Origin of the sequence: Actinoplanes flavus (assembly GCF_017592555.1) — a bacterium.
GTDB classification, from domain to species: domain Bacteria; phylum Actinomycetota; class Actinomycetes; order Mycobacteriales; family Micromonosporaceae; genus Actinoplanes; species Actinoplanes flavus.
Window position 1 is genome coordinate 82,825 of the sequence record NZ_JAGFNS010000021.1, and the last position, 57,160, is coordinate 139,984.

General features: G+C 71.5%; 33 protein-coding genes and 2 pseudogenes (1 of these 35 cut by a window edge). 12 read left to right on the forward strand and 23 right to left on the reverse strand.

Features of this window, described 5'->3' with window-relative positions; translation table 11 throughout:
• From J5X75_RS28590 to J5X75_RS45625, 5 genes and pseudogenes are all read right to left on the reverse strand, one after another.
• Positions 1 to 1,213, reverse strand: the 5' portion of a protein-coding gene (locus tag J5X75_RS28590; RefSeq protein WP_208470616.1) for a carbamoyltransferase family protein. 572 nt of this gene lie to the left of the window's left edge; the window shows 1,213 of its 1,785 coding nt (coding positions 1-1,213); the start codon lies at positions 1,211 to 1,213; its stop codon lies off the left edge, out of view.
• Between the two features lies 1 nt (position 1,214).
• Positions 1,215 to 5,249: a non-ribosomal peptide synthetase gene (locus J5X75_RS46575; RefSeq protein ID WP_443607338.1), complete on the reverse strand. Its 4,035-nt coding sequence runs from the start codon at positions 5,247 to 5,249 to the stop codon at positions 1,215 to 1,217.
• A gap of 36 nt (positions 5,250 to 5,285) precedes the next feature.
• A pseudogene (locus tag J5X75_RS46580) lies at positions 5,286 to 6,776 on the reverse strand (amino acid adenylation domain-containing protein); the annotation flags it as partial.
• Positions 6,756 to 17,579 (reverse strand): annotated as a pseudogene (locus J5X75_RS28595) (amino acid adenylation domain-containing protein); the annotation flags it as partial. The pseudogenes J5X75_RS46580 and J5X75_RS28595, both read right to left, overlap by 21 nt.
• An 8-nt stretch (positions 17,580 to 17,587) precedes the next feature.
• Entirely contained in the window at positions 17,588 to 24,100 is a 6,513-nt protein-coding gene (locus tag J5X75_RS45625) for a non-ribosomal peptide synthetase (RefSeq protein ID WP_208470618.1), read from the reverse strand.
• Positions 24,101 to 24,325: 225 nt separating this feature from the next.
• Here J5X75_RS45625 and J5X75_RS28605 point away from each other — a divergent pair, with 225 nt between their 5' ends.
• Positions 24,326 to 24,994: an LmbU family transcriptional regulator gene (locus J5X75_RS28605; RefSeq protein WP_208470619.1), complete on the forward strand. Its 669-nt coding sequence runs from the start codon at positions 24,326 to 24,328 to the stop codon at positions 24,992 to 24,994.
• Here J5X75_RS28605 and J5X75_RS28610 read toward each other — a convergent pair.
• The 13 genes from J5X75_RS28610 to J5X75_RS28665 form a co-directional block, all read right to left on the reverse strand.
• A complete protein-coding gene (locus J5X75_RS28610) occupies positions 24,945 to 25,664 on the reverse strand; it encodes a thioesterase II family protein (RefSeq protein ID WP_208470620.1) in 720 nt (239 codons plus the stop codon). The two genes, J5X75_RS28605 and J5X75_RS28610, sit on opposite strands and share 50 nt — an antisense overlap.
• Complete coding sequence (locus J5X75_RS28615) at positions 25,661 to 25,873, reverse strand: acyl carrier protein (protein ID WP_208470621.1); 213 nt, start codon at positions 25,871 to 25,873, stop codon at positions 25,661 to 25,663. Before J5X75_RS28615 ends, J5X75_RS28610 begins: the two co-directional genes overlap by 4 nt.
• Positions 25,866 to 27,452 (reverse strand): amino acid adenylation domain-containing protein, encoded by a 1,587-nt coding sequence (locus J5X75_RS28620; protein ID WP_208470622.1) that lies wholly within the window; start codon positions 27,450 to 27,452, stop codon positions 25,866 to 25,868. The genes J5X75_RS28615 and J5X75_RS28620 overlap by 8 nt, the downstream gene beginning before the upstream one ends.
• A gap of 177 nt (positions 27,453 to 27,629) precedes the next feature.
• On the reverse strand, positions 27,630 to 28,802 hold the full coding sequence (locus J5X75_RS28625; protein WP_208470623.1) for a ferritin-like domain-containing protein: 1,173 nt from the start codon (positions 28,800 to 28,802) through the stop codon (positions 27,630 to 27,632).
• A complete protein-coding gene (locus tag J5X75_RS28630; RefSeq protein WP_208470624.1) occupies positions 28,799 to 29,653 on the reverse strand; it encodes a phosphate/phosphite/phosphonate ABC transporter substrate-binding protein in 855 nt (284 codons plus the stop codon). Before J5X75_RS28630 ends, J5X75_RS28625 begins: the two co-directional genes overlap by 4 nt.
• Positions 29,650 to 29,967: an acyl-CoA dehydrogenase family protein gene (locus J5X75_RS28635; protein ID WP_208470625.1), complete on the reverse strand. Its 318-nt coding sequence runs from the start codon at positions 29,965 to 29,967 to the stop codon at positions 29,650 to 29,652. Before J5X75_RS28635 ends, J5X75_RS28630 begins: the two co-directional genes overlap by 4 nt.
• Before the next feature lie 14 nt (positions 29,968 to 29,981).
• Entirely contained in the window at positions 29,982 to 31,361 is a 1,380-nt protein-coding gene (gene tnpB, locus J5X75_RS28640; RefSeq protein WP_208470626.1) for an IS607 family element RNA-guided endonuclease TnpB, read from the reverse strand.
• Entirely contained in the window at positions 31,358 to 31,936 is a 579-nt protein-coding gene (locus tag J5X75_RS28645; protein ID WP_208470627.1) for an IS607 family transposase, read from the reverse strand. Before J5X75_RS28645 ends, tnpB begins: the two co-directional genes overlap by 4 nt.
• Positions 31,937 to 32,227: 291 nt before the next feature.
• Positions 32,228 to 32,755: a hypothetical protein gene (locus tag J5X75_RS28650; RefSeq protein ID WP_208470628.1), complete on the reverse strand. Its 528-nt coding sequence runs from the start codon at positions 32,753 to 32,755 to the stop codon at positions 32,228 to 32,230.
• Between the two features lie 78 nt (positions 32,756 to 32,833).
• Positions 32,834 to 32,956: a hypothetical protein gene (locus J5X75_RS45630; protein WP_274383678.1), complete on the reverse strand. Its 123-nt coding sequence runs from the start codon at positions 32,954 to 32,956 to the stop codon at positions 32,834 to 32,836.
• Positions 32,957 to 33,245: 289 nt separating this feature from the next.
• Positions 33,246 to 33,821, reverse strand: a complete 576-nt coding sequence (locus J5X75_RS28655) for a hypothetical protein (protein WP_208470629.1) — start codon at positions 33,819 to 33,821, stop codon at positions 33,246 to 33,248.
• On the reverse strand, positions 33,788 to 34,339 hold the full coding sequence (locus J5X75_RS28660) for a MauE/DoxX family redox-associated membrane protein (RefSeq protein ID WP_208470630.1): 552 nt from the start codon (positions 34,337 to 34,339) through the stop codon (positions 33,788 to 33,790). The genes J5X75_RS28655 and J5X75_RS28660 overlap by 34 nt, the downstream gene beginning before the upstream one ends.
• A gap of 1 nt (position 34,340) precedes the next feature.
• Positions 34,341 to 34,697 carry a hypothetical protein gene (locus tag J5X75_RS28665; RefSeq protein WP_208470631.1) on the reverse strand — a complete coding sequence of 119 codons (357 nt, stop codon included), beginning with the start codon at positions 34,695 to 34,697 and terminating at the stop codon, positions 34,341 to 34,343.
• Positions 34,698 to 35,707: 1,010 nt separating this feature from the next.
• On the opposite strand from J5X75_RS28665, the gene J5X75_RS28670 reads away from it, so the two are divergent.
• Complete coding sequence (locus J5X75_RS28670; protein WP_238489640.1) at positions 35,708 to 36,715, forward strand: SelB domain-containing protein; 1,008 nt, start codon at positions 35,708 to 35,710, stop codon at positions 36,713 to 36,715.
• Positions 36,716 to 36,755: 40 nt separating this feature from the next.
• Here J5X75_RS28670 and J5X75_RS28675 read toward each other — a convergent pair whose 3' ends face one another.
• The 5 genes from J5X75_RS28675 to J5X75_RS28695 all read right to left on the reverse strand — a co-directional run bounded on the left by J5X75_RS28675 (position 36,756) and on the right by J5X75_RS28695 (position 40,224).
• A complete protein-coding gene (locus tag J5X75_RS28675; protein WP_307798318.1) occupies positions 36,756 to 37,175 on the reverse strand; it encodes a S26 family signal peptidase in 420 nt (139 codons plus the stop codon).
• A gap of 108 nt (positions 37,176 to 37,283) precedes the next feature.
• The gene (locus J5X75_RS28680) at positions 37,284 to 37,478 is read right to left on the reverse strand and encodes a hypothetical protein (RefSeq protein ID WP_208470634.1); all 195 of its coding nucleotides are present in this window, start codon (positions 37,476 to 37,478) and stop codon (positions 37,284 to 37,286) included.
• Positions 37,479 to 37,574: 96 nt separating this feature from the next.
• Positions 37,575 to 37,793, reverse strand: coding sequence for a hypothetical protein (locus J5X75_RS28685; RefSeq protein ID WP_208470635.1), 219 nt, complete (start codon positions 37,791 to 37,793; stop codon positions 37,575 to 37,577).
• A gap of 44 nt (positions 37,794 to 37,837) precedes the next feature.
• Positions 37,838 to 39,706: an ABC transporter ATP-binding protein gene (locus J5X75_RS28690; RefSeq protein ID WP_208470636.1), complete on the reverse strand. Its 1,869-nt coding sequence runs from the start codon at positions 39,704 to 39,706 to the stop codon at positions 37,838 to 37,840.
• Positions 39,703 to 40,224, reverse strand: a complete 522-nt coding sequence (locus J5X75_RS28695; protein WP_208470637.1) for a TlpA family protein disulfide reductase — start codon at positions 40,222 to 40,224, stop codon at positions 39,703 to 39,705. The genes J5X75_RS28690 and J5X75_RS28695 overlap by 4 nt, the downstream gene beginning before the upstream one ends.
• A gap of 769 nt (positions 40,225 to 40,993) precedes the next feature.
• Between J5X75_RS28695 and J5X75_RS28700 the strand changes: the two genes are divergently transcribed.
• The 10 genes from J5X75_RS28700 to J5X75_RS28745 all read left to right on the forward strand — a co-directional run.
• Positions 40,994 to 43,249: a vWA domain-containing protein gene (locus J5X75_RS28700; RefSeq protein WP_208470638.1), complete on the forward strand. Its 2,256-nt coding sequence runs from the start codon at positions 40,994 to 40,996 to the stop codon at positions 43,247 to 43,249.
• A 15-nt stretch (positions 43,250 to 43,264) separates the two neighbouring features.
• Positions 43,265 to 46,429 carry a tubulin-like doman-containing protein gene (locus J5X75_RS28705; protein ID WP_208470639.1) on the forward strand — a complete coding sequence of 1,055 codons (3,165 nt, stop codon included), beginning with the start codon at positions 43,265 to 43,267 and terminating at the stop codon, positions 46,427 to 46,429.
• Entirely contained in the window at positions 46,426 to 48,669 is a 2,244-nt protein-coding gene (locus J5X75_RS28710) for a hypothetical protein (protein ID WP_208470640.1), read from the forward strand. The genes J5X75_RS28705 and J5X75_RS28710 overlap by 4 nt, the downstream gene beginning before the upstream one ends.
• Positions 48,669 to 50,594, forward strand: a complete 1,926-nt coding sequence (locus J5X75_RS28715; RefSeq protein ID WP_208470641.1) for a TRAFAC clade GTPase domain-containing protein — start codon at positions 48,669 to 48,671, stop codon at positions 50,592 to 50,594. Before J5X75_RS28710 ends, J5X75_RS28715 begins: the two co-directional genes overlap by 1 nt.
• Positions 50,594 to 51,472: a hypothetical protein gene (locus J5X75_RS28720; protein WP_208470642.1), complete on the forward strand. Its 879-nt coding sequence runs from the start codon at positions 50,594 to 50,596 to the stop codon at positions 51,470 to 51,472. Before J5X75_RS28715 ends, J5X75_RS28720 begins: the two co-directional genes overlap by 1 nt.
• Positions 51,469 to 52,656, forward strand: a complete 1,188-nt coding sequence (locus J5X75_RS28725; protein WP_208470643.1) for a hypothetical protein — start codon at positions 51,469 to 51,471, stop codon at positions 52,654 to 52,656. Before J5X75_RS28720 ends, J5X75_RS28725 begins: the two co-directional genes overlap by 4 nt.
• Positions 52,657 to 52,745: 89 nt before the next feature.
• Positions 52,746 to 53,090 carry a hypothetical protein gene (locus tag J5X75_RS28730; protein WP_208470644.1) on the forward strand — a complete coding sequence of 115 codons (345 nt, stop codon included), beginning with the start codon at positions 52,746 to 52,748 and terminating at the stop codon, positions 53,088 to 53,090.
• Between the two features lie 8 nt (positions 53,091 to 53,098).
• On the forward strand, positions 53,099 to 54,742 hold the full coding sequence (locus J5X75_RS28735; RefSeq protein ID WP_238489642.1) for an alpha/beta hydrolase: 1,644 nt from the start codon (positions 53,099 to 53,101) through the stop codon (positions 54,740 to 54,742).
• A gap of 5 nt (positions 54,743 to 54,747) precedes the next feature.
• Positions 54,748 to 55,215 (forward strand): hypothetical protein, encoded by a 468-nt coding sequence (locus J5X75_RS28740; protein WP_208470645.1) that lies wholly within the window; start codon positions 54,748 to 54,750, stop codon positions 55,213 to 55,215.
• A gap of 305 nt (positions 55,216 to 55,520) precedes the next feature.
• The coding region (locus J5X75_RS28745; RefSeq protein ID WP_208470646.1) for a sensor histidine kinase at positions 55,521 to 57,160 on the forward strand (1,640 nt) is incomplete at its 3' end.

Sequence of the window (57,160 nt, forward strand, 5' to 3'; positions counted from 1 at the left end):
GCAGCGCCTCGCCGGGAAGACGGCTCACCCGGTGCCCGGGCCCGAGCGTGGCCAGCGCCGCCTCGATCTCGGTCTCGCCGAACTCCTCACCCCAGAAGGGCATTCCCATCGCTTTCGGTACGGCGGGAACGTGGCCGCGTAACACGTGCAGGGCCGCGCCGAGGGCGGTTCCGTCGTCGCCCGAGGCGGGCTGGACGAAGATCCGGTCGAACCGGCCGCTGCGCGCGATGAGGCCGTTGGCGGTGCAGTTGAGGGCGACGCCGCCGGCCATGCAGAGATCGCGGTACGTCCCCCCGGCGGCCGCGGCGTCCAGGACGAACAGCAGGCTCTGCTCCAGCGACCGTTGCAGGACGGCGGCGACGTCCATGTGCCGCCGCGTGATCGGGGCGTCGGGATGGCGGGCCGGGCCGAACAGCTCTTCGAGGCGGCGGATCGCCCCGCGGTGGGTCTCCCGCTCGTCCGGGGTCTTGTCGCAGGCCAGCAGCGGCACGCTCAGGCCTCCGCCCGGGCGGAGGACGACCAGCCCGGCGTCCGGGAAGGAGCCCGGGTCGCCGTACGGGGCGAGCCCCATCACCTTGTACTCGTCCATGCCCGGCAGGAACCCGAGGTACTGGGTGACGACGCTGTAGAGGATGCCGAGCGAACTCGCGACGGGATAGGTGCGCAGCGTCTCCAGTCGGCCGTCGTGCCCGCTGAACAGGGAGGTCGACTCCGATTCGCCCATCCCGTCGGCGACCAGCACCAGCGCGTCACGGAAGCCGCTCAGGTGGTAGGTGCTCGCGGCGTGCGCCGTGTGGTGCGGGACGCGAACGAGTTTGCGTTCCCAGTCCTGGTCCGGGTAATGGGACCGCAGCACGTCCAGCTGGACCTCTTCGCTGTACGCCTCCCCGTACCACCGCCGCAGGTACCCGTCGAGTTCGAAGGCCGCGGAGTGCTGATAGCGGAAGCCGTGGGCGACGAGATCGACGTCGTCCAGGGTGGCGCCGGCCATCCGCAGGCAGGCGGCGACGGCGTCGGCCGGGAACGCGCCCGTCCCCTTGACGCCGTCGTGCCGTTCCTGCGCCGAGGCGGCGATCACGCCGTTCTCGTCGACCAGGGCGGCGGCCGAGTCGAGGCCCTGCACCAGACGCTGCTCACGCCGGTCGAGGTCGGGCATCATCCGTTTCTTGAGTGCGGCGGTCCGGTCGAGACCGCTGATTCCGAGGACCAGCACGTCACTCTCCTGTCTGTGCGGTGGACCCGCGGACGGCGTCGGCGATCGCCGTCACCCATGGACGGCGCAGCAGTTGGAAGTGGTCGCCACCGGCGTGGGTGACCGTGAGCGTTCCGGTCAGCTCGCGCCACGCCGCGGCCATGAGATCGCGGCCCTCGCCGCGGCCGAGGACGAGCTCGGCGGGGCCGGCGAACACGCCCGGCCGGTGGGCCGCGAGCCCGGTGAGCATGTCGCGCCAGAAGGTGATGAGCGCGGCGGTGGTGGGCCCGTCCAGTTCGGCGACGGCGGCCGGGTCGACGCCGAGCGCCGCGAACAGGCGGCCCGCGTCGGCCGACCCCAGCAGTGGCGCCGGCCCATGGTCGGCGACCTCGCGGCGGAGCGCGTCGAGGGTGGCGATGTCGGCGCGGTACGCCGCGGCGTCGTCCACCTCATCGGATCGCGGATCGGAGTCGATCAGGACCAGCCGGTGGGTGCGGATCCCACGGTCGGCGAGCGCGCGGGCCACCTCGTGGGCGAGGACACCACCGACGGACCAGCCGGCGATCACCGGCTCCCGGTCGCCGAGGGCCGATGCCAGCTCGCCGGCGTAGCGCCGGGCCAGTCCGGCGATGTCGGACGCACCGGAATCCTCGCCGAGGTGCCCCTGGAGGCCGTACGCCTCGACGTCGTCGCGTACCTCGCTCAGCAGATCCAGATAGCTGAACAGGGTGCCGCCGATGGGGTGGACGAGGACGAGGGGCCGCGCGCCCCGGACTCCGCCGAGGGACACCACGACCGAGCGGTCGGGCGACAGCGTCGCGATCCGTTCGGCCTGTTCGGCGACGGTGGGGGCGGTGTAAAGGTGCGCCAGCGGGATCTCCGCCCCGAACTCCGCGCTCAGCCGCATGGTGAGCCGGATGGCGAGCAGCGAGTGCCCACCAAGAGCGAAGAAGTCATCGTGTACGCCGACGCGGTCCACACCGAGCACGCTCTGCCAGACGGCGGCGATCCGCTGCTCGGTCTCCGTCCGCGGAGCCACCATCTCTCGGCGGGACAGCTCGTCCGGCTCGGCCAACGCCCGCCGGTCGAGTTTGCCACCGACCGTCATCGGCAACGCCTCAACCGCAACCAGCACCGCCGGAACCGCCACCGCCGGCAGCCGAGCCGCCAGATACTCCCGATCCGGCGCCGCCGCACCGTCAACCAGCACCAGATGCCCCACCAACTGCTGCCGGTGAACGCTGACCGCTGCCGCGACCACCGCCGGATGGCCCCGCAGGACCGCCTCGACCTCCTCCAGCTCGACCCGCTGCCCGAGGATCTTCACTTGCAGGTCCCGGCGGCCGAGGAACTCGATCTGGCCGTCCGCTGTGTAGCGGCCCAGATCACCGGTCCGATACAAGCGGCCACCCGGCTCACCGAACGGATCCGGCACGAACACCGCCGCCGTCGCCCCCGGCCTTCGCACGTAACCCCGGCCGACACCGGGGCCACCGACCACGATCTCCCCCACCGAACCCGGCGGCACCAAATCAAGCGACTCATCCACCAAATACAGCCGGGCACTGCCGTACGGCCGGCCCAACACCGGCGACGGGTGTGCGGCGATGTCGGCCATAACCACTTCAACCGTCGTCTCAGCGGGCCCATAGGTGTTGTAGGCGGTCAGCCCCGGGCGGGATCGGAGGGCCTGCCACAGGTCGGGCGGGCACGCCTCACCACCGACCGCGATCACCCGCGGCGGATACGGGGCGTCCAACAGCCCCGCCTCCACCATCAACTGCACCTGCGACGTCGTCGCATCGATGACCTGAACCGCCCGCTGCGGATCCTGCGCCCACGCCACCAGATGCCGCGGATCACGACCCGGCGCCACCACCAGCGTGTGACCACCCAGCAACGGCAACACCTGGGCGAGGAAAAAGTCCGAAATGAACGCCGACGACCCGGCCAGAACCCTGGCATGCTCCAGGCCACCGAAACGGGACAGCAACATCCGCACAGCGAAGTGGGCCAGGCCGCCGTGCTCGACCATCACACCCTTCGGCCGCCCGGTCGAACCCGACGTGAACATCACGTACGCCAGATCCCGCGCCCCCACCCGCGGAAGAACCCCCTCGCCATCACCGTCGGGCGTCACCGACGGCCAGGCGCACGGCTCCCGCGACACGACCACGACCGGCTCCGCGTCTTCCACCATCGCGGCCAACCGCATCGACGGCAGATCCGGGTCCAACGGCAGGAACGCACCACCCGCCTTCCACACCGCCCACACCCCTACGACCGCGTCCACACCCGGCCGCAGATGCAGACCCACCACGTCACCACGACCGACACCGGCCGACACCAGACACCGCGCCAACGCATCACTGCGCGCGTCAAGCTCAGCGAACGTCAAACACTCCCCGTCCGCCTCCACCGCAACCAGGTCCGGCCGCTGTTCGGCGCGCTCCCGGAGCAGCTCGTGCACGGGGGCGGCGAAGGCCGGAACCTCCGCATCGCCGGTCCACCCGGCGATCCGCGCTCGTTCCGGGCCGTTCGCGGCCAGAAGGCCGGACACCGATCCGCCGACCCCCGCCAGCAGATCCTCGAACGACTCCAGCAGACCGTCGGTGCGGATCCCGGCACCGAACTCCAGCGTCAGGTGGAGCCCTTCGGTCGTGCGGGTGGCGCTCAGGGACAGGTCGAAATGGCTGTCCCTGCCCTCGATCGGCAGGTCGCGCACGGTGAGCCCGGCGGGCGGCGGGCCGCCGGTCCGGGATGCGCCGGCGGTGACGGCGAACATGGTGCGGAACAGCGGGTTGACGCCGTCGGCGCGGTCGGGCGCGACAGCGCGGACCACATGCTCGAAAGGCGTCTCCTGGTGAGCGAACGCCGCCAGGACCACCGACCGGACCCGCCGCAGATGCGCCAGGAAATCGTCGGCCGGATCGACCGTCACCCGCAGCGCCAGGGTGTTGACGAAGAAGCCCACCACCGGCGCCAGATCGGGATGGGTACGCCCGGACACCGGGACGCCGACCGTGAGGTCCCGCTCACCGGAGCTGCGGGCGATCAGCAGGCAGTACACCGCCAGGAACGCCATGAACTCCGTCGCGCCCGCTTCGGCGCGAGCCTGGTCGAGCCCGTGCAGCCGGTCGGCCGGAACGAGGCGGGTGCTCTCGCCGGGGGCGGCCGCGCGGTCGGCGTTCCGGTCCGGCCAGGCCGAGGTGGGCGCGCCGTCGAGCGTGTGGCGCCAGAAGGCGAGGTCCTGGTCGGCGCGGCTCGCCACCAGGTCGCGGTGCCAGGCCGCGTAGTCGGCGTAGCGGACCGCCGTCGGCGGCAGCTCGGCGTCACCGCCCGTGCGGTACAGCTCCCACAGTTCGCGCTCGACGATGTCCATCGACCATTCGTCGACGGCGATGTGGTGTGCGACGAACAGCACCACGTGCCGGTCCGGCGCCGTACGCCAGACGTCGACCCGCAGCATCGGCCCGGTGGTGAGGTCGAACGGCTCCCGGGCCGCCCGCTCGACGAGCCCCATCAGCTCCGTCTCCCCGGTGTCGTGCACCGTCAGGCCGGTCCGGCCCGCGACGCCGATCCGCTGCACGACCCGGCCGTCCGTGTCGAGGTGCAACGTGGTGCGGAGGGCGTCGTGGCGGGCAACGAGGGCGTCCACCGCCGAGCCCAGCGCCGCCACGTCGAGTTCCCCGTGGATCTCGTAGGCCCACGGGACGTTGTAGGCGGGGTTGTCCGGGTCGAGTTGCCAGAGGAACCACTGCCGCTCTTGCGCGTGCGAGGCGATCCCGGCCTGCTCGGCCCGGGGGATGCGCTCCAGGGTGCCGCTGTGCCGGTCGACCAGTTCGGCCTGCGCCGCCACCGTCGGCCGGGCGAACACCTCGTGCAACGCGACCTCGGCACCCAACTCCGCGCTGACCCGCATGGTGAGCCGAACAGCCAGCAGCGAGTGCCCACCAAGAGCGAAGAAATCATCGTGTACGCCGACCCGCTCCACACCCAGCACGCTCTGCCAGACGGCGGCGATCCGCTGCTCGGTCTCCGTCCGCGGAGCCACCATCTCTCGGCGGGACAGCTCGTCCGGCTCGGCCAACGCCCGCCGGTCGAGCTTGCCACCGACCGTCATCGGCAACGCCTCAACCGCAACCAACACCGCCGGAACCGCCACCGCCGGCAGCCGAGCCGCCAGATACTCCCGATCCGGCGCCGCCGCACCGTCAACCAGCACCAGATGCCCCACCAACTGCTGCCGGTGAACGCTGACCGCTGCCGCGACCACCGCCGGATGGCCACGCAGGACCGCCTCGACCTCCTCCAGCTCGACCCGCTGACCCAGGATCTTCACCTGAAGGTCCCGACGGCCCAGGAACTCGATCTGACCGTCCGCTGTGTACCGGCCCAAATCACCGGTCCGATACAAGCGACCACCCGGCGCACCGAACGGATCCGGCACGAACACCGCCGCCGTCGCCCCCGGCCGCCGCACATAACCACGACCGACACCCGGGCCACCGACCACGATCTCCCCCACCGAACCCGGCGGCACCAGATCAAGCGACTCGTCGACCAGATACAACCGGGCACTGCCGTAGGGGCGGCCCAGCACGGGAGACGGGTGCGCGGCGATGTCGGCGCACGTCGTGTCGACCGTCGTCTCGGCCGGGCCGTAGATGTTGTGGGCCGCCACGCCGGGACGCGATCGTAGGGCCTGCCACAGGTCCGGCGGGCACGCCTCGCCGGCCGGCTCGATCAGCCGGGGCGGGTACGGAGCGTCCAGCAGTCCCGCCTCCAGCAGCAGCTGGACCTGCGAGGTGGTGGTGCAGACGACGTCCACCGCCCGCTGCGGATCCCGCGCCCGTTCCACCAGTCCACGGGGGTCGCGGCCCTCCAGTCCGGAGAGCACGAGCAGCCGGTGGCCGCCCAGCAGCGGCAGGGTCTGCTCCAGGAAGAAGTCGGAGATGAACGCCGACGTGCCGGTGACGACCCGGGCGTGTTCGCCGGCCCCGGCTCTGCGCAGCCTCGGCAGCAGCTGGCGTTCGGCGAAGGTGGCGAGACCGCCGTGTTCCAGCATCACGCCCTTGGGCCGGCCGGTCGAGCCGGAGGTGAACATCACCGCGGCCAGATCCCGCGCGCCCACCGTGGGGAGGACGGCGTCGGCATCGCCGTCGGGTGTGACCGACGGCCAGGCGCACGGCTCCCGCGAGACCACCACGACGGGTTGCGCGTCCTGCACCATCGCGGCCAGCCGCATCGACGGCAGATCCGGGTCCAGCGGCAGGAACGCGCCACCCGCCTTCCACACCGCCCACACCGCCACCACCGCGTCCACACCCGGCCGCAGATGCAGACCCACCACGTCACCACGACCGACACCGGCCGACACCAGACACCGCGCCAGCGCCTCACTGCGCGCATCGAACGCGGCGAACGTCAAACACTCCCCGTCCGACTCCACCGCGACCAGGTCCGGCCAGCGTTCGGCGCGTTCCCGGAGCAGCTCGTGTACGGGAACGCCAACCGCCGGAACCTCCGCGTCACCGGTCCACGCGGCGATCCGCTCCCGCTCCGAGCCGCTCGCGCGCAGCAGCTCCGACACCACCACCTGAGGTGACCCGCCGACCGCCGCGAGCAGATCCACGAACGACCCCAGCAGGTCCTCGGCCTCGCCCGCCTCGAGGATCGCGGTGCTGAACTCCACTGTCAGGTGCAGCCCCTCGGCCGTACGCGCGGTTCCCATCAACAGGTCGAAGTGGTTGCCGCCGCCCGCGATCGGCAGGTCGCCGAGGGTCAGCCCGGCGGCGGCGAGCTCAGCCGGACGGTCGCCGGTCCCGGCATCCGGGGCGAAGGAGAAGAGCGTGCGGAACAGCGGGTTGACACCGTCGGCGCGGTCGGGCGCGACCGCGCGGACCACATGCTCGAAAGGCGTCTCCTGGTGGGCGAACGCCGCCAGCACCGCCGACCGGACCCGCCGCAGATGCGCCAGGAAATCGTCGGCCGGATCGACCGTCACCCGCAACGCCAGGGTGTTGACGAAGAAGCCCACCACCGGCGCCAGATCGGGATGGGTACGCCCGGACACCGGGACGCCGACCGTGAGGTCCCGCTCACCGGAGCTGCGGGCGATCAGGAGGCAGTACACCGCCAGGTAGAGCATGAACTCCGTGGCGCCCGCCTGCGCGCGGATCCGGTCCAGCGCTCGCAAGCGTTCCGCCGGCACGATCCGGGCACGCTCGTCGGCCTCGCCGGAGCCGGAGGAGGGCTGGGGCCAGGACGACGTGGCGCCGTCCAGCGCCTCCCGCCAGTACGCGAGATCCTCGTCCGCCCGGCTCTCCACCAGGTCCCGATGCCAGGCCGCGTAGTCGGCGTAGCGGACCGCCGTCGGCGGCAGCTCGCCGTCGCCGCCTGACCGGTACAGCTCCCACAACTGCCGCTCGAGTACGCCGATCGACCACTCGTCGACGGCGATGTGGTGTGCGACGAACAGCACGACGTGCCGGTCCGGCGCCGTACGCCAGACGTTCACCCGCAGCATCGGCCCGGTGGTGAGGTCGAACGGCTGCCGGGCCGCCCGCTCGACGAGCCCCGGCACCTCCGCCTCGCCGGCCACCGAGAACGCCATCACGCCCGGCTCGACGGCGTCCAGCCTCGGCACCACGCGCCCCTCCGCGTCGAGATGCAGGGTCGTACGCAGCGACTCGTGGCGCTCAAAGAGGGTATCCACCGACCTGCCGAACACCGTCAGGTCCAGCTCGCCGCGTACCTCGTAGCCCCAGGGAACGTTGTAGGTCGGGTTGTCCGGGTCGAGTTGCCAGAGGAACCACTGCCGTTCCTGCGCGTGCGAGGCGATCCCGGCCTGCTCGGCCCGGGGGATCCGCTCCAGGGTGCCGCTGTGCCGGTCGACCAGTTCCGCCTGCGCCGCCACCGTCGGCCGGGCGAACACCTCGTGCAACGCGACCTCGGCACCCAACTCCGCGCTGACCCGCATGGTGAGCCGAACAGCCAGCAGCGAGTGCCCACCAAGAGCGAAGAAATCATCGTGTACGCCGACCCGCTCCACACCCAGCACGCTCTGCCAGACGGCCGCGATCCGCTGCTCGGCCTCCGTCCGCGGAGCCACCACCTCTCGCGGGGACAGCTCCGGTGGCTCGGCCAGTGCCCGCCGGTCGAGTTTGCCGCCGACCGTCATCGGCAACGCCTCGACCGCCACCAGCACCGCCGGAACCGCCACCGCCGGCAGCCGAGCCGCCAGATAGTCCCGATCCGGCATCACCGCATCGTCAGCCAGCACGAGGTGCCCCACCAGTTGCTGCCGGTGAACGCTGACCGCTGCCGCGACCACCGCCGGATGGCCCCGCAGGACCGCCTCGACCTCCTCCAACTCGACCCGCTGCCCGAGAATCTTCACCTGAAGGTCCCGACGGCCGAGGAACTCGATCTGACCGTCCGCTGTGTACCGGCCCAGATCACCGGTCCGATACAAGCGACCACCCGGCGCACCGAACGGATCCGGCACGAACACCACCGCCGTCGCCCCCGGCCGCCGCACATAACCACGACCGACACCCGGGCCACCGACCACGATCTCCCCCACCGAACCCGGCGGCACCAGATCAAGCGACTCGTCCACCAGATACAGGCGGGCGCCGCCGTACGGCCGGCCCAACACCGGCGACGGGTGTGCGGCGATGTCCGCCATAGCCACTTCGACCGTCGTCTCCGCAGGCCCATACGTGTTGTAGGCCGCCACGCCAGGACGCGATCGCAGAACCTGCCACAGATCCGGCGGGCACGCCTCACCACCGACCGCGATCACCCGCGGCGGATGCGGGGCGTCCAACAGCCCCGCCTCCACCATCAACTGCACCTGCGACGTCGTCGCATCGATGACCTGAACCGCCCGCTGCGGATCCTGCGCCCACGCCACCAGATGCCGCGGATCACGACCCGGCGCCACCACCAGCGTGTGACCACCCAGCAACGGCAACACCTGGGCGAGGAAAAAGTCGGAGATGAACGCCGACGACCCGGCCAGAACCCTGGCATGCTCCAGGCCGCCGATGCGGGACGGCAGCATGTGTACGGCGAGATGGGCGAGACCGCCGTGCTCGACCATCACGCCTTTCGGCCGCCCCGTCGAGCCGGACGTGAACATCACATACGCCAGATCCCGCGCCCCCACCGTGGGAAGAACCGCGTCTGCGTCCTCGTCAGGCGACACCGACGGCCACGGACACGACTCCCGCGACACGACCACGACCGGCTCCGCGTCTTGCACCATCGCGGCCAACCGCATCGACGGCAGATCCGGGTCCAACGGCAGAAACGCACCACCCGCCTTCCACACCGCCCACACACCTACGACCGCATCCACACCCGGCCGCAGATGCAGACCCACCACGCCACCACGACCGACACCCGCCGACACCAGACACCGCGCCAACGCATCACTGCGCGCATCAAGCTCAGCGAACGTCAAACACTCCCCGTCCGACTCCACCGCAACCAGATCCGGCCACCGCTCAGCGCGCTCCCGGAGCAGCTCGTGTACGGGGGCGGTGGCCTCGTACACGTCGGTTCCCTGCCATGCGGTGAGCAGGCGTCCCTGTTCGGCGTCGAGCAGGGACGACGCCCGGTGGTGGGCCTCGCCGTTGCGTGCCATCGCGTCGAGGGCCCGCAGATGGAGGTCGCGAAGCTGTCCGATCTGGCCGTCGGTGAGGTCCCGGAGGGAGTAGCCGATCTCCAGGAGGAGCCCGCCGGTGTCGAGGTCGTGGCTGACGGTCACGTCCAGCGGGAAGTTGGTGCGCGCCACGCCGGGCTGCACCTCGGTCCCGTCCCGGTCGAGGGTGCCGTCGACGGTGAGCCGCGCGATGCGGTGGAAGTTGTTGTAGGTGAAGTTGGTCTCGACCAGTGGCGCGTCGCCGCCGTACTCGCGCTGGAGCAGGGCCATCGGGTAGCGGCGGCGGGACAGCAGGTCACGCTCGGCGCGCAGGACGCCGCGTACGAGATCCTGCCAACTGCCCTCCGGCAGCCGTACCCGCAAAGGCACCGTGTTGAGGAAGAGCCCACGTGCCTCGGCGCCGTCGGGTTCCTCCAGGCGGCCGTTGGCCGTCATACCGATGAGGACGTCGGTCGAGCCGGTGATCAGGCCGATCACCTTGAGGTGGGCGGCGAGCACGACCGTCTTGAGGGGCACTCCGGCGCGACGGGCGAACGTCTCCAGCGCCGCCAGCTGCTCGGCGGAGATCGGGGTGGTCAGGGTTGCGTGGCCGGCAGCCTCGTCGCGGTCGTGTCGTTCGTCCGGGCGTACCGCGAGGTCGGGGCCGCCGGACCAGCGGGGTATCCGCCCGCCGGGGGCCGTGGCGAGGCGGTCGCGCCAGAACGCCGCGATCTCCGGCGAGCTGACGGCCGCCCGTTCGGCGGCGACGAAGTCCCGGTAGAGCGAGCGGAGGGGTTCGATGGCCGGCTGGTCACCGGCGAGCAGCCGGCGGTACAGGTCGGTGATCTCCGAGATGGTGGAGACCATGCTCCAGCCGTCCAGGATGGCGTGGTGTTCGGTGATGGTCCACTGGAACGCGTGGTCGGACAGCACGTGCACGGCCATCCGGAACAGCGGCGCCGCGGACAGGTCGAACCGTGCGTGCCGCTGGTCGCGGAGATGGTCGCGCAGCGGGGCGCCGGAGCCGCCACGGAGGTCGACGACGGTGAGGGGCACCTCGACGGCGCTGTGCACCAACTGCATCGGCTCGCTGAACCCGGCCAGGTCGAACGAGGTACGCAGCACCGGGTGCCGGGCCACCACACGGTCGACCGCCTCCCGGAAGCACGCCTCGTCGAAGCGGCCGGCTAGGCGCAGCGTCTCGACGTTGTGATAGGGGTTGCGTGCCGGGTCGCGCTCCATCTCGAAGACCATGCCGACCTGTAGCTGTGCCATCGGATAGGCGTCGTCCAGCCCGGCCGGAAGCAGCGCACGGTCGTCCGGGTGGACCAGGGAGAACGGCTGGGTCGGCGGCGCCTCGTGGCGTGTGGTCGGGTCCAGGGCCGCGGCCTGCCCGGCCAGCGTCGGTGTGTCGAGAACCTGCTGGAGTTCCAGGGTGAGGCCGGCGTCCCGGGCCCGGCCGACGATCTGGATACTGCGGATGGAGTCGCCGCCGAGGGCGAAGAAGTCGTCGTGCCGGCCCACCCGGTCGACGCCCAGCACCTGGCGCCAGATGCCGGCCAGGATCTCCTCGACGTCGCCGCTGGGCGGTTCGTACCGCTGCTCCAGCGACGGCCGGCCGGTGCCCGGCTCCGGAAGCGCACGCCGGTCGACCTTGCCCTGGGGTGTCAGCGGAAGCGTGCCGAGGGTGACGAAATGGCGCGGGATCATGTAGTCCGGCAGTCCCCGGCCGAGCCATGCTCGCAGTTCGCCGGCGGTCGGCGCGCCCGGCCCGGCCGGGTCCGGCACGAGGTGGGCGACCAGCTCGGTGCGGCCCTCCGGATCGGCGTGCGGGACGACGGCGGCCTCGAGGATCCGGGGGTGGGTGGCGAGCGCGTTCTCGATCTCACCGGTCTCGATCCGGTATCCGCGGATCTTGACCTGGGTGTCGGCCCGCCCGAGGTATTCCAGGCTGCCCCGCGGGTTCCATCGGGCCAGGTCGCCGCTGCGGTACAGGCGCGTGCCGGGGGTTGCGGACAGGTGGTCGGGCACGAACCGTTCGGCGGTCAGCGCCGGGCGGCCGAGGTAGCCGCGGGCCAGTCCGGCGCCGGAGACGTGCAGCTCGCCGGTGACGCCGATCGGGCAGGGTACGCCGTCGCGGTCCAGCACGTGCGCGCCGAGGTCCGGCAGGGGCCGTCCGATCCGGCTGACGGTCCCTTCGACGTGGCCGGCGTCGAGTTCCAGGTACGTGACGTGGACGGTGGTCTCGGTGATGCCGTACATGTTCACCAGCAGCGGGGACGCGTAGCCGTGCCGGGACGCCCAGCGGCGCACCGACGGCCGGTGCAGGGCCTCGCCGCCGAACACCACCGCCCGCAGCGCGAGGTCGCCTCCGGTCCGCTCGTCGACGGTCTCGAACTGGCGGAACGCGGACGGCGTCTGGCTGAGGATGGTCACCTGCTCGTCGCGGACGAGCCGGTGGAACGCGTCGGCGTCGCGGCTCACGGCGTACGGCACCACCACGACGCGGCCGCCGGTGGTGAGCGCGCCCCACAGTTCCCACACCGAGAAGTCGAACGCGAAGCTGTGGAACAGCGACCACACGTCGCCGGGGCCGAACGGCAGGTGTTCGCGTACGCCGTGGATGAGCCGAACCACGTTGCGGTGGGTCACGGTCGTCCCCTTCGGGCGGCCGGTCGACCCGGACGTGAAGATCACGTAGCAGCCGCCGTCCGGATCGACCGCGGGGAGGGCGGGGTCGCCGGGTTCGGTCGTGTCGTCGCCCAGGTCGACCTGTGCCCAGGGGCCGTCCGGCACCCGGGAGGCGGTGGCGGCGTGCACCACGACCAGCGGCGCCGCGACGTCGCGCAACATGAACTCGATCCGCTCGGCCGGGAACGCCGTGTCCAGGGGCACGTACACCCCACCGGCCCGCAACACGGCCAGGCAGGCCACCACGGTCTCCCAGGACCGCTCCACGCAGACGCCGACGCACACCTCGGGGCCGACGCCGAGGCGGCGCAGCCGTCGCGCCAGACGGCCGGCGCGTTCGTCCAGCTCCCGGTACGTCAGGACGGTCTCGCCGCCGGTCAGCGCCACCGCGTCGGGCCGGGCCCGGGTCGCGGCCGCCACCAGCTCGTGCACGGTCGTCGCGCCCGGGACGGGCAGCCCCGGCCGCGACCACGCCGAGACCTGCCGGGCCTCCCGTCCGGAGGCGACAGCGACGGTGGTGTGCCGTGACGACGGGCCGGCGGTCATCGCCCGGAGGCAGCGCACGTGATAGTCGCGCAGCAGCGTCACCTGGTCGCCGGTGAGCTTGCGGGTGTCGTATTCGAGTTCGAGGCGCAGCCCGGCGGCCCCGGCTTCCCGGCTCACCGAGACGAGCAGCGGCAGGCTGGTGCGGGAGGAGCCGGACGGGCCCTGGCCGGCGGCGTCGATGCGCCATCCGCCGGTGCCGTCGGCCAGGCGCCCGAAGCGGTGGAAGTCGTTGTAGACGAAGCCCGCCTCGAACAGCGAGGTGCGGCCGAGTTCCCGTTGCAGCGCCGCCATCGGGTAGCGGCGGTGCGGCATGACCTCGTGCTCGGCGTCGAGGACGGCTCGGGCCAGGTCCCGCCAGCTTCCGTCCGGGAGGGTGACGCGCAGCGGCAGGGTGTTGAGGAACAGGCCGCACACCTCGGCGCCGTCCGCCTCCTCCAGGCGCCCGTGCGAGGAGAGGCCGATCGTGACGTCCCGGCCGCCGGTGACCGCGGCGACCACGCGCAGGTGGGCGGCGAGGACCGCGGTCTTGACCGGGACGCCCGCCCGGCGCGCGAACTGTTCGATGTCGGCCCGCAGGTCGTCGCCGAGCGGGGTGACGAGTGAGCCGTGTCCCAGGGTCTCGTCCCGGTCGTGGCGTTCACCGGGCAGTGTGTCGCCCAGCGGCTGGTGTGCGCCGGCCGACCAGCGGGGCAGCGGGCTCCCGTCGCTGCCGGCGAGGCGGTCGCGCCAGAAGTCGCGGGTGGCCGGGGTGCGCAGCGCCTCGCGTTCGGCCGCGATGAAGTCCCGGTAGAGCGATCGCGGCGGGGTGTCGCCCGGGTCGCGCCCGGCGAGAAGCTCCTCGTGGAGGGTGGTGATCTCGGAGAGTGTGGAGGTCAGGCTCCAGCCGTCGAGGATGGCGTGGTGTTCGGTGACCGTCCACTGGAAGGTGGTGCCGGACAGCAGGTGGACGGCCATCCGGCACAGCGGGGCCGCGGTCAGGTCCAGTGGGGCGCCGCGCTGCACACGGAGGTGCTCGTCGATGACGGCCCGCTGCCGGTCCGCCGGCTCGCCGCGCAGGTCGTGGACGGTGAACGGGATCTCGGCGGTGGGGTGCACCAGTTGCAGGGGCTCGCTGAAGCGGCTCAGAGCGAAGGAGGTCCGCAGGACGGGGTGCCGGGCGGTCACCCGGGCGAGCGCCGCGCGGAAGCACGCCTCGTCGAACGGCCCGGTCAGCCGCATGGTGTGAACGTTGTGGTAGGGGCTGCGGCCGGGGTCGCGCTCCATCTCGTACACCATGCCGGTCTGCAGGTCCGACATCGGGTACGCGTCCTCCAGGCCGTCCGGCAGCAGTTCGCGGTCGTCCTCGGTGACGAGTGAGAAGGCGGTGGACCGGGTTTCCGTCGTGCTCTGCCCCAGGGCGGCCGCGAAGCCGGCCGGCGTCGGATCGGCCAGCAGGGCCGCCATGCCGGCGGTCAGTCCCGCCTCCCGGACCAGTCCCAGGACCTGGATGCTGCGGATGGAGTCGCCGCCGAGGGCGAAGAAGTCGTCGTGCCGGCCGACCCGGTCGACACGCAGCACCCGGCACCAGATCTCGGCCAGCAGCTCCTCGACCGGGCCCTGCGGCGCCACGTACTCCTGCCCCGCATCCGCCCGCACCAGCTCCGGATCCGGCAACGCACGGCGGTCCACCTTCGCCCGCGGCGTCAACGGCAGAGCGTCCAGGAAGACGAACAAACGCGGAACCATGTACGCCGGAAGCCGTCCGCCCAGCCAGGACCGCACCTCACCCGACGACAGGCCTTCGCCGTCCGCCACCAGGTAGGCCACCAGGTCCCCGCGTGCGGCGACCACCACGCATTCGCGTACGTCCGGGTGCCCGCGCAGGGCGGCTTCGACCTCGCCCAGTTCGACCCGGTAGCCGCGCACCTTGACCATGTGGTCGGTCCGGCCCAGGAACTCCACCAGCCCGTCCACCGACCACCGGCCCCGGTCCCCGGTCCGGTAGAGACGCTCCCCGGCCCGGAACGGGTGCGGCAGGAATCGCTCGGCGGTCATCGCCGGTTCGAGGTATCCGCGCGCCAGGCAGGGGCCCGACACGTACAGCTCGCCCGGAGTCCCCACCGGAACCGGCATGCCGGCCTCGTCGAGAACCCACACCTGGGTGTTGACCAACGGCACTCCCAGGGGCAGGGCACCCGCCGGCACCGAGCCACGCCGGAACACCCCGCACACCGAGAACGTCGTCGTCTCCGTCGGCCCCCAGCAGTTGACCACCTCCAGATCCGGGCAACGCTCCAGAATCCGCGCCACGTGACCCGGCGACACCGTCTCGCTGCCGGTCAGGAAACGGCGCAGACCGTCGAACATCCCCGGCTCGTGGTCGACCAGCAACGCGAACAACGACGCCGTCGCGTGCAGCACGGTCACGTCGAAGCGGGCGACCCATGCGGTGATCTCGGCCGGCCCGAACCGCACCGCCGGCGGCAGCGCCAGCCGCCCGCCGCCGGCGAGCGGCGCCCACACCTCGAAGGTGGACACGTCGAACGAGGCGGGGGCGATCTGGAGCAGGGTGTCGCCGGCCGGCACCGTCATGATGTCGCCGCTGTGCAGCAGTTCGCTGACGTTGCGGTGCCGGGTCACCACGCCTTTCGGCTGCCCGGTCGAACCGGAGGTGAAGATCATGTAGCAGCCGTCGTCCGGGCCGGCGCCGCCGGGCAGGTCGTCGGCGTCGCCGTCGGTCCACAGCTTCTCGTCGGCGGTGAGCCGCTGCCAGGGGCCGTCGGGAACGGGGTCGCCCGCGGTGAGGACGAGCGGCGCCCCGGCTCGCGTGAGCATGGATCGCAGGCGGTCGGCCGGGAGGTCGGGGTCGAGCGGCACGTACATGCCGCCGGCTTTGAGCACGGCCAGCCAGCTGGTCACCATCGCGACCGACCGGCGGACGCCGACGCCGACCGCGGTGTCGGCGCGGACGCCGAGGGCCCGCAGCCGCCGGGCCATCCGGTTGGCCCTCGCGTTCAGCTCGCCGTACGTCAGCGTCCCGGTCTCCGTCACGAGGGCCACCGCGTCCGGCGCCTGCGCGGCACGTCTCTCCACGAGCCGGTGTACGGGGTCGGGCGGCACGTCGGCGGTCCGCGCGTTCCAGGACTCCAGCAGTGCCCGCTCGCCGTCGCCGAGCAGGGGCACCCATCGGTGGTCGGCGGCCGGATCCGCCGTCATCGCGGTCATCACGCGTACGTAGTGGTCGCGCAGGACGGTGATCTGCGCGGCCGGGAACGCGCGTGCGTCGTACTCCATCTCCAGGATCACGCCACCGGTCTCCGGTTCCCGGCCGAAGGCGACGACGAGGGCGAAGTGCGTACGGGAGACGTCGGTGAGGTCTTCCCCGTCGCCGGCCGCGGTGGCGGGGATCTGCTGGAAGTCGGTGTAGACGAAGTTGGTCTCGACCAGCTGCGTGCCGCCCAGCTCCCGCTGGAGCGCGGCCATCGGGTAACGCTGGTGCGGCAGCAGTGCGCTCTCCGCGTCGAAGACCGCCCCGATCAGGTCCCGCCAGGCGCCGCCCGGCAGCTTCAGCCGGAACGGCACGGTGTTGACGAAGAGGCCGCACACGTCGGCGCCGTCCTCCTCCTCCAGCCGGCCGTTGGCGGTGAGGCCCGCGACGACGTCGGCGGAGCCGGTGACCAGGCTCATCACCTTCATGTGCGCGGCCAGCAGCACCGACTTGAGCGGCACCCGGCAGCGGCGGGCCAGGTCCCGTAGCCGGGGTGCCAGTTCGGCCGGCAGTGGACTGATCAGCGAGCCGGGGCGGTGGCGTTCTCCCCGGACCGTCTCGGCGGCCGGCCTGGCGGGGCGGTCGTCCGGCCAGCGTGGCAGGCGGCTGTCGGGCGGCTCGTCCAGCCGTTCGTGCCAGAACTCGCGGCTCTCCGCCGATTCCAGGGTCTCCCGCTCGGCGGCGATGAAGTCGCGGTAGGTGGAGCGCAGCGGTGCGGCCTGCGGCTCCCGCCCGGCGAGCAGCCGCCGGTAGCCGTCGGTGATCTCGGCGACGACCGAGGCCAGGCTCCAGCCGTCGAGGATGGCGTGGTGCTCGGTGAGGGTCCACTGGAAGGCGTCGGCGGCCAGCACGTGCACGCCCATCCGGCACAGGGGCGCCGTCGCCGGGTCCAGTGGCGTCCGCCGTTCGCCGTCCAGGTAGGAGGTGAGCGCCGCCCGGGTCGTGTGCTCGTCGGCCGTCCGCAGGTCCGCCACCGTGATCGGGACCTCGGCCGCGTCGTACACCAGCTGCATCGGCTCGCTGAACCCCACGAGCGCGAACGAGGTGCGCAGGATCGGGTGGCGGGCCACGGCATGTGCCACCGCCCGCCGGAACCGATGTTCGTCGAATCGTTCGGGGATCCGGAGGGTGTGGACGTTGTGGTAGGGCAGCCGTTCCGGGTCGCGCTCCATCTCGTAGACCATGCCGATCTGGAGCGCCGACATCGGGTAGGCGTCCTCGATCCCGCCGGCCGCCTGCCGGCGCTGCATCACCTCCGTCACCGCGCGTCCCCGGCCGACCCGCGCGCGGACAACCGCTCGCGGTCGCAGTCGGAGAGGAGGTCGAACGCCGACGTCTTCGCCCGTTTCGGGACGGACCCGCGCGGCTGGACGACCTCGGCGAGGCTCGCCACGGTGGGATGCCGATGAAGATCCTGCAAACCGACGGTGAGCCCGTTGGCGCGGGCATGCCCCACCACCTGGATGTTGCGGATGGAGTCGCCGCCGAGGGCGAAGAAGTCGTCGTTCCGGCCGACCCGGTCGACACGCAGCACCCGGCACCAGATCTCGGCCAGCAGCTCCTCGACCGGGCCTTCGGGCGCCACGTACTCCTGCCCCGCGTCCGCCCGCACCAGCTCCGGATCCGGCAACGCGCGGCGGTCGACCTTCGCTCGCGGCGTCAACGGCAGAGCGTCCAGGAAGACGAACAAGCGGGGAACCATGTACGCCGGAAGCCGCCCGCCCAGCCAGGACCGCACCTCACCCGACGACAGGCCTTCGCCGTCCGCCACCAGGTAGCCGACCAGGTCCACCCCGGCCGCCCCGTCCGGCCGGGTCACCACCACGCACTCGCGAACATCCGGATGCTCGCGCAGGGTGGCTTCGACCTCGCCCAGTTCGACCCGGTAGCCGCGCACCTTGACCATGTGATCGGTCCGGCCCAGGAACTCCACCAGCCCGTCCACCGACCACCGGCCCCGGTCCCCGGTCCGATAGAGACGCTCCCCGGCCCGGAACGGGTGCGGCACGAACCGCTCCGCCGTCAGCCCCGGCCGGCCCAGATAGCCCCGCGCCAGGCAGGGGCCCGACACGTACAACTCGCCCGGAGTCCCCACCGGAACCGGCATGCCGGCCTCGTCGAGAACCCACACCTGGGTGTTGACCAACGGCGAACCCAGCGGCAGAGCACCCGCCGGCACCGAGCCACGCCGGAACACCCCGCACACCGAGAACGTCGTCGTCTCCGTCGGCCCCCAGCAGTTGACCACCTCCAGATTCGGGCAACGCTCCAGAATCCGCGCCACATGACCCGGCGACACCGTCTCGCTGCCGGTCAGGAAACGGCGCAGACCGTCGAACATCCCCGGCTCGTGGTCGACCAGCAACGCGAACAACGACGCCGTCGCGTGCAGCACCGTGACGCCCGCCGCGGCCACCCATTCCGCGATCTCCGCCGGGCCGTATCGTTCGGCCGGCGCCAGGACCAGCCGGGCCCCGCCCACCAGCGGCGCCCACACCTCGAAGGTCGAGTTGTCGAAGGACAGGGGCGCCAGCTGGAGCAGGGTGTCGGCGGCTTCGAGCCGGAGGAACTCGCCGCCGTGCAGCAGCTCGGTGACGTTGCGGTGCCGGGTCACCACGCCCTTCGGCTGCCCGGTCGACCCCGACGTGAAGATCACGTAGCAGCCGTTGTCCGGCCCGGCGCCACCGGGAAGGTTCCCGTCGTCGCCCTCGTCCCACAGGCGGTCGTCCACGGTCCGGACCCACCAGGGCCCGGGCGGCACCCGGTCCGCGGCCGGCGCGTCGGCCAGCACGATGGGGGCGCCCGTCTCGCGCAGCATGTACTCCATGCGCTCGGCCGGGTAGTCGGGCTCGATCGGCACGTAGACACCGCCGGCCTTGAGGACGGCCAGCAGGCACGTGATCGTGGCGAGCGACCGGTCCATGCACAGCGCCACCGGGACGTCCGGGCCGACGCCGAGGTCACGCAGCCGGCGGGCGGCCCGGTTCGCCCGCGCGTTGAGCTCGCCGTAGGTCAGGGCCGTGCCGCCCGACTCCACCGCGACCGCGTCCGGCGCGGCCGCGGCCCGGGCCTCGACCATGCGGTGCACCGGCGCCGGGGGGACGTCGGCCGTCGTCGAGTTCCAGGATTCCAGCAGCGCCCGCTCGTCGTCGCCCAGCAGCGGCGCCGACCGGTGCGCCGCCCCGGGATCGGCCACCATCTCGGTCATCGCCCGCAGGTAGTAGTCGCGGTACAGCAGCACCTGGTCCTGGGTGAGGACGTCGGTGTGGTAGTCCATGCCGAACAGCAGACGGTGGGAGTACGGGTTGCGGACCATGCCGACGTTGAGCGGGAAGTTGGTGGGTTCCACCCGGTCCGTCGCGAAACTGTCGATCTTGCCGTCCTCGATGCGCATGAGGCCGGGGCCGAACGCGCGGTCCAGGACGTGGAAGTGGTTGTGGACGAAGTTCACCTCGAACAGCGGGTCGCCGCCGACCTCACGTTGGAGCGCGCCGAGCGGATACCGGCGGTGCGGCAGCAGCTCGCGCTCGGTCTCGAAGACCGCACGGATCAGGTCGCGCCAGCTGCCGTCGGGCAGCGCGATGCGAAACGGCACGGTGTTGAGGAACATGCCGCGGACCTCGGCTCCGCCCTCCTCCTCCAGCCGCCCGTTGGCGGTGAGCCCCACCAGGAGGTCGGACACGCCGGTGACCAGGCTCATCACCTTGAGGTGGGCGGCCAGCAGCACCGTCTTGAGGGGGATCGCGCACTGGCGGGCGAGGTCGCGCAGGCCGTCGCACAGATCCTCCGGCAGGAGCGTCTCGACGGCGCCGTAGCCCTGGTCGGGGTAGTGGGCGCGCCATTCGTGCGGTTGTGCCCGCCCGGACAGCCGCTCCGGCCGGTCGGACGGGCGGCGCGGCAGCCGGCAGTCCGGGCGGTCGGCGACGCGTTCCAGCCAGAACCGCCGGCTCTCCTCGGACGTCAGGGTCTCCCGCTCGGCGGCGATGAAGTCGCGGTAGGTGGAGTCCGGCGGTGTGAGCACCGGATCCTCGCCGGCCAGCAGCCGCTGGTAGACCTCGGCTATCTCGGAGATGGTGGAGTGCAGGCTCCACCCGTCGAAGATGGCGTGGTGTTCGGTGAGCGTCCACTGGAAGGACTCGTCGGTCAGCCGGTGCAGGGCGAACCGCAGCAGGAGCGGGCGGGAGTGGTCGAACGGGCGCCGCCGCTCGGCCAGCACGTACGCGTCGAGGGCCTCGTCGCGGGCCGCTTCGTCGAGGTGGCGCAGGTCGACCACGGTGAACGGCATCTCGGCGGCGCGGTACACCAGCTGCATCGGCTCGCTGAACCCGCTGAGGTCGAACGCCGTCCGCAGGATGGGGTGGCGGGCGACGACGCGGGCCGTGGCCTCCCGGAAGCGCTCCTCGTCGAACGGGCCGACGATACGCAGCCCGTCCAGGTTGTGGTAGGCCCGGCGCTCGGGGTTGAGCTCCATCTCGTAGACCATGCCCACCTGGAGCTCCGCCATCGGGTAGGCGTCCTCGACCCCGTCCGGCAGCAGGGCCCGGTCCTGGTCGGTCAGCATCGCGAACGGCTCGCGTTCGGGGGCCGTGGCCGTCGGCGCGGTGGTCCGTACGAGGGTGGCCAGCCCGGCCGGTGTCGGGCTGCGGAACAGATCCTGGAGGTCGAAGGCGAGGCCCCTGGTGCGGGCCCGGCCGAGCACGCCGATGCTGCGGATGGAGTCGCCGCCGAGATCGAAGAAGTTGTCGTGCCGGCCGACCCGGTCCACCGCCAGCACCTCGCCCCAGATCTCGGCCAGCAGCTGCTCGACGGGGCCCTGCGGCGGCACGTACTCCTGGGCCAGGTCCGGGCGTACGGCCTCCGGGGCGGGCAGGGCCCGGCGGTCGACCTTGCCCTGCGGGGTGAGCGGCAGCGCGTCCAGGATCACGAAATGGCGGGGCACCATGTAGTCCGGGACCCGCCGCAGCAGCCACGCGCGCAGTTCGTCGGGTGACGGCGCGGTGCCGTCGGCGACCAGGTAGCCGGCCAGGCCGACGTGGCCGTCGGTGTCGCCGCGGGCGATGACGGCCGCCTCCAGCAGGCGCGGATGCTGCCCGAGGACGGCTTCGATCTCGCCGGTCTCGATGCGGTAGCCACGAATCTTCACCTGCGAGTCGGTACGCCCGGCGTACTCCAGCCCGCCTCGTGCGTTCCAGCGGCCGAGGTCGCCGGTGCGGTACAGGCGGCGGCCGGGACGCCCGGTGAGGTGATCGGGCACGAACCGTTCGGCGGTCAGCCCGGGCCGCCCGGTGTAGCCGCGGGTGAGGCCCACGCCACCGACGTGGATCTCGCCGGTCACCCCGGCCGGGCAGGGCCGCCCGTACGCGTCCAGCACGTGCGCGACCACACCGGGCAGGGGCTGCCCGATCGGGGTCGGTTCACGGTCGAGGTCGTCCTCGGCGAGGGCCGCATAGGTGACGTGCACGGTGGTCTCGGTGATGCCGTACATGTTCACGAGCAGGGGTTCGTCGTAGCCGTGCCGGGCGGCCCAGCGCCGGACCGAGGGCCGGTGCAGTGCCTCGCCGCCGAACACCACGGCCCGCAGCGACAGCTCGCCGCCGGCCTGCTCGTCCGCCGTCTCGAACTGCCGGAACGCCGACGGTGTCTGGCTGAGGATCGTCACCCGTTCGTCGCGGACGAGCCGGTGGAACGCGCCGGCGTCGCGGCTCACGTCGTACGGCACCACGACCAGGCGCCCGCCGGTGGTCAGCGCACCCCAGATCTCCCACACCGAGAAGTCGAACGCGAAACTGTGGAAGAACGTCCACACGTCGTCCGGGCCGAACGGCAGCCGCTCCCGGACGCCGCTCAGGAGTCCCAGGACGTTGCCGTGGGTCACCGTGGTGCCCTTCGGCTGGCCGGTCGACCCCGAGGTGAAGATGACGTAGCAGGCGTTGCCGGGTCCCACCTCGGGCAGTACGGCTTGCGTGTCCGGGCTCCCGTCGTCGATCGCACCGGCGTCGGCGACGCGCCACGGGCCGTCCGGGACCGTCCCGGCGGTCGGCGGATGGATCAGGACGATCCGCGCGCCGACCTCGCGCAGCATGAACGCCATGCGGTCGGCGGGAAACGCCGTGTCCAGGGGTACGTACACGCCGCCGGCCCGCAGGATCGCGAGGCAGGCCACCACCGTCTCCGGCGACCGCGTCATGCAGACGCCGACGCGGTCCTCCGGCCCCACGCCCATCGCCCGCAGCCGACGGGCCAGCGCCGCGCTGCGCCGCTCCAGTTCCGCGTACGTGAGCGTCTCCCCGGCGCCGGTGATCGCCACCGCGTCCGGCCGCGCGGCGGCGCCACGCAAAACGAGGTCGTGGATCGTGCCGCCGGGTGCCGGACGTTCCTCGCCCGACCAGCGCCGCAGTCTGCCGGCCTCGTCCTCGGATGCCAGCTCGATCCGGCTGAGCGCGACGTCCGGGTCGGCGACGACCCCTCGCAGCAGGGTCTCCCAGTGGCTGACGAGGGTCCGCACGGTCGCGGCGTCGAACAGGTCGGTCGCGTATTCCACGTCGAGCCGCAGCCCGTTCGGTCCCCGGTAGACCGACCAGGTGAGGTCGTACTTCGCCGTGCCGGTGTCGATGTCGGCGCGCTCGATGCCGACGCCGTCGTCGAGCACCTCGGCGGCGTCCTCCTCGTGCAGGCCGAACATGACCTGGACGACCGGGCTGAAGCTGAGGTCACGCGCCGGGTGCAGATGGTTCACGGCGAGGTCGAACGGCATCCGGCTGCGCGACAGGGCGTCCAGGACCCCGGCCCGGGTGCGGGTGACGAGCTCACGGAAGGTCGGGTCGCCGTCCAGGCTGGTCCGGATGACCAGCGAGTCCGCGAAGAAGCCGACCATCTCGTCGAGCGCCGCCGGCCCCCGGCCCGCCGTCGGTGAGCCGAGCACGATGTCGTCGCTGCCCGCGTGCCGGGCCACGAGGGCCTGGAAGGCGGCGAGGAGCGCGACGTACGGGGTCACCCCCTCCCCGGCGGCGAACTTCTCCAAAGCCGCGACGGGGATGCCGGACAGTGTGAACCGGTCGGTGCGGCCGCGGTAGCTGAGTTCGCCCGGACGCGGCCGGTCGGCGCCGAGGTCGAGGACGTCCGGCGCGCCGGCCAGGGCGTGGGTCCACGCCTGCAGGGCACGGTCGGTGGCCTCGCCGGTCAGCTTCTCGCGCTGCCACAGGGCGTAGTCGGCGTACTGCACGGCCAGCGGTTCGCCGGGCGCCGCGCCGGTCCGGTAGGCCGCGATGAGCTGGCGTTGGAAGACGCCGAACGACCAGCCGTCGAAGGCGATGTGGTGGAAGGTCAGCTGAAGCCAGTGGGTCTGCGGGGCCAGCCGGAACAGGTGCGCCCGGACCATCGGGCCCGCCGCGAGATCGAAGGGACGTCGCGCGTCCTGTTCGGCGAGCTGTTCGGCCCGCTCCCGCGCCGCGTCCTCCCCCAGCTCCGCGAGGTCGGTCACCGGGCACGGCAGTTCCCGGCTTTCGGTCACCCGCTGGCGGGGGCCGCCGGGGCCCTCCTCGTACACGGTGAACAGCACGTCGTGCCGGGCGGCCACGGCCCGGACGGCGCCGATGAGACGGTCGGCGTCCAGCGGGCCGGTCAGGCGCAGCGTGACCGGCATGGTGAACACCGGCCGGCCCGCCAGCCAGCGGTCGAGGAACCACAGCCGTTGCTGGCCGTGCGACAGCGGACCTCGTTGCGCTGTACGGGGTCGTAATGCCGCGGCGGCGGATGCGTGGTGGCTTTCCATGATTCCCTTCCCGCTGATTTTCAAAGGCGCTCGGCAGAGTCTTGCCAAAGGGATCGGAAGTCAGGCTAGGGAGCGCCGATCAAGTGGGTCAAGGGAGCACGGAAGCCAAATGCGGTGGCGATAGAGAAGCGATAGCGGCCGAGATGAATAGCAATTGTTTGGTTTACTTCGCGATCCCGGCGTGGTTAAGATAATCGCCGTTCGCGGGCTTTTGAAGGAGACGGCATGGGCGGGGACTCGCCAGTGCAGGCGCTCGACGGCTCGGCATTCGTGACCAGGCGGGGACTCGTCCTGCCGCACCAGATGCCGTTCGACAGGTGGCTCGGAGTCGGTGGCTATCTCTGCGATGTGTACAGCTCCTCGGCGTGGTGCCTCGGGGATTGGCTCGTCTACGGGGAGACCGCCTACCGCGGCCGGTATCAGGACGCCGTGAAGCTCACCCAGCTGGACTACCAGACGCTGCGCAACCATGCCTGGGTGGCGCGGCGCTTTCCGATGTCCCGGCGCCGGGAGGGGCTGAGCTTCACCCACCACGCCGAGGTGGCCGCCCTTTCCGAACCCGAGCAGGAGTTCTGGCTGCGCAAGGCGGAGGAGTACGCCTGGTCGGCGAAACGTCTGCGCCGGGAGGTGAAGGACAGCCTGCTGGAACGGACCGACGACGGCCATGGTGGGCGGGCCGGCGGGGCGGGCCGGGGCGCCGTCGCGGTGCTCAACATGTCGATCCCGGTGGAGCGCCTCGAGTCGTTTCAGCAGGCCGCGAGCAGGCTCGGCCTCCCCTTGGAGACCTGGGCGGAACGGGCGCTGGCCAGCGCGGCGGCCCAGGCGTGCGACGAGCAACCGCGGCTCACCGCCACGAGGTCACCGCACGCAACAGGTCGGCGGAAGCGTTCATGAAGTCGTGGTGCCCGCCGTCGACGACCCGGAACTCGACCGACTCCGCGTAGTCGCGCCACCCCTGGAGCCCGTCCAGGCTCACCTCGTCGTCGTCGCGCCAGTGCAGCACGACGATGGGGATTCCGACGTCGATCGGCTCCGCCCGGCGGTACTCGCGTGCGGCGTCGAGGTCGCGCAGGAGCACCGACATACCCATCCGGACCATGTCCGGCCACGGTTCGAGCCCACGGCTGCGCATCACCGACTCCAGTTCCGCGCGTAGTTCGGGCTCGGTCATGGTGAGCATCCGGTCGCGCGCGGAGTCGTGCGGGGCGAGCTGACCCGACACGTACAGGCATGCGGGCCGGGGCAGGCCCCGTTCGCGGAGGACCACCGCCGCCTCGAAGGCGGGCAGCGCTCCGGCGCAGTGTCCGAAGAACGCGTACGGGCGGTCGAGTGCCGGGCCCAGCCCGTCGGCCAGGTCGGCGGCCAGCCTCCGGTAGGTGCCGTAGTGGGGTTCGGCCAGCCGGTTCTCACGGCCGGGGAACTGCACCGGGCAGACCTCGACGTCGCCGACCGTGTGCGGCCAGGCCCGGAAGGCCGAGGCTCCGGCCCCGGAGTACGGAAAGCAGAAGACCCGCGCACGGGAGTCGGCGGACACCGGCCGGACGAGCCAGGAGCCGGCGCTCATGGCAGCGATTCCATGTAAGCGGAGATCGACGCGATCGTCGGATGGGCGTACATCTCGTCCATCGGTATTTCGTAGCCCATTTCGTCGATGTAGGCCCGCTGAATTCTGGCCATGATCACGGAATGGCCGCCGAGGGCGAAGAAGTCCTGCTCGGGCGTTATATCGGAACGCTCCAGCTCGCGGCACCAGATGGTGCGCACCTCATCCACGAACACCCTGTTCCTTTCGCCGGTCACGGAGTACGTCCAGCAATGCGAACCGGTCCGACTTCCCGTGCGGGCTCAGCGGGATCCGGGGAATGCTGACGAACTCGGCCGGCACCATGTTGCGTGGCAACGTCTCCAGCAGCCGCGCGCCCAACTCGGCGCCGGCCAGATCGTCGCCCTCCGGCACCACGAACGCGATCAGCTCGGTGTCACCGGCGTCGGTGGACCTGCTCACCACGGCGGCCTGCCGGACCCCGGCCAGCCGGGTCAGCGCCCGCTCGACATCGGCCGGGTCGATGCGCATCCCCCGCACCTTCACCTGCGCGTCCATGCGCCCGGCGACGACCAGGTCGCCGTCCTCGTTCACGTAGCCGCGGTCGCCGGTGCGGTAGAGCCGGCGCGGCACACCGTCCACCTCGACCGTCGTGAAACGCTGCGACTCGGGCCCCGCGCCGTTGAGGTAGCCCGCACCGACCCCCGCTCCGGAGATGCCGATCTCGCCGTACTCCCCCGCCCCGACGCCGCGCATCCGCTCGTCGAGAACGTGGATGTCGGTGTTGTGCACGGGACGGCCGACCGGTGCGATCTCGTGGTCGCCGGGCCGGTAGCCGGCGAGGTCGAAGGAGGTCGCGACGTCCGTGCACTCGGCCACGCCGTACTGATGCAGCAGGGCACACCCGCCCGGCTCGCGCCCGACGAGGTCGCGGAGCCGTTCGACATGCAGCGGCTCCCCGCCGAACAGGACCTGGTCCAGTTCGGTGAGGGCGGTCCCGCCGGACGCCTTCTCCCAGTCCGCCAGCAGGTAGAGGGTGCTGGACGCGCAGTGCACCGTGCGGATGTCGTGGCGCTGCAGCATGCGGTAGGCCATGGCCGGGTCGAAATGGCGGCTGGCGACCAGATGCTGCGTGGCTCCGCAGAACAGCGGTGTCATCAGGCTGCGCTGGGACAGATCGAATCCGAACGCGCTGACGACGAGGTGGTGCGATCCGCGATGCAGACCGAACGCGTCCTGGAGCCAGTTCAGCAGGTTGAACCAGCCCTCGTGGCGCACCGCGGTCAGCTTCGGGATGCCGGTCGACCCGGACGTGAAGATCGCGTAGCACAGGTCGTCGCCGGTGACCGTGACGTCCGGCGCGGTCGCCGGGCGGCTCTCGAGGTCGGTCCGCAGCGCGTCGAGGTCGGCGATCTCCGCCGTCGCCGACTCGACCAGCTCCGCCGTCGCCGGGGAGGCGACGATCAGGGCGAGATCGGGAACCTGCCCCAGCAGCAGCCGCAGCCGCGCCGGCGGATAGGTGGGATCGAGCGGTACGTAGGCCGCTCCCGCCTTCAGCACTCCGAGGACGGCGACGAGCAGGTCGATCGAGTAGCGCAGGCAGACACCGACCAGGGCGCCCCGGCCGTATCCCCGCGACACGAGCAGGCGGGCGAACCGGTTGGCCCTGGCGTCCAGCTCCCCGTACGTCACGTGTTCCCCGCCGCAGACCACGGCGACCGCGTCGGGTGCCGCCCCGGCGTACCTCTCGAAACGCTGGTGGACGACGGGGGCCGGGGGCAGGGCCACCCGCTTTCCGCGCATCATCATGATCTGGTCCGCCTCCAGCCGCGCCTGTCTTGTTGGCGAGACATCCGAGTCGGACGGTAGGACCGGGGCGATCGATGCCACAAGAACGGCGCGACCGCCGGGCCCCACCCACCGTCGCGGCCTGTTTCGGCGCCGGCGGTTCGTGCGACCATGGCCGGCCGGGGAGCCGCCTCCGTGTCACATGAAGTTGCGGGTGTGCAGGGCGGACAGTTCGGCGGCCTCGTCGTCGGGAAAGCCGAGCCGGGAAAGGTGCCGGCGGCGGCCGGTGTCCATGTCCTCCTGTAACCGCTGCACGGCGAGGTGGCCGCGGCCGAGCGCCTCCGGCGTCCACTCCCCCGCGGCCAGAAGCAGCAGGGCGTCGAACACGTCCTGGTTGAGGCCGGCGGTATCGATCAGCACGTCATGACGGCGTTCGACGGCCGCCCGAAGCCTGCCGAGCATGGTGGGGTCCGAGGCCGACTGATGTTCGAGGTGGGCGACGCCGAATGCCACGTGCCGGGCTTCGTCGGCGCGGGCCAGCCGGGTGACCGCCCGGGTCACCGGGTCGGGGGCGTGCCGGTCGAGGAAGGTGAGCAGGTGCACGAAGGTGCCCTCGCCGAGCACCGACAGCAGGAACGAGGCGAGCGTGAAGTCGGGCTCGGCCAGCAGCGACGCGAGCGACGCCCGGCCGCCGGCCGACGAGCTGCCCATCCGGCCGCCGGTGTGCAGTGCCCGCCGGGTGAAGACGTCGACATGCCGGGCCTCGTCGGCGGCCTGGACGGCGAGCAATCCGACCACCTCGCGGAAGTGCGGGTGGACGCGGGTCAGCAGGCGTGCCGGGATGACCAGGGCGGCCTGCTCGTTCTCCACCAGATAGGTCATGATCTGCACGACCGCGGCCTCGATGTCCGCGGGCAGGGCGAACGTCGCGTCCCAGGGGATCGCGGTGGCCGGGTTCCATTGGGAGGCCGCGGCCTGGGCGTAGAGCCGGGGCGCCAGGTCGGCCCAGACCACATCGCGGTCGCTGAGGTCGTAGGCCGGGTCGGGACCGCCGGCTTCCAGCAGGGCGCCGCGGGCGGCCAGGCCCCAGTGCCCGGGCGGGCGGCGGGTGACGGTGCCGGGCTCGCCGGCCCGTTCCGCCTGAGCCCAGCGGTGGGCGTCCCGGCGGCCCGTGACCACCTCGACGCCGCCGTCCGGGGTGGTGCTGGTGCCGTGACCGGCCGAGCGGCACCAGGCCCGCAGGTGCAGGGTGAGGAACGGGTCGCGGCCGGTGACCGTGACGGTGCTGCCCGGAGGCAGGCCGGCCAGGGTCTTCCGCACCAGCAGGCGTCCGCCGGCGTCGAAGGCCAGGCCGGCCAGGTCCAGGTTCACGGCCGGTACCCGGCAGCGGTCACGGCACCCGTCGCGTCATAGAAGCCGGACGCGGTGACGGCCGCCTCCAGCAGGTCGTATCCATCGGTGCGGCCCTCTTCCCAGGAGGTCAGACCTTCAAGATCCAAGAGCCCGCGTACGGCCGGATCGGCGTACGACATCGACCGCAGCAACTCCTCGAACCGTGCGACCAGGGCCGGGTCGGCGGCGCCGGTGACGGTCATGTTGCAGTGGTCGTAGCGGGCGGTGGTGGTGAGCAGCCGGGTGCTTCCGGACGGCAGAACGCCCTCCTTGGTGAAGAGCAGATGGTTGCCGTCGAGCACGCAGGCGGCGTCGACATCGCCGGCGATCAGGGCGCGGGCGGCGTCGCGTTCCCCGCCGACGTGGTCGCCGTGCAGGCCGACGCCGACGTCGAAGCGGTGGACGGTGAAGTCGGTGCCGGGTTGTAGACCACACCCGCGCAGGTGTTCGAGCGGCAGCAGGGTGGCCTGTGGCGAGTCGACGGCGCCGGTGGCGACCGTCCGGCCCCGCAGGTCGCCGACCGCGGTGATCCCGCTGTCGGCGCGCACCACGACGGCGGTCGCCAGGTCGCGGTCGGTGTCACGCATGACCAGGGCCCGTATCGGCAGGTCCCGCGCTTCGGCGAGCCGCCGGGCCCGGATCCAGGCCAGAGGGGAATTCCACGCCGCGTCGATGCGCCCGGCGACCAGGTCCTCGACCTGCCGCTCGTAGTGGGAGTAGAGGACGTAGTCGAACGGCAGGCCGGCCGCGGTCAGCCAGGCCCGGAAGCCGTCCCAGATGGTCACCACCTTCGGGTCGTAGGCGACCGCCCCCATGGTGAAGGTGGTCATGCCGACGCCTCCGGGGTGTCGAACAGCGGCAGGCCGAGGGCCGCACGGCCGGTGAAGTCGTGCAACGCCTCGGTGGTCGGTGCCATCACCCGGGCGGCGAGGGCGTCGCGGAAGTGCCGTTCGATGCCGAGCTCCTTACGGAACGCCGATCCGCCGCCACCCATCTCCCGAGCGCTGGTCAGCCCCAGCAGTCCCGCCGAGCCGAGGGCTGTGATCGCCGCTCTCGGATAGTCTCCGGTCCGGTCGACGTCGGCCGCACGCGGCCGGACCTCCGTGTCCAGGACAGCCTGCAGCGCGGCCCGATACGCGGTCATGTTTCCGTTACCTTTCAGTGCGCTTTAGTGAGCACACGGTTGGTAGTCCTGCCTTGCGGCGGGACGGTCCCGGTCTGACCGGCGGATGCCGTGCCGGGTTGACGCTTCACGGCCACCTGCCCGCGTACGCGGGTCTTCTGGTCGGCTCCACGTCCTGCCACCGGGCCACTCCCGGCGGTGTCGAACTGCGCCGCGAGAGCGGCCAGGTTGAGTGCGGCGTTGCGGTCGCGATCAAGGATCAGGCCGCACGCCGCACAGGCATATTCGCGCTCGGAAAGGGCGAGCTTGGTTTTCACCGCGCCGCAGCCCGAGCAGGTCTTGCTGGAGGGATACCAGCGGTCGGCCACGAGCAGCCGGCCGCCGTTCCAGGTGGTCTTGTACGCCAGCTGCCGCCGGATCTCGGCGAACCCGGCGTCGGCGATGTGCCGGGCCAGCCTGTGGTTGGCGAGCATCCCGGTCACGTTGAGGTCTTCGACCACGACCGTGCCATGCTCACGGGCGAGCCGGGTGGTCAGTTTGTGCAGGCCGTCGCGGCGCAGGTTGGCCACCCTGGCGTGGGCGCGGCCGAGCCGGGCGGCTGCCCGTTGCCAGCGTTTCGACGGCCGTTGTCCAGTGCGCCCGTCCGGGCCGGTCTTACGCGACAGCGCCCGTCCCAGCGCCCGCATCTGCTGCTGCGCTCCGGCCAGATGCCGCGGGTTGTCGACCAACTCGCCCGTGGACAGCACCGCGAGGTGTTTGATGCCCACGTCGACCCCCACCACGCTGCCGGGCTGGGCCGGTGCCCGTTCGGCGCGTTCGACCTCGACGGTGAACGACACGTGCCAGCGCCCACCGTCACGGCGCACGGTCGCGGACATGATCCGGGCCGTGCCCGCTTCGAGGCGGCGGGCGAGTTTGCGGGCCGACTCGTGCAGTTTCAGGCGGCCCAGGCGCGGGAGGACGACGTGCATCCGGTCCGGTTCGACCCGGATCGCGCCGGTGGTGAACCGCACGGACGGTGTGGTGCGGCGGCGGGACTTGAACCGGGGGAACCCGCTCGGTCGCCCGGCCCGTTTGCCGGTGCGTGAGTCGGCCCAGGTCTTCAAGCCGCGAGCCAGGGCGTCCAGGCCGGTGTTGAACGCTTCCTTGGACACCTCGCCCCACCACGGAGCCACCTCGGGCTTCGCTGCGTTCCACGCCTTACGCAGCCCGGCCAGCGACCACGACAGCGACGGGGTCAGAAGTTCGTCCGGGACACTGTAGGACCGTTCCGCCGCGCGCTGGCCCATCACGGCCTTGACCTTCGCGAGGGCCCAGTTGTGGGCGACGCGGGCCGCCCCCGCGTGCGCGAGCATGTCGCGTTCCTGACCGGGCGTGAGGTCGAGGGCGAACCGGTACGCCTGGATCGTTGTCACGCCGGGTCCTCGGTGGCGGCTTCGACCGCACGGCGGGCGCGGTTCGCGGCAGCGCGACGGCCGTACAGCCGCGCACACAGCGAGGTCAGGATTTCGGTCACGTCGCGGACCAGGTCGTCGTCGACCTCGGCCGGATCGACGACGAGCAGGCGCCTGCCCTGCGCGGACAGGACCGCCTCGACGTACTCGGCGCCGAAGCGTGCGAACCGGTCGCGGTGCTCGACCACGATCGTGGACACGGCGGGGTCGCGCAGCAGGGCGAGGAACTTCTTGCGGTGCCCGTTGAGCACCGAGCCGACCTCGGTCACCACTCGGTCCACGGCGAGCTTCCGGCCGGTGGCCCACACCGTCACCCGAGCGACCTGTCGGTCCAGGTCCGGCTTCTGGTCAGCCGACGACACCCGGGCATACACCACCGTCTGCCCGACCTCGGCCGGCGTTCCGGTGACCGGCTCGCCGACCATGATGAGGCGGCCGAGACGGTAAGCGGGAATGGGCAGCGTCCCGGACTCGTAACGCCGACGTGCCGTCGCGTACGAGATCCCCGTGGCCGCTGCCCATTCCTTCAAGTTCACGATATCGACTTTAGGTGACTAATGAGCACTAATGACAACCGACATGCCGGCAGTTGTTAACCCCCATGGTGGTTGCGGCGCCAACCCCCGGGGCGGTTCTGATGCTGAGCAAGTCAGCCCAGGTCATCGACGCTGGTGCCCTTGCCTCGGGGATTGACCATGCCTTTACTGCACGGCACGATACCCCGAAAAGCCCCATTTGTTCCAGAGGGCCCGATCAATGTCGGACTCGCCAGAACCCCGCCGACAGCGGCGGGCAGGACCGGGAATCCCCGATCCTGCCCACCCGAGCTACATCGCCATCGAACCGGCCAGCACCGCCGCGGGAAGCAGCGCCACCGTGACCGTCATCGCTTGGACCACGCGCCGGGAACCGGGCCCACCCAGCTCCGTCACGTCACCGCGACCAGCGATCACCGCCAACGACAACGGAATGGTGAAAGCGGCACCGAACACCAGCCCACTCCATTGCGGGGCGACGTGCAACAGCGCAGCGATCATTACCACCCAGGTTGACGCCGAAACCCGGAACGTGGTCCACATCGTACCGGTGTCGAGACCCCAGATCATCGGCGCCACCCACTGCGGAAGGTCATCACGCTGGGCCAATGCCTTCGACGTCTGACGTCGTAGGCCCGGCGCATATGAATCGTTCCGGATGGCTCTGATGTCGAAGACGGCTCCGACCGCCGCCAGACCAACGCACACGGCGACAGCGACCCGGTCATCGATGTAACTACTGACGACACTTCCGATCTGATAAAGCAAACCCACGACGAGCCCGGCCATCGCGACATGCGCGACGGAGAGAGTCAGCAAGAACCGTAGCCAGTCGCGGATCGTCTTCCTCGAACCCCCTTGCACGAAGGGGCGGATTACTCCGATGAATGACTGGCCTCAAGGGCTGAACAGTTGCGCGAAGCCGGCCATCGCGGCCACACCGACGATCCAGATATCTACCATACGTACCAGATGGAACAGGCGAACGGGCCCGTCCAGCAGTTGGATCCCGTCGTGCACTCGCCGCATCCGTAGGTCCGGCTGCCGCTGACACATGTCCAGTAGCTGCGCCGGTAGCCCGAGGGGCAGGTGTAGCGGTCCTTGCTGACGGCATAGTGGCACTGATTGCATTTGGCCAGCGAACAGCAGGGCGAGCCCTGGCAGTCCGCCACCGCCGGCGAGGCCTTCAGGACGGTCGCGAGACCGGCGATGACCGCGGTGGCGGCACCGAGAACAGCGAACCGCCGACCCGTCGGCCTTTCGACGACGGATGCGGTTCCGGTCGGGGTCACACATTCCAGAGTGGTGCTCATAGTCGTACAGTTCCTTCCTTGGCGAAGGGAAGCGGAGGCGTCATGTCCGGTGCCATCTCACGAGGTTTCAACAACGGCTGCAACTGCCGGAACGAGGGTAGGGTCTGCGCCAGGAACGGCTCACCGGAACCGTAGATGATCACCGCCGGAACGGTGTCGATGCCGATTGCCTGGGCGACGCTGCCGTCAACATCGACAGTCGTACGGGCCAGCGGCACACCCAGCCCCTCAAGCCAGAGCCGACCCTCGTCCTCGGAATGGGCGTGCTGCAACACGATCCAGACGAGGTCGAAATCCCTGCGGCGCAGGCCTTCCACGATGGACCGGCACGTGCTGCAGGAGACGGAGACGAAAAGAACGGGCAAGTACGATTGCTGATCGAGCTCCGCCGGCAAGCCGACCAAGGACGGCTTCACTGATCCGTCGGATGCGAACGGAATCGGCGAAGGATTGTCTTCCAGTTTGAGGGCGGCGCGGATCAGTTCCAGGCTCTGATATTGGTCGACCAAGGCGAAGACACAGATCAGGACGATGACACTCAAGGCCGCGACGAGGACCCAGAGGAATCCCATTGACTCTCCAACATCTTGAGGTAGCTCCAGTTCCTGAGAGCCAGCGGCCGCAACTGGAAGGCGATCACCGCAAGGCTCAGCGAAACTGCGACAACAGCGACCCAGGCGGCTCCGACGAAATCGTCCGACGTGCCGGAACGTGCCACCCAGGCAACGGAAAGCCACACCGGCAGGAGCGCGATCTGCATCCATCCGAGGTTGGATTCGGTGCCCCGGCCGAGGCAGGCGCACCGCACGACCTCACCTCGCGTCATGGCCAGCAGCGCCGCCCCCGCGAAGGATGATCCGAGCCCGACGACCATCGCTGTCGTCACCAGTGATCGAGGGGCCGTCAGCAACAGGATGGCGGTGGTCAGCTCCACGGCGATGAGAACGAAGTTCAGCACGCCGGGCGCCGGCAACCGCAGACCCTGCAACGTCTGCCGCATGACCTTGGGAGCTACGAGCTTCTGCCCCGCGGAGTAGAGCAACACGGCTGCGGCGACGAAACGCACCGCAGCGTCGAGCAGCGGCGGCATGTCAGGCAGCTTGGACCGCCATGACCTGGGCCTCGGGGAGCTCGGTGTCCAGAACACAGACCCGGACTCGCTTCGACTTCTGCGCCTCGAGCAGCGGCGACGCGACGACACGCTCGCCGGCCACCTCGTAGGCGCCGTCCGAGAGCTTCTTCGGCTTGCCCACCAGCCAGTGGACCACCGGAACGGCCGCGACCGCGAACCCGTCCCAGTTGTCGGTGACCGTGACGAGATCGCCCGGACGCGGCGTGATGCCCTCCGGGAAACCCGCGAACGGCACCTGCTCCGGCTTGATCACCTTCTTGAAGTGGGCCTGCTGCGGCGCCGCCACGAAACCTCGGCCACCACCGGCGGAGGACACACGCCCGAGGTCACCTCTCGATTTGGCCTGGCTGGCGTCCGGGGCCTGAGCCGGAGCCGCCGAAGCGGATCGCCCGGCCACTGCGACCACCGCGACTGCCGACCCGGCGACCGCCCCGACCCTCATGATCTGTCGACGCGAGATCCCCAGTCCTTGATCCATGAAACACCCCCGTGAAGGCTCAAGTGATGTGCATCGATCCTGCAACGCCCGTCCGAATTTGACAACCCCTCAAGGTCATCCCATCTGGAGGGATCGGACGCGATGCCGCCCCGGACCCGCGTTCAGCATGCCGAATATTGCCGACCGCCGACAATATGAACAACCAGCGAACACCGGCGAAAATCGATTGTTCTCGGCTCCACATGATGCACGGTTCAGGGGCTGCGCCCCCATACGGCCGGGCGGGCCGATCGTGGCCGATCCGGAAAGGCAGGACGAACCGCAGGCGCTCAAGGGAGTCCCACCACTTCGAAAGGAACCGGGCGCGACACGTCACCAACGGTTGCCCGAAGAAACAGGAGATGCGGCTCACCGGCCCTCCCCAGCCTCCTGAGCTGGGCAGATACACTGCCAGAAGACTTCGCCGGAGTGCATGTCACGCAGGGGTGGTGTCGCCGTGAAGACAGGGCGCCCTGGTCACGGCCTCCATTGCCGAATCGATCCGGCAAGAGGCAGCGCCCGGTCATGGACGACCCTGAAACACTCCCCCGTCGCGACGACTGCAAAGGATGTTCCCATATTGTGGATCACACCCGTGATCCCATCGAGGTCCTCGAAAATGGCAAGCCCACCGAACGAATTCGAGTCGTCATTCTTCCCGGAAGCCAGCCGGACATTCGACGGAAAACATCCCCTCTGCCGCCCGTCGAGGAATTGACCGTCACGTTGCTCCCAGATCCAGCACGTGACCTGGGCAAACGGACCGGCGCCGATTCGGATCAACCCTCGAAATGCCCGCGCGGCCGTTTCGGCGTCATCCGGCGCGGCCGAGGCCGGCGAGTCGCGAGATGAACGCGTGGAAGAACGGCAAAGCTACGGACAGCCCTGCCAGCAACGACACCGGGGAACGTGGGCTGCTGTGGCGGGACGCGGTCTCCACGGACGTGTTCGAGTGCGCCAGTGTGGACGCCGCAGAGGCGCTCGGGAACTGGAAGTCGTCGAAGACCGGAAAGCGTCGGGGCCGCAAGGTCCTGTTCCCGAAGTTCCGGGCCAAACATAAGGACAAGCCCCGGTATCGGCTCGTCCTGGACACCATGCCCCCGCTGCTGCACGCCCGCGGCGACGCCCGGCGCCGGGCCGACCAGTTGTCGACCATGACCGACCGTCCGGATGCCGCCGGTGACGTCGCTCGCCGGGGGGCCGTTCGCCGTACGGCGCTGGTCACCGCGGGAGTGCTGGACCGGACGGCGGCGGCTCCGGAAGGCGCTGTCGCCGCCGGCGACTGGCTGGTCGACCGGGTCGTCTGGAAGGGCTGGGCGGCCGCGCTGCGCCGGGCCGTCGACGAGTGGGCGGCGGCGAACCCGCTGTCGCCCGGTCTGGCGCCGGAGGCGGCTGTGCGCCGGGCCGGCATCCCGGATCCACGGCTGATCGGCGCTCTCGCCGCCGAGGCCGGGCTCGTGGTCGACAACCATGGGGTACGCGGCAGGGAGACCGGGATCCGGTTCCCGGAGCCGGTGCGCCCGCGCGTTGGAGGAATCTGTGGCGGGCTGCGTGACGCCCCGTTCGCGGCACCCGGCGCCGCGGACCTTGCCCGGCAGGGGCTGTCCCGGCGACACCTGGCCGCCGCCGTCGCCTCGGGCTTGCTGTACCGGGTCGCCGACGGCGTCTATCTGCTGCCCGACGCGCTGCCCGAGGCGGTGCGCCGGCTCGCCGGGCTGGGGCAGCCGTTCACGGTGAGTCAGGCCCGTGCGGTGTGGGACACCAGTCGTCGCGTGGCGGTGCCGCTGCTCGAACATCTCGACCAGCGGGGCCTCACCTGCCGCATCGACGCGGCGCACCGCATCGTCCGCCGATAGCCGAGGACGGCCGGGGTGGCGCCGTCCAGGGTGAGTCCGGTCAGCGGTGGAGGCCGCGTACGACGGTGGCGATGACGTTGTCGACCGGGATGAATCCGAGGTGGCGCGAGTCGAGGCTCTGCGCGGGGTTGTCGCCGAGCACGACCAGGTGGCCGGCGGGTACCCGGTCGGCGGTCATGCCGGCCGGTGCCGTTTCGTGGGGACCCGCGCCGACCCGTTTGATCAGCAGCGGTCCCTCCGACGATCCCGGTACCCCGGCGGGGTGCGGGTTGCGGAACACCACCACGTCACCGGGCCGGGGAACGGCCCGACGACGGCGGCGCCGGGCGATGAGCCGTTCGCCGTCGTGGTAGGTCGGCAGCATGCTGGGGCCACGGACGACGGCCACCAGCATGCTGGTTCGGATCCATATCGCACCGCTCGCCGCCAGGGCGAGCGCCGCGATGCCGATGACGAGAATCTGGGTCTCCTGTCCTGGAACTCTGCTGCCGGACGCCGGATCGCGCGTCGGCGCCCGGCAGCAGGAATTCTGTCAGCAGCGGTCCGGTGGCCGCCGGGACAGATGCCTTCAGCAGTTGAAGGTGACCTTCGGCGGGCAGTTGTCGTAGTGGATGGTGGTCCGCACGCGGACTCCCAGTGTGCCGTTGGTGCAGAAGCCGTCGATCTGCCGGTCCGTGCTGAGGTACCTGCAGGCCGCGTCCGCGGTGACGGTCGGGGCGACCTTCTCCAGCAGGTGGTCGGCGAGCCGGTTGATGAATCGCATGTCTTCTCCCTCGTGATGGCAGGCCGGTCGGTCACCGCCTGTCGATGGGTGGAAATCTGCTACGCGGTACCTGTGGCCGGGTCAGCTCTTCACCGGTCAGCCCGGTATGACGATGACCTTGGTCGAGCAGACGGAGGTCCGCTTCGACGGGCAGTTGTCGTAGTAGGTGACGGTCCAGGCGCGGAACCCGGAGCTGCAACTGAGGTCCTGGGCCAGGTAGTGGTCAGCGCTGAGGTACTTGCACGCCGCGTCCGCGGTGACGGTCGGGGCGAGCTTTTCCAGGAGGCGGTCGGCGAGCTTGTCGATGATGCGCATGTCTTCTCCCTCGTGATGGCGGCCGCGGTGCCGGGGCCGTTCGGTCACCTGCCGGTCGGCGGGCGTAGCTCTGGTACGGCGGGTTGGTAACCGGAGGCCTGAAGGTTGAAGAGACGGGCGTAGGGGCCGTCACTGTCCATCAGGGTGGCGTGGTCGCCGCGTTCCACGGCGGCGCCGTCCGACAGGACGACGATCGTGTCGGCGTCGCGTACGGCGCTGAGCCGGTGTGAGATCAGCAGGGCGGTGGCGCCGCCGCGCAGGGTGCGCAGCCGGGTGTGTACCTCGTGCTCAGCGTCGGCGTCGAGTCCCGCGCTCGGCTCGTCGAGGATCAGCAGGTCGCAGCCGGTGCGCATGAAGGACCGGGCCAGCGCGAGTCGCTGCCACTGCCCGCCCGACAGCAGAACGCCCTCGGTGTTCTCGGGCGTGTCCTCGGGCGAGAAGTACCGGGTCAGCAGGGTGTCGTACCCGCGCGGGAGCTTTTCGACCGTGGTGTGGCAGCCGGCCTGCTCGGCGGCGGACACGATGGCCTGACGGTCGTCGAGCCAGTGGATGTCGCCGAGCCCGATGTTCTCCGCGGCGCTCAGGTCGTAGGCCATGAAGTCCTGGAAGACCGCGCTGACCCGGCGGCGGAGCTCGTCGACCGGGAACTGCCGCAGGTCGACGCCGTCCCACAGCACCGCGCCGCGAGTGGGGTCGTAGAACCGGCACAACAGCTTGATGAGTGTGCTCTTGCCGGCCCCGTTGAGGCCGACCAGGGCGGTCGTGGAGCCGGCGGTGATGGTCAGGTTGACACCCCGCAGGATCCAGGGCAGCGACGGGCCGTAACGGAACCAGACGTCACGTAGTTCGATGCGGTCGCGTAGCGGCGGGACGGGCAGCACCGGCCGGTCCGGCAGCGGGGCCAGGTCGGCCGGCGCCTGCACCACGTGCTGGTAATGGGCGAAGACGAGCAGTGCCTGATGGGTACGGGCGATGCCGGCGATGATCGAGCCCAGGGTGGTCTGCACCCCGGCGACGGCGGCGGTGAACACGACGATGTCGCCGATCACCAGCTGGCCGGACCGGGCCGACAGCACCGCCCACACCAGCCCGCCTCCGGCCACCACCGCGGCCAGCCCGGTGAGCAGTGACTGCACGCGGAACTCTTGCAGGTCCATGCCGCGCATGGCGCGGTTGATGCGACGCAGTTCGTCCGTCATGCGGGCCGAGAACAGGTCGCCGAGGCCGTACAGCCGGATCTCCTTGGCCGCGGTCACGGACGAGACCAGGTCGGCGTAGAAGAGTTCGCGGCGCTCGGCGTGCCCGAGTTGCAGCATCATCGCCGCGCGCTGGCGCGACAGTGCGAACTCGGCATGGACGGTGGGCAGGGCCGTGACGGCGACCACGACAGCCATCCACGGCGCCAGGCCGGCCAGCAGTACGACGAACCCGGCGACCGTCACCATGCCCTGGGCGATTCCCAAGCCGTTCGTGGTCACCTGCGCGGGGGTGGCGGGCCCGTTCGACACGGCGAGCTGGAGGCGGTCCTGGAACGCCGGGTCCTCGAACCTGCCCAGCCCACCGAACCGGCCGATCGCGCGGTAGAGCTCGCGCCGGCCGGTCAGCCGGGTGCGCCGGCTCAGCTCGACGTCGGCGAAATCAGCGATCGACGGCATCAGCGAGCCGATCAGCACGGTTCCCGCCAGGGCCAGTACGACGCCGAGCAGCTGCGCCGTCGGTGCGTGGGTGACCAGCCGGTCCAGCATCACCTTGGTCAGCCACGCGATGGCCACCGGGGTGAGGCCGGTCACCAGGGCGGTGGCGGCCCGGATCATCGCCAGCGTCGAGGAGGCGCGCCAGACCAGGGCGAGAGCGGCGGACAGCAGTGCGGCCGTGCCCCGGAGACCGGGGCGGGTGGTGGTGTCGACGGTCATACGGCCGTCGGGACGGACAGGTCGTCGGTGGTGAGACCGCTGGCGAGAATCCGCCCGGTGGCGTCGACGACGAAGAACGTCGGGAAGGCGCTGACCGAGAACGCCGAGATCAGGGGGCCGTCCGGGTCCTGCGGCACCACTCGGGCGACGGGTTCCAGCGAAGGCAGGTACTCGCCGGCCGATGCGACGTCGCCGAGGAGGACAGCCCAGGACCGTTCGCGACCGAAGGCCGCCGAGACGGCCACGAAGTCCGGCAGCCGGTCCAGGCAGGACGAGCACCCCGGCGAGAAGAAGCCGACGAGGGTTCGACCGGACAGTTCGTCGCGGGACACCGGGCGGCCCCGGAGGTCCCGCGCAGCGAAGTCCTCAAGCACAGTGCCTGCCGGCAGTACGCCGGGATAGTCGACCGGCTGGTTCATGGGCCGGCTGCGCAGCCGGCGAATGATGCCGAGAGTCAGCAGTAGATTCAGGACGCTTATCGCGCTGAGCACAGCAACCAGCGCATAGAGATATCCCACGGACCCTACCCCCGTAGCCGGTCGCGAGTAATTGACCTTGAAGCTTGTCGATCGAGATAGTACACACGAGATCGACGGATGTCGTGGACGGTTCCGTACCGAAATCAGCGCTTCCGGCCCTCGGCCGGTAGCGCTCGGCAACCGGCCCGCCGTCACCGAACGCGATGCGAGCGCTCGCCGACATGGCCGACGTCCCCGGTCCCACCAGCCCAGACGGCCACCGTCCATCCGAAACAGCACGTGTGACGGGCCGGCGAAATCCGTCCCGGTAATCCGGTCCGGCGTCGACGACGGCGGAGCGCGGCCGCGCCTCTCGTACGCTCAAGATTCATGATCTTAATTTTTCGAGCGGTGTCGTCGCCGGGCGATTCACACGTCTGTAACAGGACCCGCCTCGTTCCCCACCGGCAGAACCCGGCATCGGATGAAAGGGGCTCAATGGGTTGCCGAATCACCCGGAGGGTTAGTCCGATCGGGCGGAATGCGGCCTCGGGCAGGGTAATCCGAACGAGCGTCCCCCGCGGTTGCGGTGTGCCGCGCAGAGTTTGATGATTTTTTACGGTGATCACGTATCCGCAGTTCGGGGCGGTCCTCCGGCGGCGATGAGCCGGCGGAGCCGTATTCGGTATCTGACGGACGTTTCAGTTCGGCTACGGCGTACTCACGGTTTTTCGATTCCCGATTCATTTCGCTTCCGGGCCTAGCCTGGTCGTCACTCGGACTTTCGCAATGGGGTCTGGTGGGCGCGGCGAAACGTGGAGGGAATTCCATGATCGGCAGGTTCGGCCGGGCGGTCGCGGCGGCGTCGCTCGTGGCGTGTGCCCTCGGGGTTCCCGTCATCCCGGCGCGGGCCGCTCCGTCGCCGGGCGGCGAGGTCGAGCCGATCCATCTGGCGATCGCCGTCGACGAGTCGGGCAGTCTCAGCGACGACGAGGTGCGGCAGGAGCGGATCGCCGCCGCCAGCGTCGCGATCGCCGAACTGTCCCCGGAATCCGATGTGACCGTGTTCGGGTTCGGCAGCCGCGCCGGGAACGTACAGGCCGTCGACCCGGACCGGACCTGCGAGCTCGCGGCCGGCGCGGGCGCCGCGGCCCGGGACGCCATGGTCGCCTGCGTACAGGAGAACATTCGGCGCCGTGCGGGTGACGGCGCCGACACCGACTTCGTGGCCGCGCTCGACCAGGGCGTCAGCACGCTCACCCGCAAGCCCGACGATCGGCGGCGGATCCTGCTGCTGCTCACCGACGGCCAGCTCGACGTCCGCCAGGACGGCCACTACGGCAACACGCCGGAGGGCCGGCAGCGGGAGGCGGAGGACAACATCCGCGACCGGATCCTGCCGGCGGCCAAGGAAGCCGGGGTGCAGATCTGGCCGCTGGGGTTCGGCGACGACGTACGCGCTGAACTGCTCGACGTGATGGCCGCGCAGAGTGCCCCGGCCCGATGCTCGCAGGGCGAGGTCACCCCGCAGGCGCGTCTGGTCGCCGACGGGGCGGCCGCGGTCACCGCCATGATGGACGCCTTCGTCCGGGGCCGCTGCCTCGACTCAAAACCTCCCGAGGAGGGCCGGCTCGGCGAGGGCGAGACGGTGGAGCTCAGCGTCACGGTGCCGGCCATCGCCACCGACGGGGCCATCAACGTCACCAAGGGCGGCGACGAACGGATCACGGTGGAGTTCATCGGGCCGGACGGGAAGCCGGCACCGGCCACCGGCACGGTCGGTGACACCACCTTCGAGCTGGCCGGCAGCGGCGGCCTGGTCGAGTCGCTGCGGATGCGTAACCCGGCCAGCGGCACCTGGCGGGTCAAGCTGACCGCCCCGGCGGACGCGAAACCCGGCGTCGTCACCGCGCGGGCGGTGTGGCAGGGGGTGCTGCACACCGTCTTCGTGCTCGATCCGCCCAGCCCCCGGGCCGGCGAGACGGTGTCGGTGGTGATGCGGCCGCACACCCGGACCGCGGAGATCGGCGACCCGTCCGAACTGGCGGGTTACACCTTCGCGGCGCAGGTCAGCGGCACCGGGCTGGACCAGTCGCTGCGGCTGGCCGACGACGGCGCCGGGGCGGACGAACGCGACGGCGACACCTACTACAGCGCCAGTTTCACCCTGCCCGCGACGGCGGCGGGCAGCTACCGGGTGGTCGGCACCGCCTCCGGGCCCGGGGTGGAGTCGGACCGGCAGGAGACCACGTTCCGGATCGCGGCGGCCGGTCCACAGGTGCGGGCACGGATCCTGCTCGACGCCGCGACCGCGTTGCCCGGCGCCGAGGTCACCGGCACCGTCCAGGGCTCCAACGGCTCCGGCGCCGCGGTGCCCGCCCGGATCGTGCTCACCGGCGTGAGCCGCCCCGGGACGGTCACCGTCGCGGCGGCCGATGTCACGCTCGCGGCCGGCGCCTCCGAGACCGCCTTCACACTGACCGTCGCGGACGGCGCCGCGCCCGGCCCGGCCGGTGGGATCGTGCAGGTGGTCGGCGCCGACGGCGCCGTACTGGGCAACGCGCCGCTGGCACTGACCGTGCTGGCGCCGCCCAGCCTGCTGGAACGGTTCGGGCTGTACCTGCTGGCGGCCCTGGTCGTGCTGGTCGTCCTGCTCGCGGTCGTGCTGCTGGCCCTGCGCCGCCGGCGGGCCGCGATCGAGGTGAAGGGCCTGGCCGTCGCCCTGCACGAGGACGGCCGGGAACTGCCGCCGCGCCTGGTCGCGCCGGCCGGGACCCGGTTCGAGTTCGACGTGTCGGTGCCCGACGACGGTTCGGCGCCGGCGTTGCGGCGGGTGTCGGCCGGCAGCGACCGCTATCGGATCGAACGCGGCGCCGACGGTTCGGTACGCCTGTTCGTCCCGGACGCCGACGCCCTCCCGGACAGCCCGTTCCTGTCGCTCACCCCGGGTGCGGTGGTGCCGCTGCCCCGGTATCCACGGCTCGGCCTGCAGCTGTCCGGCCGCTCCCCCGCACCGGCCGCCATCGCGGCGCCCGACGACGCCACCCAGCCGCTGTACCTCAGTGGACGCGACGACGACCTCTAGGAACGGATATCTCGTATGCACCTCTACCACCCCGTGATGTTCGTGGGGCTGGGCGGCACCGGCTGCCGGATCGGCGCCGAACTCGAACGCCGGCTCCGTGAGGAACTGTGCGGCCCGGACGGGCTGAAACTGCACGGTCCGGCGTTCGGCCTGACCGAGCTGCGCCCGTTCGAACTGCCGTCGTGCCTGCAATTCGTCTACGCCGACCTGAGCGAGGACGAGCTCGGCCAGCTGCGGCGGCGGTCGGTGCCCAACGAGGCGCACTCGGAGGTCGCCGATCGGACCGCCTACTACGCCTACGACCTGCTTCCGCAGTTCCGCAGCTATCCGGAGGTGGCGAAGTTCCTGCGGGTGAAGGCGGCCGATTTCGTCCGCGACTGGCTGCCGCCCGGCGAGCACGAGCCGATGGTGGTGCCGTTGCGCCTGGGCGCCGGGCAGCTGCCGACCGTCGGGCGGGCCGCCCTGTACGCCACCGTCTCCGATTCGGTCGAGGTGCTGCGGCAGCCGATCATCCGGTCCATCGGGCGGATCACCAACTCTGCGCCGGAGCTGCGGCTGCTCAACCCGGCCCGGGAACCGGGCCTGCAGACCGTCGACGTGTTCGTGGCCTTCTCGGTGGCCGGCGGCACCGGCGCGGGCATCTTCTACGACTACCTGCACATCGTCGAGTCGGCGTTCCGGCAGGCCGGGATCGACGCCAAAATCTATCCACTGGTGTTGATGCCGTCCGCGTTCGAGGCCGGCAGCGGCGGCGGCGTCACCGCGTCGCTCAACGCTGGCCGGGCGCTGCTCGACATGTTCCGCCTGGTCGACGAACTGAACCAGGATCAGCGGGCGCACGGCGACCTGGGCGGCACGCCGACGGTCCGGGGCCGTCACGTCCGCTATCCCCGTGAGGGTGACGTGCCGATGCGGCTCGGCGCGATGCAGACCGCGTTCCTGTTCAGCAAGGCGGTCGGGATCGCCCGCGACGACCTGCACCGGTCGATCGTGGCGTTGATCCTGTCGCTGGTCGGGCTGGACGTGCCGGCCGGGGGCCGCGACGCCGGCGGCCCGGTGTCGTTCGCCGACAGTTTCATCAACGGCGTGGTGGAGCGGCAGAGCATGTCGCCGACCCGGATCGGCTGCCGGGGCGTCTCGACCAGCCTGGTGGGGTCGCTGACGGTGCCGTTCGACGATCTCGCCGACATGTTCGCCGGCCGGCTGCTCGGCCGTGGGGTCCGCGAGTTGCAGCTGGTGCCGCCCGGCCGGTCGGAGTCCAACCGGGACCTGATCCGGGAGTTCTTCAACGGCTCGTCGGTGGGGCCGGTGTGGCAGCGGGCCGCCGGCGCGTTCGACGATCCGGCCGCGGAGCAGGGCATCAAAGGCGCTGCCACGATCCGCGCGATGCTGCGGGAACGTGGCGTCCGGATGGGCGACAGCCTGCAGAACCTGGACCAGACGCTGCTGCGGACCATGCCGGAGCTGGTGCGGGACTTCAATCCGGCGGACGGGGCGCGGTCGGTGCTGCGGCACGCCGATCTGTTCCGGCTGCGGCGGGTGGTGCTCGGTGAGGCGGCGCTGGCCGAGAACATCGACCAGCTCGGGGTGCGCGGGGTGATGGAGAGCCGGCGGGTACCGCCGGCCGCGCCGGTGAAGGCGTGGGAGAGCGATCCGCGGCCGCCGCAGCTGATCGAGCTGCGGGACCGGATGGGTGGGCTGGTCAAGGCGGCGGTCAGTGAGAAGCCGGTGGTCGACACCATCGCGTTGCAGGACGAGTGGTTCCGGTACCGGGCGCGGCGGTTCTGGCATGCCAGCTGGAACGATCACCGGCAGACGTGGCAGCAGCGGCTGACCCGGTTCACCGGGCATCTGCGGTCGCTGGTCGAGGAGCTGACCGCGTACGAGCGTGGCTGTGAGGAGGCGTTCAACCGGCGGGCCGAGGAGCTGTACCGGGCGCGGGTCGGCGTCACCTATCTGCTGCCGCCGCGGCAGGACCTGGAGCAGACGTACGCCGAGATGCTGCGCCGGCTGGCCCGCCGCGGCAAGCGGGAGAACGCCACCGAGGGCGAGATCCTGAACGCGCTGCTCGGCCCGGACGGCTGGGCGAACGCGCTCGCCGAGGCGTCGGTGCTCGGCCGGTCCGGCGGCGCCGAAGGCCTGCGTACCATCCTCGGCCTGCTCAAGCAGGAGGTCGCGGGGATCCTGCGGGGCGGCGACCCGGACGAGGTGCCGCTGCTGCCGCACATGAGCAGCCTGCTGCGGGTCGCGGCCAAGCGGGCGCAGGACGTGCCGGTGGCCGACAGCGACGTGCAGCAGTTCGTCGGGACGCTGTCCGGGATGCTGCCGGGCGGGTTCATGCCGGAGGGGTCCGGACAGCTGTCGGTGCTGGTGGTGTATCCGGCGGCGGAGGCCGACGAGCTGGTGGAGAAGTGGCTCGGCGGGCAGCTGCGGGTCGTCACCCGGCGTGGTGACCGGCCGGTGCAGTTCCGGGCGGTGGAGACCGAGTCGATCACGGTGGTGCTCACCCGTACCGGGATGGGGGTCACCGAGGTGCCGGAGCTGCGGCAGGTGCTGCTCGACTGGGCCGGGGCGGTACGGGAGCCGAGGGCCGACTCGTTCCTGCCGTGGCGGCAGCGGCTGGGTTTCGGTGAGGACTGGCTGGCGACCACCGAGGCGCACCGGGAGGAGATTCTGCTGCGGTTGCTCTGCGCGGCCTGGAACGGGCAGGTGGAATGCTTCGGCGGGATGGAGTCGCCGGAACGGATCCGGATCGCGTTGAGCCGGCGGCCGGACGCCGAGGCCATGGTGCTGGAGTTGGGCGCGTTCGGGCGGGCGTCGTCGTGGGGCAGCCTGCTGCGGCAGTACGAGACGTGGACGCTGGCCGACGGTGGGGAGATCCGCCTCAACTTCTGCGCCCAGCTGATGGAGTCGATGCCGAACGGATTCACCGGGATCCTCGACGATCCGCATCCGCTCTACTGGCAGCTGGCCGGGATGGCCGACCGGCAGGTGAAGGTGCTCACCGAGATGCGGGAACGGATGCCCGCCGGGGCGCGGCAGCGCTGTGAGCAGATGATCGGGTTCTGGAGCCGGACGTTGCCCGCGGCCCGGCAGCGGACCTTCCTGGGTGAGGCGCCGAACGGCAACTCGCTGGCCGCGCTGGAGATCACCGTCAAGAACCGGCACGACGAGCCGTGAGCCGCGGCCCCGCCGGAGCGGTTCCGGTCATCGACCTGCGGCAGGAGTACGCCGAACTGGTGTCCTGCCGTGACTTCGGCGACTACGTGCAGCGGCGGGCCGGGTTCCTGCTGCCGCACGACCAGCTCGACGACCACGTCGACGTGAGCGGTGTGGTGGTCGTCGACGACGCGGCCGCGCTGCCGGGGCACACCGCCGCGCTGGCGTCGGTGCTGGCGTCGCCGGCGGTCCGGCAGATGGTCTGCGTCGTGGTCGGGACGGCCGCATCGGACGGCGGCGCCACGATCGTGTTGCCGTCGGTGCTCAGCGGCGAGTTCGTGACGGTGCTGTGGGCGGGTGATCCGGACGGTGTTCCGTGGCGGCTCGACGGTGGCGCGGCATCACTGGTCCGGGTCGGATCCGCCGCCGAGCCGCCGTTGGCCGACCTGCTGGAGGCGCTGCGGGCCCGGGAGGTGTTCCAACAGGTGCTGGCGACGGCCGCGGTCACGCAGACGCGGGTCGCCGCGCCCGCGGTGCGGTTACGGTCCGGCCGGATGGGTGCGGACGCGCTGGCGGCGGTGCGACGGCGGGCCATGCTGGCGGTGGCCACCGGTGTGGACCCGTACGATCCGCAGCCGGACGCCCCGGCCTCCGATCACGACCTCGTCGAGGACCTGGACACGATGCGGCGCCGGTACGTGCCGTCGTCGCACGCCGAGCCCGGCGGCCGGGTGCGGGCCGCCCGGCAGGCCGCCGAGTCGGCGGTGACCGCTGTCGAGCAGGCCGTCGCCGCGGCGGTCCGCCCGTGGGCGGTGTGGGCGCCGTTCGCCGGTGTGCCGGTGGCGAGGCTCGCGGCGGCCGCCGCCGGGCACCTCGGCGACTACCGGGACGTGCTGGCCCGACTGTTCCAGCGTTTCGACCAGTGCGGCGACGACCAGCGGCGGGCGGAACTGCGGCGCGAGGGCATCGAGTTGCCGGCGGTCACGGTCACCGCGGCGATGGCCGCCGACGACGTACGCCGCGCCGTGCACCGTTCGCTGGAGTCCGGCCGGGGCCTGGAGCAGACGGTCCGGCCGTTGCGGGCGGCGGCGGCCCGGATGCTGCCGATGGGCAGCGCCGCCCGCCGGCCCGACCTGGACCGGGCGGTGGAACCGATCACCGCGCTGCCGCCGATGCCCGGCGGGTTCGGTAGCGCGCTGGTCCCGCTGCTGATCCTGCTGGCGCCGCTGCTCGCCGGGCGGGTGGGCGGGATCGCCGCGGTGCTGCTGCTGACCCTGGGCGCCGGGCTGCTGCGGGCCAAACGCCGGCACCTCGGGGTGTCGCCGCCCGAGCCGGGCCGGGATCTGGGCCGGGTACTGACCGTGCTGCTGCTGGCCACCTCCGGGCTGGTCGGCGGGGAGGCGCTGCGGCTGTCGGGGATGCGGTGGCCGTACCCCTTGATGGGTTTCGGTGTGGTCTTGGCGGTGATCACGCCGATGCTGTGGTGGGCGCTGGCGGCTCGCCGCTGGCACGCCCGGGTCGGTGTGCCCGGCATGGTGCGTCCCGCGCTGCACGGCCTGGACGGCGTCTGTCACGACACCATCACCGAATGGGCGGTGACCGAGGACCGTCGCCGCGCCTCCGACCTGCTGCGGGCCACCGCCGCGGCGCTCGACGCGGTCGCCGGGGTGCTGCGCGACGGCGCCGCGAAGCTGCCGGCCGAGATGGCCGCGCATTCCAGCGGGCGTGCGGTGGCCGCGGTACGGCAGGACCTGACCGCTCTGGTACGGATGTGCATGCAGGCGCGCTGGCCGGAAGCCGCCGCCGGTGACCTGGCCGGGATGGCCGAACGCAACGAGCGCCGGTCCGGTGAGCTGCTCGCCGGCTACGAGCGGCATCTGCACCGGTGGGGTGTGCAGGAGCCGCCGCCCGGCTGGCCGGCCCGTCCGGAGGCCGACCAGCTCACCTGGTGGCAGGACGGCAACGGGCTGCGTGACGCCGTGTTCGCCGACGGCCAGCCGGTCCAGTTGCTGTGCGGCGATCAGCAGACCAGCCTGCTGAGCCGGGATCCGCACCGGGCCACGACGATCCGGTTCGCGCCGCGGCACGCCCGTTCCACCTTCACCGACCGTGATCACGACGACCAGGGCGGCTACCCGCCGGTGCCGCCGGCCGCTCTGGCGGATGTGGTGTGGACCGGCACCGGCACGGCCGCCGGGCTGGTGCATCTGGTCCCGTTGCGGTCCGGGGTCCGCTACGTCCAGTCCGAAGGGGGAAGCTGATGGTCGACACGGTGCGTGACCAGACGTTGGATTTCCTCACCCCCGCAGGCGACGAGGTCCGGTGGAACGTGCGGCCGGAGCGTCCGGCGGCGCCGCGCCCGTCCCGCCGCTCCGCCGTCATGGAACGGGTGGTGCTGGTCCGCGGCAGCGACCAGCCGCTGATCCAGCGGCGACTGGACCCGCGGGCGGATCCGCACCGGCTGGACACCGAGATCGCGGCCGGTCTGCGGCTGGCCCGCCGCTACCCCGAGAACGGCTATCCGGCGGTGCTGCCGCGGCTGCTCGGCTACCGGGCCGACGTCGACGAACCGTACGTGCTCTGGCAGCCGCCGCCGGCCACCCAGGTCGGGCAGGTGGCCGCCCGGCTCGGCAACGACGCCATCGACCGGGTGTTGTGCGACCTGCTGACCGGGCTGGCGCACCTGGCCGCCGCCGGCATCGTGCACCGGGGCGTCAACGATGCGCGGGTGCGGTGGACCGGCGAGGGCGCGATGATCGCCGGCCTGCCGGTCGCCGTGTTCGCCGGCGACACCCGCACCGGGTTCGGCCGCGAACCGTGGGCGTCGGCCGAGCAGGTGCGCGGGATCGGCCGGGCCGACCCGCGCGACGACGTGTGGAGTGCCGCCGTGCTGCTGGGGGTGCTGCTCGGCCTGGACGGCGACTCGTACCGGGACCGGCTCGGCCCCCGCTATGCGGTGCTGCTCGGCGACGCGCTGGCGCCCCGGGCCGCGCAACGCCCGACCGCCGCGGAGCTGCTGCGGACGCTGAGCTGGCCGGTGCCGGTGCTGGACACCTCGCCGCTGGACAGCGGCCGGGAGCAGTTCGAGCGGATCCGGGTGAGCCGGGCCGGCGCCGCCGCACCCGCCCCGCGGCCACCGCAACGGCGTCGCCGCTGGTTCTGGTCCATCGGCCGCGGCAGCACCGGCCCGGCCACCCGCGACTGCTACCTCTGCCTCGACCCGGTGTCCTGGGCCGAGACCGACCTGTTCGTCTGGACCGACAAGGGCTACCAACCCCTCGACCTGGGTACGGCGGGGCCGCAGCACCGCCGGGAGTACCGGCTGCGGCAGGCGTTCCGCCGCTGCCCGAACCGGGCCGGCGAGATCGGCCCGCACTATCTGCCGGCCGCCTACCTGCGCAGCGGGTCGCCGATCAACATCGGCCTGATCGGTGACACGGCGGCGGGCAAGACCCATCTGCTGGCCGGGATCATGCAGGAGATCGAGAGCGGTGTGCTCGGCGACTTCGGGATCATGACCAGCGCCGTCGACATCGCCTGGCACGACGACTTCCGCCAGTCCCGGATGAACCGGCTGTACCGCGACGGCGAGGTGCTGGAACACACCCGGCCGGTGGACACCGTCGACTTCGCCGACGGGCTGATCCTCGGCACCGGATCCCGGGAACGGCCGATGATGTTCTTCGACATCGCCGGGGAGATGCTGCAACCCGGCCGCAGGCAGAGCCGGGCCACCCAGTTCCTGGCCGCCGCCGACGCCCTGATCTTCGTGGCCGACCCCGTCCGCTCCGACCCGGACACCACGTTCGAGGCGGTCATCGACCGGCTCGCGCACCGGCGCGGCCCCGACGGGCTGCTGGACATCCCGTCGGTCGTGGTGGTCACCAAATCGGACCTGCTGCGGTTCGAGGAGCCGGTGGACCGCTGGATCCGGGCCCGCCGTGCCGACGGTCCGGCCGAGAGCCGCGACGTGTACGCCTACCTGCACCAGCGGGGCCGGACCGCCCAGCTGGCGCCGGTACACCGCATCCGCCGGTGCACGCTGCATTTCGCGTCGGCGACCGGTGGCCGTGACCGGGGCGGCCGCTACCCGCACGGCGCCCGCCCGCAGCGCTGCGCCGAGCCGCTGATCTCGCTGCTCGCGATGCTGGGCGCCCTGCCGGACCGCGCAGACGGGGACGGTTGATGCCGGGTCGCGTCGACCTGCTGGTCTTCGAGTGGGCGCCCCGGCTGCCGGGCGGCGGCAGCGGTCTGGGCATGGTCGAGTCCACGCTGCCCGCCGAGCAGCGGCAGGTCTGGGCGGAGCGCCTGGAACGGCGGGTGTCCGTGCCGTCCGGCGGCGCCGGGCCGAGCACCTGCTATCTCCGGTACGGCGACCAGGCGGCGCTCCTGCACCGGTTCCCCGTCCGGGACGCGCACCACCGGTGGGCGTCCAGCACCCAGGTGCTGGTCGGGCCGCCGTCGGTGATCACCATGCGGCGGGCTGTCGCGCTGCGCCCGGACCGGGCCCCGCAACGCTTCGACCAGCCGGCCGACGGCTATCCACGGTCGTGGGCCGACGCCAGCGACCTCGCCGCCGACCTCGACCGGCAGGCCCGCCTGCATCGCCGGGAGGCCACCGTGGTGGTGGCCGAACTGAGCCGGGCCCGCCCGCACGGCTGGGCGGTACGGGCGGGCGACATCGATCCGCGGGCGTTGCTGTGGACGGTCGCGGCCTGCCACGGCGACCTGGCGTTCTCCACCTGGGAAACCGAGATCACCGACCCTGAGCTGCCGGTTCTGGTCTTCGTCGACGGCCCGCCGGCCCGCTCCAGCGTCGGCACCGCCCGGCACTGGATCGACCTGGGCGCCGCCAGCGACCTGCCCGCCCGCGACCTCGCGAACGCCGCCGACCTCGTCGACACCCACACCGGGCGCCGCGGCGGCCCGAAACCGCGGACCCGTGACATCGGCACGGCCAAGGTCACCGTGCCGGCGCCGACCGCGTTCTCGCTGCACCTGCTGATGCTCGTCGTCTGGTGGGCCGTGGTCGCGGTCCTGCTCACCGTACTGAGCGCCGGATGACGAACCCCGCCACCTCACACCGGTGGCCGCTGTTCCCGCGCGCCGATCCGGGCGACCTGCTCCCCGCCGTGCTGCCCGCGGTGAGCATCCTGGTGCTGGGCGCGATCCTGCACGCCGCATCGGTGCCGCTCGTCCTGCTGATCGCTCTCGGCGTGGGCGGCTGCGGTTACCTGATGTCGATCGCGAGCCTGGACCGGCATGCCGTGCCGGCGGCCCGTCTGCGGGCGGTGATCTCCATCTTCACCATGCTGGCCGCGTCCGGGCTGATGCTGCGGACGTTCACCGGCGGCGGCACGACCCGGGAATGGTTCGTCTACGGGCTCGGCATGGTGTTCTTCCTCGTCGCCGCGGAGATCGGCGCCCGCTGCGACGACCGGCCGAACGCCGTGGCCATGGCGGTCACCGGGCTGGCCGTGCTGGCCGCGATGACAGTTCCGCTGTGGCACGACGAGGCCGCCTGCGCCGGCGGCAGCGGCTGCGTCGCGCCGCTGCCGCCGATCACGCTGGGGATGGCGTTCCTCCTGGCGAGCGGGCTGGCCGCTCGCATGATCCGGCCCGATCTCGCCTACCTGGCGGTGGCCGTCACCCTGCCGACCGTCACGGTTCTGGCGATCCTGCGTGACCGTGCCACGGCGGTCCTGCTCGGCCCGGTCCTGTACGCGGTGACGCTGGCCGACCTGTCGTCCGCGCCCCCGGTCGGCCGGGTCGCGCGGCGCCGGCTGCTGATGCTGCTCGTCCTCGTTCCGGCGGTGCTGGTGGCCGGTGTGCAGTCGTTAGCGGCGCTGCTGCGCTTTCTGCAGGCTCCGGAAGCGGCGTCTCCCGCGTACCGGCCGGGGCTGCTCGGCCGCGGCGGCCCGGTGTTCCTGGAGCCGATCGGCCAAGTGCTCGTCGTGCTGCTGGTGGCGGTGCTGCTGTGGAACGTGGTGCATCTCTGCGCCGTGGTCCGGCGGCGGCGGCCGGGGTTGCCGGCGCTGCTGGCCGCCGGGGTCGGCGCCCATCTGATCGTCTCGTTCGCCGTGCCGTGCCTGGCGTGGGCCGGACTGCCGGCCCCGGCGGGGTTGAGGACGCTGCCGCCGGCCGCCGACGCGGTCGGTTTCCTGGTCGCCTTCGCCGAGCTGGGCCTGCTGATCGGTGCGGCCACCCCGCCCAGGACCACGCCCGGATCGGTGGCCGGCCGCGGCTGAAGCAGGCACAGGCGGCCACCGGTCGCCCGCGGGTTGCCGACGGCACGTACGCTCTCCGGACGTTACAGGCACGCGGGGAGGCTGGCGTTTTGCAACCTGAGGTATCGGTCGACATCGAAGGCCTGCACGCGACGGGAATCCGGATCAGAACTCCGCTGGTCGGCGTGGACCACGCCATCAGCCAGGAACTGCCCCGCCTGACCGTCGCCGGCGGCGCCGCGAGCTGGGACGCCGCGCCGGTCGTCCAGGAGACCGCAGCGCGATGGTCGGACTATCTGCGGGACCTGACCCTACGGACCCGGCGGCTCGGCGATGACCTGATCGCCACCGCCGACGAGTTCAAGGCGGCTGACCAGGCGTCGGCGCACTCGTTCAACATCCCGATCCCCGCGGCTGAGCCACCGGCGGCCTCCTACAACTTCCCGGTTCGCTGAGACACCCGATGACCATCACTCTGCAGACCCTTCACGACACCGACTCCAACGCCTTCGGGCAGGCCGCCGACGCGTGGGGCCGGCTGGCGGCGGCGTTGGACGCCCGGCTGGACGAGTTCACCGCCGACTCCCGGGACCTGCCCGACGTCTGGCCGACCGGGGCGGACGCCGAGCGACGCGTCGCGGTGCTGCGACGCGAGATCGCCGACGTTCACGAGCCGTGCCAGAACATCAGCCTCGCGTTGCGTGCCCACGCCGACACGGTATGGCAGCTCAAGGGCGTCCTCGCCGACATTCTCGCCGAGTGCGCCGGCAACGGGATCGCCGTCGACCTGACCAGCGGGACCGTCTCCGCGGTCCCGGGCAGCGTCACCGACACCGCGCAGGCGGCCCGGATCTCCGGCCTCGTCGAGGGCTACCGGGCCCAGCTCTCGGATCTGCTGATGCGGGCGATCCGCCTCGACCAGGACACCCGCGCCGTGTTGCAGGCCGGCATGCCCGCGATCGGCAGCGGCTTCACCACCGGCGGCTCGACCATGGCGCAGTGCATGATCGACCCGACGGGCAAGACACCCGCCCAGATCCATCAGTGGTGGGACGGGCTCAGCCGCTGGCAGCAGGACCAGCTCATCACCGACTTCCCGGCGCAGGTCGGCGCCCTCGACGGCGTACCGGCCGACGACCGGGACAAGGCCAACCGCCTCGCCCTGCACCAGCAGAAACAGGCCGTCGTCGACCTGCTCGCCGCCGGCCACGGTGACCAGTACGAACTCCGCGAACAGCTGCAACGGATCACCAAGGTCGAGCAGACCCTGCAGCGGCTGGGCGACCGCGGCTACCTGTTGATGGTCGACACCGAGGCCTACGACGGCCACGGCAAGGTCGCCATCGCCGTCGGCAATCCGGACACCGCCCGGCACACCGGCGTATGGGTGCCGGGCCTGAGCACCACGATGTACGGCTCGATGGACGGCAACATCGATCGCGTCATGCGGATAAACGCCGCCGCGGACCGGTTGACCGACGGACGTTCCGGTGACGTCAGCACCGTCTACTGGCTCGGCTACGACGCCCCCGACCTCGACAACACCTCCGTGCTCGGTAACAGTCGCTCCGAGTCCGGCCGTGACCCGTACCTCGGTTTCATGAACGGCCTGCGGGCCACCCACGAGGGCGATCCCACCCATCTGGTGGCGATGGGCCACTCGTACGGCTCCACCGTCATCGGCGAGGCAGCCGCCACCGGCAACCTGCCCGCCGACGACATCGTGGTCGCCGGCAGCCCCGGCATGCACGTCGACAGCGCCGACCGGCTGCTCGACGACCCCCGCCACGTGTGGGCCGGCGCCTCCGACAGCGACCCGGTCGCCGACACCCCGATGATCAGCACCTCCGACCGGATCGCCCTCGGCCTCACCAACCCGAGCCTCGGCCTGACCGCCTGGGGACTCGAAAGCGCGGCCGACGCCTCACACGGCGCCGCGCCGACCACCGACGGGTTCGGCGCCAACACCTGGAAAGCCGACACCGACGGTCACACCGGTTACTGGGAACCCGCCAGTGACAGCCTGAACAACCAGGCCCGCGTGCTGGCCGGACGCTACGACCGCGTGACACTCGAGAACGGCGAAGCCCCGGAGAACATCCCGTGAGAATCATGAGAAACCGTCGCACCCGGGCCGCTGGGTTCGCCCTGACCGCACTGCTGACCCTGACCGCCTGCTCGGGAGAAGACATGGAAACCAAGTCCGAGGCCGACGCGACCGCCCTCGTCCAGCAACACGCCGACGCGATCGCCGGGCTGGTGGGCACATCCCTGCGCAACCCGGAAACCGGCCCGCTGCCCTGCACCGGCAAACTCGGCGAGAGCAGCCGCAGCGTCTACGCCATCCAGGGCGTCTACAACATCGACGCCCCGGACGGCGAACAGCCTCGGGCGGTCATCACCCGAGTCCGTACGGACTGGACAGCCAAGGGCTACACCATCACCGACGACCGTGAACTCGGAACCTACGACGCGGTCCTGACCGCGAAGACTCCCGACGGCTACAGCCTCGACCTGGAGACCGTCTCACCGGAAGCCTTCGCGATGATCCTCCACTCCCCCTGTTTCCGGCGCCCCTGACCACGCCGGCGGCCGTGCACTGTGGATCGGTGCCGGGCGCGCGATCTCCACCTGTGGAGATCGCGACGATGATCGACGTGCCGCAGCCACTCGAGCAGGTAGGGGCCTTCTCGCCGGGGACCATCCGGGCCGGAACGCGACCGGGGCGGTATGTCGGAGATTCCCTCCGCGTCCGACGGGCACTCAGTTAGCCTCAGGATGCGCGATTCATGCGTTTTGGGGGGTGGCGGGTGGACCCCGGGAGCGTAGCTAGACAGCCGCAAGAGGTCCCGGTACGCCGAGGTCTGTGGGCGTACGCAGCCGTGGTGATCGCCGGCGCGCTGGTTGTCGTGCCGTTCGCCGGCCACGACCTCGGCGTCTACCCCTACTTCTTCGTCGTGTTCCTGGTCCTCATGCCGACGGCCGACCTGCTGACCGCGCACCTGTTGGGGCAGCAGTTCCTGGCCGACGGGCGACTGGCGACGTTGGGGCTGTCGACGGCGTATCTGTTCTCCAGCATGGTGATGGTTCCCTACGCCATCGCCTTCACCCGGATGCAGCGGTCGAGTCCCGATTCGACGTGGTCCGAGGTCAGTACACCGTGGTTGGGAATGGTGATCGTCGCCGGGTTTCCCCTGCTGGTCGCGGCACAGCAGTGGATCGTGGCAGCGTTGCCGCCCCGATGGAACGAATTCGCCCGGAACCGACGGCGCATCACCGTCGCGGCCACGGTCGGTGCGGCGGTGACACTGGCGGCCGCGGTGACCGGTCTCGTGATCGGCGCCGCAAGCTGGATGCCCCATTTCTATCAGAGTGGTACGCCGACGGCAGCCGGTCGAACGATCTTCGGTGTGGCGCTGCTGTGCACCATCGCCAGCCTGTTCGCCGTGGCCAGGAACGTGCGCCATAGACCGCCGGTGGAACGGTGGGTGGTGGTCGCGATCAGCGCGTCACTGGCCACCGCGCTTCTGACCGTGGCCGCTCCACAGCGCTACACGGTCGGCTTCTATGCCGCTCGTATCACTCTGCTGGTTTCCTCCCTGGTGGTTCTGATAGCGCTGCTCGGCGAAGCCGCGACGCTCTACCGCCGGCTCTCGGCGGCCCACGACGACCTTGATCTGGCGCACCGCGAACTGGGCCGGCGAGCCGAACATCTCGCCGTCGCCAACCGCGAACTGGAGGCCGCCGACGCCTGGAAGAGCGACATCCTCGCCACCCTCTCTCACGAGATCAACCAGCCCCTGACAGTGATCTCGGCATACTCAGAGGAACTGACCCACGACTGGGACACCACCACCGACCAGCAGCGACGCGCCTCCGTCGAGGCACTGGACAGACGGGTCACCGAACTGCTCGACATGGCCGCGCATCTGCTGGCGCTCTGCCGCGCCGAGCGCGGCGACATCCGCACCCAGGCGGTCGCGCTGCCGGTCGAGCAGGTGTTGACGCGGGTCACCGACAACCTGACCCGGCAGGCACGCGGGCGGGTCAGCGTCAGCTGCGGCTCGCCGGGCGCCGTCGTGTGGGCCGACCCGGTGCACACCCACCAGGTGCTGGCCAACTTCGTCACCAACGCCGTCAAGTACAGCCCCGGCGCCATCCACATATCGGCAACCCTCGACGACACCGGCGCCCGGGTCCTGCTCGCCGTCAGCGACGAAGGCGAGGGCGTACCACCGGATTTCGTCGCGCACCTGTTCGACCGCTTCGCCCAAGCCGACCGCGCCGGCGCGGCGAGGACGGGCGCCGGTTTCGGGTTGTATCTGTCCAGGCTCCTCGCCGATGCCAATCACGGCGACATATGGTACGAAGCGGTCGTCCCGCACGGCAGCCGGTTCGTGCTCGCTCTCCCCAGCGCCCCACGCAGCCCCGAAGCGACGACTCCCGTCGAGGGCGGGGGGGGGCCCCCCCCCCCCCGCCCCCCCGGGCGAGGCGGGGGGGGGGCCCCGCCCCGGGACGCCGCCCC

What these genes read in the sequence shown, in the direction of transcription:
- J5X75_RS46575 (WP_443607338.1), bottom strand. Translation starts at nt 5,249, where the DNA reads ATGGTGGCTCCGCGGACGGAGACCGAGCAGCGGATCGCCGCCGTCTGG.
- J5X75_RS45625 (WP_208470618.1), bottom strand. Translation starts at nt 24,100, where the DNA reads ATGGAAAGCCACCACGCATCCGCCGCCGCGGCATTACGACCCCGTACA.
- J5X75_RS28605 (WP_208470619.1), top strand. Translation starts at nt 24,326, where the DNA reads ATGGGCGGGGACTCGCCAGTGCAGGCGCTCGACGGCTCGGCATTCGTG.
- J5X75_RS28610 (WP_208470620.1), bottom strand. Translation starts at nt 25,664, where the DNA reads ATGAGCGCCGGCTCCTGGCTCGTCCGGCCGGTGTCCGCCGACTCCCGT.
- J5X75_RS28620 (WP_208470622.1), bottom strand. Translation starts at nt 27,452, where the DNA reads ATGATGATGCGCGGAAAGCGGGTGGCCCTGCCCCCGGCCCCCGTCGTC.
- J5X75_RS28630 (WP_208470624.1), bottom strand. Translation starts at nt 29,653, where the DNA reads ATGACCACCTTCACCATGGGGGCGGTCGCCTACGACCCGAAGGTGGTG.
- J5X75_RS28635 (WP_208470625.1), bottom strand. Translation starts at nt 29,967, where the DNA reads ATGACCGCGTATCGGGCCGCGCTGCAGGCTGTCCTGGACACGGAGGTC.
- J5X75_RS28655 (WP_208470629.1), bottom strand. Translation starts at nt 33,821, where the DNA reads ATGGGATTCCTCTGGGTCCTCGTCGCGGCCTTGAGTGTCATCGTCCTG.
- J5X75_RS28660 (WP_208470630.1), bottom strand. Translation starts at nt 34,339, where the DNA reads ATGCCGCCGCTGCTCGACGCTGCGGTGCGTTTCGTCGCCGCAGCCGTG.
- J5X75_RS28670 (WP_238489640.1), top strand. Translation starts at nt 35,708, where the DNA reads ATGAACGCGTGGAAGAACGGCAAAGCTACGGACAGCCCTGCCAGCAAC.
- J5X75_RS28680 (WP_208470634.1), bottom strand. Translation starts at nt 37,478, where the DNA reads ATGCGATTCATCAACCGGCTCGCCGACCACCTGCTGGAGAAGGTCGCC.
- J5X75_RS28685 (WP_208470635.1), bottom strand. Translation starts at nt 37,793, where the DNA reads ATGCGCATCATCGACAAGCTCGCCGACCGCCTCCTGGAAAAGCTCGCC.
- J5X75_RS28690 (WP_208470636.1), bottom strand. Translation starts at nt 39,706, where the DNA reads ATGACCGTCGACACCACCACCCGCCCCGGTCTCCGGGGCACGGCCGCA.
- J5X75_RS28700 (WP_208470638.1), top strand. Translation starts at nt 40,994, where the DNA reads ATGATCGGCAGGTTCGGCCGGGCGGTCGCGGCGGCGTCGCTCGTGGCG.
- J5X75_RS28705 (WP_208470639.1), top strand. Translation starts at nt 43,265, where the DNA reads ATGCACCTCTACCACCCCGTGATGTTCGTGGGGCTGGGCGGCACCGGC.
- J5X75_RS28715 (WP_208470641.1), top strand. Translation starts at nt 48,669, where the DNA reads ATGGTCGACACGGTGCGTGACCAGACGTTGGATTTCCTCACCCCCGCA.
- J5X75_RS28720 (WP_208470642.1), top strand. Translation starts at nt 50,594, where the DNA reads ATGCCGGGTCGCGTCGACCTGCTGGTCTTCGAGTGGGCGCCCCGGCTG.
- J5X75_RS28725 (WP_208470643.1), top strand. Translation starts at nt 51,469, where the DNA reads ATGACGAACCCCGCCACCTCACACCGGTGGCCGCTGTTCCCGCGCGCC.
- J5X75_RS28735 (WP_238489642.1), top strand. Translation starts at nt 53,099, where the DNA reads ATGACCATCACTCTGCAGACCCTTCACGACACCGACTCCAACGCCTTC.
- J5X75_RS28740 (WP_208470645.1), top strand. Translation starts at nt 54,748, where the DNA reads ATGAGAAACCGTCGCACCCGGGCCGCTGGGTTCGCCCTGACCGCACTG.